This is a genomic window from Exiguobacterium sp. SH0S2, assembly GCF_004337185.1.
GTDB classification, from domain to species: domain Bacteria; phylum Bacillota; class Bacilli; order Exiguobacteriales; family Exiguobacteriaceae; genus Exiguobacterium; species Exiguobacterium aurantiacum_A.
In genome coordinates this window covers 287622-344641 of sequence record NZ_SJVB01000001.1, presented here as the reverse complement: position 1 = coordinate 344641, position 57020 = coordinate 287622, and the positions used below count along the sequence as shown (strand labels likewise).

The window sequence follows — 57020 nt, the reverse complement described above, 5'->3', positions numbered from 1 at the left end:
TTTGCGACAAGAGAACGAATCGTTGCGCCGTGGTTCAAGCGAACCGACCGAGCCGGTGAAACCGGCCCAACCTGTCGCCTCGAACTACGATATGTTGCGTCGGATTTCAAACTTAGAAAAGGCCGTCTTCGGAAAACAAGTCGGACCTAGCGAATAACGAGAGGAGGTGGAATAGATGTTACAAGTGTTGACGGCCGTCAAGAAAGAGCCGGTGAAACGACAGACGAAAGGATTGTTCCGAACGAAAGAAGAGGTCATCTTGCCGCCGAAATCGTATACGGATGAGATCGTAGAAATCATTCGGCACACGTGTCGCTTCGATTGGATGATGATTGAACGGGTCGAAATCGGTGACAACGTGCTCGACTACGTGCTCGTCGGACCGAAAGGCGTCTTTTTAGTCCAAATCAATCGGACGACGACGGCCGTCCATGTGACGAACCGAGAGTGTCGGTTAGAAACCTCACTCGGGTGGAAAAACATCTATCCGCATCCGGTCGAAGGGCTCGAGCAGATGACGAAACAAGTTCGGAGCCTATTAAAAAAAGAATGCGGCAAGGCCGTACCGGTCACGTCATTTTTAATTTTTCCAGAAGCGTCACGTCTTAAAGTCGAACGTGTTAAAGCGAACTGTGAAGACTCGTTTGAAGCGATCGACAAAGTCATCGCCAAGACGAAACTCGAGCTCCTATCCGAGGCGACAATCAAACAAATCGCTTATTATTGTTCAGAGCGCCAGTTACATAAGTAAAAAAGGTGCCGCGGCACCTTTTTTACTTTAGTAGCTCTTTTGCTTTTTTTTCATCATTTCGGTGCACGAACAAGGCGACCCGGTCATCCAGGTTTTTGGCGAGCGGTTTAAACAAGCGTCCGGTCGGCAAGCCTTGTTCGATTCGGCACGTGACGCCTTTTTCCGTCAAATAGGTATAATCTTCGAGTAACTCCTCACCTTGTTTCCCGAACGCCTCACCAAAGCGGACCCATTGTAAGTTACGAATCGTTCGGATTGTCACGAGGATGACGAACAGCGCGCCAAGCGCAATAATCAATATAGTTTCCAACACATTCAACCCCTTCTTTACACAATTTTAAAGGGGGAAACGGTTGAAAGCAACAGCGGCGGACCGTATACTCGAAAAGAAGAGAGGGATGACTGTGAAAACGACGATACAATCACGGCGTGAAGCCGTAAAATTACTGCAAAGTGAGCACGTGCTCTACATTCGAATTCATAACGGACAGACGGGCATGATCAAATCGACGGTCGATGGCATCATCGTCGCGATACCGAACGAACAGACGGACAAAGTCGATTTTCGGAAATTAGAGGACGTGGAAGCGTTCGAGGCGTTTTATGACTTGACCCTCTCGAAACCGGGGACACTTTATTACAATGCACCATCCTGACAAAAGCTCCACTCTCACGAGTGGAGCTTTTGACTTAAGACGGTAACCAGACCGACAGTTTGTCACGTAGCGGTTCAGGTCGCATATGACGCTGTTTATGCAGCAAGTATCCGTCCGGTCGAATGACGAGGACACCCCGGCGCATGAACAAGGATTTCGCAAGTTCGTTGCCTTGGTCAAAGAAAGGACGGCTTGTTTTAGACAACGTGATGATTTGGAAGAATGATTGATGAGCGTTCAAGTATTCATATAACTCACTTGGGTCACGTTTGCCGTCATCGAGGACGAGCACTTGGAAGCGGCCATCGGCGACTTCTGAGATCTTTTGACGAAGGCCATCATCGGATCGGATCATCTCGATCTCGGGAAAAATCTTTCCTTCGGCGACCCGGATGAACGGTACACGTGAGTGCCCAGGGTAAGACAAGTGAAGCTGAGCGATTCGTTCGGTGATCTTTTCATTAATCAAATTGACGCGGGTGAACACGTCCGCTCCGACTGCTTGAAACGGCAATAAAATCGGTAGCGTCGTTTGGAGCACTTCGGTCGCGACGTTCGTCGTCTGCAAGACGTTTCTGGCGACGTGTTCACGCTCGTCCCGGTACGTGTCGACGACACTGAACGGCGCTCCTGCTTTCAGATGAAGCCAAAGCTTCCAGCCGAGGTTGAACGAGTCGGCGATGCCCGTATTCATCCCTTGGCCGCCGACGGGCGAATTGATATGCGCCGCGTCGCCCATTAAGATGACACGGTTATGGATGAACGAGTCGACCATGCGATTGTGCACCCTAAACAGCGAAAACCATTCGACCTCGTCGATTTCTACCGGCATGTGGCTCCGTTGCTCGACCAATTCGTGCAACTCGGCCTCGCTGAATGATTCGTCACTCGCGAGATTACCGGTAATCCGGATCGTGTCATCCGTCAGCGGGAATACTTCTAACACGCCACGGTCCGAGAAAAAGATGTGTACTTCTTCACGGGAGATGTTCCATTTCGCCTTCATATCGGCCAACACCCAAGACTCTTTGAACGACTTCCCGCTGAACGGGAGCGCGAGCATACGGCGAATCGAACTGTTGGCGCCATCGGCCGCAACGATATACTTGGCTTCGATCGTACGGTTCGAGTCGGATTCGAGATGGGCGAGCACACGTGTCGGATAGTGGGTCAACGAGACGAGTGACTCGCCGCGCTTGACGTAGTGCCCGTGGTCGTTCAACGCCTGTTCTAAGATAGCCTCGGTCTCGTTTTGTCGCAATAGCGTGACGAACGGGTAAGGTGTGACGAGACGTGAGAACTCGAGTTTGGCCGTCCACTGCCCAGAAAAGTATAAGTTTCCTTTTTCGATTGTTCTGGCGCGACTGAGTACTTCTTTGGCGACATCAAGGCGTGAAAATACTTCGATTGTTCGCGGCTGAATCCCGATGGCCCGTGAGTTGTTCGAAGGCGTCGTTTTTCGATCGATGATTTCAAAAGAGATTCCATATCTGGCTAATGTCAAAGCGAGTGTGAGTCCTGTCGGCCCCGCCCCGACGATCAATATATCAACTTGTTGAACCAATTCCACCATCTCCTATCATTAATAATGATATTTCCGACATTTGCCACGTTTAAACGAGGAGACGCTGGTGGAACTGTAAAACAGAGAGAGCGAGGTTGAAAATCATGAAACAATCATGGGTTACTGAAGCGAAATTACGAGAAAGTTTCTCGATGGAAGAGAATTATGAACAGACCGCCGCCGTCTTGATCCCGTTGACGCGAATCGATGACGTCTGGCACGTCGTCTTTGAAGTCCGGGCCCATACGATGCGGCGCCAACCCGGAGAGATCTCGTTCCCGGGAGGTCGGCTCGAGCGAGGGGAGACACCTGTCGAGGCCGCGGTCCGAGAGACGAGTGAAGAACTCGAGGTACCGCTCGAGACGATCGAGGTCATCGGTCGCTTACAGCCGCTCGCCACGCCGCACCGTCAACTCATCTATCCGTTCGTCGGGATGATTCCGACAGTTCCGGACGTACGTCAAACGGATGAAGTCGATCATTTGTTCACCGTTCCCGTCGAAACGTTACTGTTAATTGATCCGTTTCACGGCGAGATGGAATGGACGATGAATCCGGATCAAAATATTCCGTTTGACCGAATGGCGAACGCTAAAGCGTATGAAAAACGGGTAATTAAAATGAGAGAACCTTTTTACGAACATGAAGACTACATTATTTGGGGATTGACTGGAAAAATTTTGTCACAATTCATCAAATGTACAAAAGAAAACGTATTCAAACCTATATAATTTAGTTATAATGATAAAAACAAATTTAAGATTGGAAGTGAATGGGTGTGTCTTTAGAATTCGCTGTGGGTGATATCGTTAAGTCAACTCGTGAAGGATGGGTCGCAGAAGTGACTGCCGTATTAACGAATACGGTCATCGGGGACGTTTCCATCATGGAGGAATATCAACAGCTCGGCCTCGAGTTTGAGAAACAAGTTTTGTTGAAAAAAGAATTGGAATTGATTGAACGCGCCAGCTGACCTTTTAACCGAAAGGGATGATTCAGGTGTCCATTGACAAAAAAGTTCGTGAATGGAAAGAGGCGGGTTTGCTAGATGAAACGACCGGTCAACGGTTGATTGATTTTGAATATAAGAAATTGGCGGTTAGTGACAAACGTGAGCACAAACCGCCAATTCTTGTCATTATCGGATCAATCCTGCTCGCCCTTAGTCTATTCAGTTTTGTCGCCGCCAACTGGCAAGCGATCCCAGACCTCGTCAAAGTATCCATATTCCTTGTCTTCATGCTCGGGATGTACGTAGCAGCGGAGCGGCTTCAAGTGAAAGCCCCTCGGTATGTGACGTTGTTCCGCGTCCTCGGCGTCGTTTTCTTCGTCGCCACGATGATTGTCATCTTCACAACGTATAATCTTTCCTCGCAACTACCGCTTCTGTTCTGGCTATTCTTTGCTGTCGCCGTCCTGCACAAACTGATCTATAAGCACCCGATCTTCACGTTCATCGCAGCGCTAGCCGCTTTTTTAGCGGTCACGAACAGTTTTCAAGGAATCGGGATCACACTCATCCTGTTCGGCCTGCTCGTGACGTGGGTTTGGTTCCATTACGGTGATAACGAGCTCGACCGGATTTTCGCCTGGTTCAGCTTTTACGGACTGTTGCTCACGATCGGTCAGTATATCGATTACGAGGGACGGTTTTGGCCGCTTTGGGCACTCGCAGCACTGCATATCCTGTTCCTCGTCTACCGGGAGCGGGCTCAGTGGCAGTATCTCTACTTGTTCGTCGCTGCCATCTTGTCCATCGGTTACTTGGTCAATGCGACCGAGGGTTGGTTGTCTCAACGTCAGCCGTCCGTCATCGAGGCCACGCTGCTTTCCGTCGTCCTCGTGGCTGTGTACTTGACACATCGTCGCCCCGATTTGCTGTGGGTGAGCCTACTCGCGGTCATCCCGTTCTCGCTATTCGAAGATTCAGGTATCTTACTCGCGATCTTGCTTGAAGTGGTGGCGCTCGCTTACTTGATCATGCAAGACCATGAGCGGAAACCGATCGTTTTGGCGTTCATCTATTTCTTACTTGTCCAAATGACGATCTACTTCATTTATGTTTGGGACCGGCTCGACATCTCGCTCTTCTTCTTGATCGGGGCGTTGATCGTATTCGCGTTGTCGCTCGCGTTGTGGTGGCGTAGCCGTACGAGAGGGGATGCTCGGACATGAAACGAATCACTCCTTGGCTTGTACCGATCGTACAAGTATTGATTGCCATCGGTTTTATCTTGCTCGTTTATGCGGTGTCTTGGTTCGGCCAGTCGTATACGTTCAAAGCGACGTCGTACGAGCCGTATGACCCATTTTTTGGGGATTACGTCTATCTCGAGTTCGATTCGTTGCAAGGGCGACAAGATGTCGATTCCGGGACGGTCTACGTCTCATTCAAAACGGATGACGCTGGTTTTGCCACAATCGACCGGGTCAGCTCCCGACCGTTCTTTGGTGGGACGCGGGCTGAATATTACGATCGCCAAGTCTTCATCACCGACATGAGTTCATACCGTGTCGCCGAGGACGAGAAAGCTGTGATCGAAGGTGCGAAAACGTTCGAAGTTGAAGTCGATGTGGCGCCTTGGGGGATGGTCCGGGCTCATGATTTACGTCCAATCGAAGCTGAAACAGAATGACAAACAGATTACAGATTTGTTACGAGAACGTTTGTAACCGATCTGTAATTTTTTTGTTAGGTCGCTTGTATAGCAACGTTTTCGGCAATTGTTACAATCTGTAACTAAGCGTTCGCCCATATGTCAGCAATATTTCACTTCGTCAAAACCACTTCTCGGGTTCGAGACGGCATGGTAAATTTACTCCTGTTCGTTAGAAGACGAGAAAGGGATGACCTAATTTCAATGACATTCTTAAAATATATGATGACGCTTCTGTTTGTCCTAGCCGGTACGTTCGTGGTATCTACGACTGCCCACGCCGCTCAAATTGGAATCGGAACAGAACAGAAAATCGTACAAAACCCGCTTGAATTGGAACGGATTGCGATCGAGCTTGAACGCCAACAAAAAATCGAGCGTGAAAAGCGACTCGCGGAAGAGAAGCGCCTCGCTGAAGAGAAACGAGTGGCAGAAGAACAAGCCAAGCAGCAGGCAGAGCGGGAAGCGAAACGGTTGGCGGAAGCCAAGCGAATCGCGGCTGAGGAAGCGCGGCTTGCAGAAGCAGCGAAACGCCAGGCAGAAGCGACGGCAAAGCAAGCGAAAGCAGAGCAAGCCACGACAAACGCTGTGGCGACACCTGTCTCGACAAGCAGCGGGCGCGTCATTCAAGCCGAGTCGACAGCTTACACGAATGATGCGGCAGACAATGGCTCATACGGAGGCCGGGTGTTGACGGCGACGGGACACGACGTGACGGATTCGATTTTTTATAACGGCATGCGCATCATCGCCGTCGATCCGGGCGTCATCCCGCTCGGTACGGTCGTACAGATCGAAGGGATCGGTCAAGCGATCGCTCTCGATACAGGGGGACGCATTAAAGGCAACATCGTCGATCTACTCGTCGATACGAAGAGCGAGGCGATCAATTGGGGTCGTCGCCACGTTACCATCACACTTCCATAACGAAAAGGTTCTCCCGCGGGAGAACCTTTTGTTGTTTAACAATCGTTGGAAACGGGCAAACTAATATTTGACTTTCATATAACGTGAAAAGCCGAGGAGGGATTGTGTTGATTGAATTTCAAAATGTTTCCAAGCGTTATGATGATGGGACATTGGCCGTCGAAAACTTGAGTTTGACGGTACGAAAAGGAGAGATTTTCGTATTGATTGGGCCATCAGGTTGTGGCAAGACGACGACGATGAAGATGGTGAATCGTCTGATTGACCACACTGACGGGAAAATCCTGATTGATGAGCGCGAAATCTATCAGTTCGATATTTATGAACTGCGACGCAACATCGGCTATGTGCTCCAACAAATCGCATTGTTCCCGCATTTGACGGTCGAAGAGAACATCGCCGTCGTTCCGGACCTATTGAAATGGCCGAAGACGAAGACGAAAGACCGTGTGACCGAACTGATGAAAATCGCCGGTCTCGACCCTGTCCTCCGTTCTAAAAAACCGCCTGAACTGTCGGGTGGTCAACAACAACGAGTCGGCGTCCTGCGAGCGCTCGCGGCCGACCCGGAAGTCATTTTAATGGATGAACCGTTCTCGGCGCTCGATCCGATCAGTCGGGCCCAGCTCCAAGATGACATCAAACGGTTGAACGATGAGTTAGGGAAGACGATTCTGTTCGTCACTCATGACATTGAGGAGGCGATGAAACTCGGGGACCGGATCGCTCTCATGCGTGACGGGAAACTGGTCATCGTCGGCACGCCTGACGAGATTCGAGCGAGTGATGATCCGTTCGTGCTCGACTTTACACAACACGGAAGAGGTGAGGTAGATGCTTGAAACGTTCCAAAACCGACGCGGGGAATTGGTCGAAGCGCTAATCGAGCATTTACAACTTTCTGTCGTCTCCCTTTTGATTGCGGTGTTGATTGCGGTCCCGCTAGGTATCTGGCTGACGCGGCGTAAAAAAGTGGCTGAAACGGCAATCGGCTTCACCGCCATCATCCAAACGATTCCTTCTTTGGCTCTACTCGGTCTTATGATTCCGCTCGTTGGGATCGGTGCACTTCCTGCCACGATTGCGCTCGTTCTGTACGCGTTGTTGCCAATCCTTCGCAATACGTTCACAGGGTTGAACGAAGTCGATAAGTCACTGATCGAAGCCGCGCAAGGTTGCGGCATGAAACCGAACCAAAGTTTGATGAGAGTCGAACTACCGCTCGCACTACCGGTCATCATGGCCGGGATTCGAACGGCGATGGTGTTAATTGTCGGTACAGCCACGCTGGCGGCACTCGTCGGAGCAGGCGGACTCGGGACGTTGATCCTGCTTGGAATTAACCGAAACGACAACTATTTGATTTTGCTCGGAGCGATTCCAGCAGCCATTCTCGCATTACTGTTCGACTTCTTGCTCCGTCAAATGGAAGGTGCGACGGCGACCCGCAACAAGACGAAGCTGATCGCCGTATCGACCGTCTTGGCGTTAATTATCGCAGCACCGCTCGCATTGGGACGCACCCAACAGACCGACCTCGTCGTCGCCGGGAAGCTCGGTCCCGAGCCGGAGATCTTGATGAACATGTACAAACTGTTGATCGAAGAAGAGACGGATCTGACCGTATCGGTCCGTCCGAACTTCGGAGAGACGACGTTCGTATGGGGAGCTTTAAAATCCGGTGATGTCGATATTTATCCTGAATTCACCGGGACGGTACTCGCGAGTTTAGTGAAAGAAACACCGAATTCAAACGATGCCCGTGAAGTGTACGAACAAGCACGGGATGCGCTAGCAGACGACGGCTTCGCTTTACTTGAACCGATGCAGTTCAATAACACGTACGCCATCGCGATCCCGCGTGACTATGCGGAAACTGAAGGCGTCACGACGATTTCTGATTTACGTAGCGTGCAAAATGACATCCAGGCCGGGTTCACGCTCGAGTTCACGGACCGTGAAGACGGATATCCAGGACTTCAGCAAGCGTACGGACTTGATTTCCCTTCTGTCGTTTCGATGGAGCAGAAACTTCGTTACCGCGCCATCGCACGGGGCGACGTCAATCTTGTTGATGCGTATGCGACCGACCCGGATATCGCCGAAAACGACCTGCTCGTGTTAGAAGACGATCAACAGTTCTTCCCGCCTTATCAAGGTGCTCCACTCTTGAAAGCAGAAACGCTTGAAGAACATCCGGAAATCGAGGACGCGCTCAACCAGTTGGGCGGACTCATCACTGACGAAGAGATGTCTGAATTGAACCGTCGGGTCGCTTACGGGAAAGAACGGGCCTACGACGTGGCCGAAGACTTCTTGGAACAAGCGGGTCTATTATGAAGGCGATGATCATTTCGAACCCGAAGTCGGGTGCGAGCGAGACGATGCTCGGCGAAGTGGTCGGGACAATCGAGTCGATGTATCAAGAGATTCTCATCCGAAAGACGCTAGCTGAAGGGGATGCAGCGCACCTTGCTCGAACGAGCAGTGGGTTCGATCATTTGATCGTCATCGGTGGGGATGGGACGCTTCATGAAGTCGTCAACGGATTGATGGCGTTGCCTCGTGACGAACGTCCGAGCGTCGGTCTCGTACCGGCGGGGACGTGCAACGACTTCGCGAGGGCGATTGATCTGCCTGTCGAACCGATTGAGGCGGCTCGCCTGTTTAAAATGAGCGAGCAGCAATCGGTCGATGTGATGCGTGTCAACGACCGGTTCGGTCTCAACTTTGTCGGGGTCGGATTGATCGCGGACGCTTCCCGACAGATCGATCCGCTCCAAAAAGAAACGCTCGGCTCGATCGGATACTTTTTAGCGACGATCCGTCAGTTCCGCGAACTCGATCCGTTCAAGGTCCGTATCGAGCGGGCGGGCGAGGTCATCCACGATGGGGCCGTCAGTTTTCTATACGTCGGCAACGGTGCCTATCTCGGAACGGTCCCGACGAAGCTCGCGACGCAATCGTTCACGGACGGTCTCGTCGAAGTCGTCCATAGCTCGGCCATCGGCTTCCCGATGATTCGTCAGCTATTGACGCAACAGCTCGGACTCGAACAGTCGTCGCCAGAATGGGTCCATCTCCAAATGGAGCAACTTGATGTGTTTTTACGTGAGCCACAAGTCATCGATGTGGACGGTGAACACTTTGAGACGGATCATTTACAGATTGAAGTGTTGCCGAATGAGCTGACATTTCTCGTCCCATAATCGTTTACGAAGGCAGAGGAAAGAATTCAGACTTTTCTCTGTTTTTTGTTGTTCTCGTTTCTGAACCGTGTTAGTATTTCACTATTATTATGAAAATGAAATGAAATTAGGAAGTAGGGATAGTAATGGCGCAAAATTCGTTCGCCTCAAAAATTGGATTCATTTTAGCGGCCGCAGGGTCCGCAATCGGTCTCGGTGCCATCTGGAAATTTCCATATGTCACGGGAACAAGTGGGGGCGGCGCCTTTTTACTCATGTTTTTAGCATTCACATTCTTACTCGGTCTGCCGCTTCTCATTGGTGAGTTCATCGTCGGGCGTTCGACGCAAAAGACGGCGCTCCTTGCCTTTAAAAAACTTGGCCATCGCCGTTGGACATTGGTCGGTTACCTCGGCGTAATCGCTTGCTTCTTACTGCTATCATTCTACAGTGTCATCGGTGGATGGGTGTTGATCTACGTCGGGCTCGGCTTGAGCGGGACGCTCAGCGGCCGGTCACCTGACGAGTTCGGGACCGTGTTCGCGGACGTCGTCGCATCTCCTGGGATTGCCGTCTTCGGACAATTTTTGTTCTTATTGATCACGCTACTCATCGTCTTGAAAGGGGTAGAAGGCGGAATCGAGCGGATGAGCAAAATTTTAATGCCGCTCCTGTTCGTCAGTTTCATCGTGCTCGTCATCCGCTCGTTGACACTTGACGGTGCCATGGAAGGGGTCCGCTTCTTCTTGCAGCCTGACTTCTCGGCACTGACCGGCGAGTCGGTCTTGTTCGCGCTCGGGCAAGCGTTCTTCTCGCTGTCGCTCGGGGTGGCGGCGATGCTCACATACGCCTCGTACATTCAAACGAAAGGGACGCTTAACCGCTCGGCAAATATGATCGTCTTGTTGAACGTCACCGTTTCAATTTTAGCGGGGCTCGCCATCTTCCCGGCCGTCTTCGCCTCGGGGCTCGATCCGGCAGAAGGCCCGGCGCTCCTGTTCGTCGTGTTGCCGGCCGTATTTAACCAAGTCCCACTCGGCGGCTTCTTCATGGTATTGTTCTTCTTATTGTTCACGTTCGCCTCGATCACGTCTTCGATCGCGATGCTCGAAGTCGTCGTCGCCGGTGTGACGGATAAATTGAACGAGAAGAAACAAACGATGTCGAAGCGTAACGTCACGCTCCTCTCGGCGGCCATCGTGTTCGCTGTCGGGATCCCCTCGGCCTTATCGTTCGGACTGATGAGTGAGTTGCAGTTCTTGAACGGCCGTACGTTCTTTGACTCGATGGACTATGTCGTCAGTTACATCCTCATGCCGACAGGTGCGTTACTCACGTCGATCTTTGTCGGACATGTCGTCGATGAGCGTATTTTGCAAGACGAGATTAAAACGTCCGGGACAGGCGCTAAACTGTATCCGGTATGGCGTTTCCTCATTCGTTACGTCATCCCGGTGACGGTCGCAATCGTTATGGTCTCGACATGGGTAATCAGCTAAGCAAGGGGAACTTCCCCTTGCTTTTTTTCGTACTTGCGACCGAGAGAGTGAACGTCGTCATTATGCTAAGCTTATAAAGATGACGAAACTTTTGTTGACGGTTCACGTAAGGTACAATAGAAGTATCATGAGACGAGGTGACAAGGATGAAGACATGGATGAAATGGGCCCTGACTGGGGCGATCCTGTATTTTGCCATAAGTGTGTTTGATTTCTCCTGGCTGTTTATCATCGTCGGGGCGCTCGTATTGAACGAGGTGTGGTCGAGTAACAAACGGCGTAAGCGGGCACCCGCACCGGTAGCGAAACGGGCGAAGAAAAAACTGCTGCTCGATGAAGAAGAACCGTTCGTCGGTTCTCGCATCCTTAAGCCGATGGAAGATGTGGCACCGGTCCGTCAGTTCGAAGCGACAGACGACTTGGAACTACAATTTTTACAACGGACGATCGAGCAAGGGTACGAGAAACTCCAGCAGATCGATCGTATCTTGCCTGAAATAAAAGATGTCGAAGTTCGTCGTGAAATGAAGGCGGTCTCGAGAGAGGCCCACGAACTGTTTGCCGAATTGTTCGAGAACCCTCAAGACGCGAAGCACGTCAGAGATCTGTTCACGTTTTATTTGGACTCGCTCGTGTCCGTCGTCTTGAAATTTAAAGAACTAGAAGGAAAACGTGTCGTCATTCAAGAAGAGACACGAGAGCAACTGATCACCAATATGCGGCTCATCGTCGATAAGTTCAAAGAGCAACGGAGCCGTCTGCTCGAAGACGACGCTGTCGACTTCGAACGCGAATTGATCATGATGGAACGGGTATTGGCAGATCAACCGGAAGGGAGAAAAAAACATGACTTCATCGAATGAAACGAACTGGCAGTCATGGCCAGAAGAAGAGCTCACTTCACAGACGAAAACAAAGACCGAGACAGAGGAAATCTCTGACCCGTCTGTGGATTGGTCCTCGATGACAGAAAAACATGAGGTGCCGGCCATCCAACCGAAAGCCGACGTGCCGCAACAACATCGGGAACGAATCACCCGGATCGCCGAGTCGATTGATATTAAAAAAACAGACTCCGTCATGTTATTCGGATCGAACGTCCAACGTGAACTATCTCAATTCTCTGACCAGATTTTGACCGAGGTCCGCATGAAAGACGGTGGTGACGCAGGCAAGTTACTATCCGATTTGATGCAAAACGTTCGGAAGATGGACCCGGATATGCTTCAACCGGAGAAGAAGAGTTTTATGGACAACTTGCCGCTCATCGGACGAGCGAAAAAGAAAGCTGAAAACTATAAGCTTCAATTTGAAAAAATGAACGTCTATTTGGAAGAAGTCATTCACAATCTCGACCGAGCCAAGTTCGGTCTGATGAAGGACATTACGATGCTCGATCAAATGTATGACAAGAACAAGCGCTACTTCGAAGAATTGAACGTCTATATCGCAGCCGGTGAGACGAAGCTCGACCACGTTCGCGATCACGAGATCGCGCCGCTCCGTCAAGAAGTCGAAACGACGAGAGATCAAGTGAAGCTGCAACAGCTAAACGATATGATTCAACTGACAGACCGGTTCGAGAAGAAGTTGCATGATTTGAAGTTGAGTCGGACGATCAGTCTGCAGATGGCACCACAAATCCGTGTCATCCAACAAAATAACCAAATCTTAGCGGAGAAAATCGAGTCGGCTGTCGTCAATACGATTCCTCTTTGGAAAAACCAAGTCGTCCTCGCTCTCAGTTTGACGCGCCAGAAAACGGCACTCCGGATGCAGCAAGACGTCACGAAGACGACGAACCAACTGCTCGAACAAAACTCGAAAATGTTGAAAGACTCGTCGATCGAGATCGCAACCGAGAACGAAAAAGGGATCGTTTCGGTCGAATCGCTCAAAGTCGCGCACGAGAATCTATTGTCAACGCTCGACGAAACGCTGCGTATCCAACAGGAAGGCAAGCAGAAGCGTCGTGAGGCCGAACGTGAGCTCGATCGGATGGAGCACGAACTGAAAGAAAAAGTCATCGAAATTGCCTCAAAGAATAAAGAGTTGCCAAAAGAGACTGGATACTAAAAAGAAAGTCTGAGCATTCAGACTTTCTTTTTCCATGAGGAGGATCAGGATGGAGAAACAACGATTGTGGGACGAGACGTGGTTGCAGTTCGCCGATATGATGGCGGAACGGCACTCGAAATGTGCCTCGAAGAGTGTCGCCTGTGTCATCGTCAAAGATGAGAAACCGATCTCGATCGGATTGAACGGGACACCGCCGGGACATACGAACTGTAATGAAATCTTTTTAAAACGTGATGACGGATTTTACCAACGAGCCGAATATGTGACGGATGATACGGTCGACTTGACCGAGCCGTCTGTGCGCATCATCGAGCAAGGTGTGACATTTGTTAAATGTAGCGACCCGTTCGAACATCACAATTGGTCAAAACAACATGAGATCCATGCCGAGATCAATGCGATCGGAAAATTGGCCGCTGATTCGACGAACGCGTTCGGTGCTACGGCTTATGTGACCCATTCACCATGCCATTCTTGTTCTCTCGCGCTCATCGCGGCGCGCGTGGCCCGAGTCGTGTACGCTGTCGGTTATGAGCACGGGGATGGCCTTGATTTGATGCGGGAAAGCGGGATTGACGTCTTACATATGCCGCTTGAAAAAAGTTTCAAAAACACATTGTAAACGTTTACATTCGATGTTATATTATTAATGTACTGCCAATGGTGTTTTACTCTTCCATTATTTGCCCCTCCTCGGAGGGGCCTTTTTTTATGTCTAATCATGAGGTGAGACAAAGTTTACACATAATGTTCAATATTTCACAAACTATTCCGCTGAATCTTTTTTATAATAAGAGTAGATAAACGAGAGGGGATATGTCACATGGAAAAACTAGTTCGTTTCACAGATGGTGCCTATGATGTGGAAGCGTTGATCACACTTGAAGAGGTATGGGAAGATAAATTTGCCATCGGCACGCACAAAGAGCTGGCTGTTAAATCACTCAAAATTAATGGGAATGACGTCTCCGAGATGAAGCATGTCCGGGCGTTGCTCCGTTACTACCCGACGCTAGGTGTCTCAGGAATTCTACTCGCCCTTGACGGCGCGGCTGCTGAAATCGTCGCCCTGTCAGGTGATACCGATCCAGCCCTACGCTTCGTCGAGCTCGTCGCCCTTCAGATGGATGAAGCCGCGACGAAACAGTTAAAAGACATGTATGCCGAAATGGCAGTTTAAAAGTTAGGATGACTTTCGGGTCATCCTTTTTAATTTTGTCTTGTAACTCGTGACGAGTGTGGTAATATAGATAGTAGATGAAGAAATGGAACGCCATATCGTTGTCGACAAACCAAACATGGGGATCTAGATAGCTAGATCGCTGTTAAGGAGCCACGTTCATAGGAACGTGGCTTTTTTTTGCATATTTGTGAACTACTCACCACTTATTTGCTTCGCAACTTGAAGTGGGAGCTTCTTGGGAAGACCGTGCTTTGACCAGCCACGGTTGTGGACCAAGCTCGTCGGGCAGTCCCTGCCCTGGGGTGTTTCAGTCCGCGAGGCGCAACAGGTTGAGGCTCGCGTTGACGTCGCGGTCATGGTGCGTGCCGCATACGGCGCATGTCCACTCGCGGACGTGCAGGTCCTTCTTGCCGCCGTTCTCGCCACAGGCCGAACAGACCTGGGTCGAGGCGAACCACGGGTCGGCCTGGATCAGTGTGCGGCCGTGGAACCTGCATTTGTAGGCGAGCTGGCGGACGAACTCGCCCCATCCGGCGTCCCCGATCGACTTTGCCAGGCGGCGGTCCTGCATCATCTCCCTCGGTTTCAGCGTCTCGACGACGACGACTTGGTTCTCGTCGACGATGCGTCGTGACAGCCTGTGGAGGAAGTCATGTCGGCGGTTCCGTACCTTTTCATGCTTTTTGGCCAATAGGAGCCGCGCCTTCTCGCGGTTCCGGCTGCCGGGCTTCTTGCGGGAGAGCGAGCGCTGCGCCCGTCTCAGCCGTTCCTCGGCCTCGCGCAGGTTGCGCGGGTTCGGGACCTTCTCCGTGACGAGCGCGTCGTTCGTCATGACGGCGAAGTCCCCGAGGCCGAGGTCGATCCCGATCTTGTGCTCGGCCGGGACCCACGGCTCGTCGGGCTGCTCGACGAGGAGCGACACGAAGAACTTGCCCGTCTTCGTCATCGACACGGTCGCCGACCGAATGACGCCGTCGAAGATTCGGTGCTGTGTGAAGCGGATGAACCCGACCTTCGGGAGCCGGACCCGGTCCCCCTCGATGCGGATCGTGCCGTGCTGGTTGTTCGTCGTGTAGGACGCGCGTGATTTCCGTCTCGACTTGAACACCGGGAAGCCGGCCGTCCCGGCGAAGAACTTCGCGAACGCCGCGTCGAGGTGAAGCTTCGCGTTCGCGAGCGCGAGGCTGTCCGCCTCGGCGAGGAACGGGAACAGGGGCTTGTACGAGGCCGGTGTCGGCAGTTTTCGCTTCGGGCCGGTCCCAGCCTTCGCCTCCTCGTGGATGGCGATGCGGTCCTCGAGCAGCTTGTTGTAGATAAAGCGGGCACAGCCGATCGTTCGTACCAGAAACTCGGCCTGTGCCGCCGTCGGGTGGAGCCGGTATTTGTAACCCTTCAGCATGTCTCCGCCTCCTCTCGGCCGATGGTCGTGATGCGTGTCTTCTACATCCGATACCCGCGGCGGGGGAAGGGAAATCCGACGGAATCACGAACTTCCGTTCGTCATATCTGTCACAGGGGTGGCCAAGAGGTTTATGTACGGGCGATCCATCTCCCACCTACGCTGGGCTTCGCCCCAGACGCTTAGAGGTGGGAGAATTCTCGCTTAATTATGTTAAAGTCGGCACCGACATCTGCCGCGATATGGGCGTCCGAACCGAGCACGAGTGGGATGCCGAGCCGGGTCGCTTCAGCGGCGACGGCCATGGCGTATGGCTGTCCGCAGGCGGCTTTACGGAGACCGGCGGTGTTGAAGTCTAGTCCGAACCCGCGTGAGGCGATTGTACGCAACAGTCGCGACTCGGCGTCTTTGACGTTCGCACGGTCCCATGAGTAGTTCGTCTGATATTTAATCGGTAAATCGATATGCCCGATGCGCGCGACGTTCAGTCGCTCCCACGGGAACTGTAACCCGGTCTCGAGCGCTTCGTAATACCGGTGTAGCACTTCTTCGAACGACCCGATCCGGCTGACGAGCGCATCAAACGTCTCCGGTGAGAAGTCGACGGGCAGGAGCTCGCCTTCGACTTGTAGAAAGTGTTGAGACAAGATCGTCTCGTCGAGGTATGAGCGATAGGGCTCGAGCAAGGCGAGCGTCTCATCGACATATCCCGGCAAATAATCGATCTCGAGACCAATCCGGATCTCGAGTCTTTCGGCGTAATCTCGTTTTAACTGCCCGACCTCTTCTATATAACGGGGCAATAAGTCGAGCGCCATCGCCGAGTCTTGATCTGGCGTCGGATCAATGAAACGTACCGGCAGCGGGGCGTGCTCGGTGAACGTCAGCGTCCGAACGCCTTGAGCAAGTGCTTGTTCGACGTACGCGTTGAGTGAATCGGTCGATCCGTGCGGACAAAATGGGGTATGGACGTGGCCATCATGGGTATAATCAATCATCAAACATCGTTCCTTTCGAGTTCGCCGGTTGACAGCATTGGCTTGATTTGATAAATTTAACACACTACTTTAGTTTGGTAAAGTGATAATAAGGTAAAGGGTGATACTGATGATTTGGTTCAATAAAAAAGGATCCATCCCGGAAGGATGGCACGAGTTGCAAGGTGAGGACGTGCTGCGTCCGAAGCAATGGATAAAATCATTTTTAGAGCGGGCCGAGGGGGACGGCTATAGTGTGATCGAGCCGCCGCTCGTTGAATACTATTCCCATTATCAAGATCTCGCACTCTTCGATGAGTCGGCGTATTACCGCTTGTTCGGCAACGATGGGGAGTTGCTCGTCATGCGACCGGACTACACGCTCCAGATTGCAAGGAAGCTCGCCGACGGACATGAACCGATGCGCGTCGCTTATGCCGGTGCCGTCTATCGACGCACGCCGAAGCATTCGGGACAACCGCATGAACGTCAGCAACTCGGTCTTGAATGGATCGATGGGGATTCAAAAGATATGGAGTTGATCGAATCGTTCCTTAGTATGACGGAACGGGTCCTGCCGAAAGGAAGCTTACGCATCCAAGTCGGATCTGCTGCATTGATCGCGTTAGTGGCGAACGAGGCCGGTATCCCGGAACGGACGTTGCGTCAATACTTAGCACTCCGTAATTTGGAGTCACTTCGCGACCTCGCAGAATCGTATCAATACCCGTTGATCGCCAAGCTGCCGTTCTTGATCGGTGACTCGGCGTTAGCAGAGTTACGCGACCTCGCGGAACCGGGCTTAAAACCGGCCATCGACGAAGTGGAGCATGCGGTCGAACATCTACGTGCGATCGGATTGAACGTCTCGTACGACTTCGGACAGACCGGCGACTTTGATTATTATTCAGGTTTGACCGTGACCGGCAGTATCGACGGCAGACGCGTCCTCTCAGGTGGCCGTTACGACTCGTTATACGGGCATTTCGGACAGTCGCGACGTGCCTTCGGACTATCGCTCGACTTAGAACAGTTAGGTGAGGTGATCAAATGAAAGTCGCAATCGCGAAAGGGCGCATCGAAACAGCGGCCCGTGAGTATTTTGAACAAGTCGGTCTCACCGTTTGGCCGGAAAAGCGGGGCCGTGAGTTGACCGTCGAAGTAGACGGTCATGAATTCATCTTCGTCAAAGGCGATGACGTCTATAAATACGTCATGCATGGCGCAGCGGACGTCGGAGTCGTCGGCGGCGACATTTTACGCGAGAAGACACCAGGCGTCCTCGAAGTCGTCGATTTGCCATTCGGCCGTTGCCGTATGGCGGTATGTGGTCCGAGAGAACGGAGAAACGGTACGAAGAAGCTGAAAGTTGCCAGCAAGTATCCGAATATCGCCATCTCGCACTTTGCCTCGAAACGTCAAAACGTCGAAGTGATCGCTTTGAACGGTTCGGTCGAACTCGCGCCGTTGACCGGTCTCGCCGACTGCATCGTCGATATCGTCGAGACGGGGGCGACGCTTCGCGCGAACGATTTAGAAGAATATGAGACGATTTTCACGGTTAACGCGAAATTCATCACGAGCGAGACAGCGCTCGCGAACGACCCGGACGAATTGAAAGCGTGGATTCGCCGGTTAAGCAAGGAGGCAGACAGATGAACGGACAAACGAATCGCACGCGCCGAGAACAGTGGGCAGAAGCCGTCAAACCGATTTTAGAATCGGTTGAGGCGAGAGGTGACGCGGCGCTCCTCGAATGGACGACGCAATTTGACGGGGTCGATGTGATTGAAACGGTCGACCTTGAGACGTTTGAACCGCCGGAGGCGTATCGGGAATTGACCGAGGCGCTAACGCTCGCGGCCGAACGGATCCGTACGTTTCATGCGCGGCAACAGCGTCAAGACGACGTCTTCGAAGATGAGATGTTCCGGCTCGGTCGTCGGTTCATGCCGCTCGATTCGGTCGGCGTCTATGTGCCTGGCGGGACGGCGGTCTACCCGTCGAGTGTGTTGATGAACATCATCCCAGCGAAAGTGGCCGGAGTGAAGCGGGTCGTCATGGTGACGCCACCGAAACAAGGCGGGATCGACTTATCGCTGTTGATTGCCGCGAAGATTGCCGGTGCCGACGAATGTTATCTCGTCGGTGGCGCCCAAGCCGTCGCCGCACTCGCGTTCGGCACCGAGACGATTTCGGCCGTCGATAAGATCGTCGGGCCGGGCAACGCTTATGTGGCGACCGCGAAGTCACTCGTCTCGCATTTCGTCGGGATCGATTCCGTCGCCGGTCCGTCCGAAGTGTTGATCATCGCCGACGAAACGGCCAATCCTAGATGGGTCGCAGCCGACCTGCTCGCGCAAGCCGAGCATGACGTCGAAGCGACAGCACTCGCCCTCGTGACGACAAGTGAACAGGCCGAAGCGATTCGGTCTGAGCTGGACAAGCAACTGCTCGATCTGCCACGTCGCGACATCGCGGTCGAAGCGCTCAAGCGCGGAGGCGTTCTCGTCAAAACGAAAGCAGAAGCAATTCGCTACGCGAACGATATGGCGGCCGAACACGTGCAACTTGCGGTGACAGATCCAGCCGATTATATGGCACAGATTCGCCACGGCGGCTCGTTCTTCCTCGGCCATGAGGCGGCCGAGGCGTTCGGTGACTATATTGCCGGACCGAACCACGTCTTGCCGACGAGCGGGACGGCCCGCTTCTCGAGCGGACTGTCGGTCGATGATTTTTACCGCAGACAGACGTTTCTCGAGATGACAGCGATCGACGAAGCGGTCACACGCGCCGCGATCCGAATCGCGAGACAAGAACAGCTTGAAGGACACGCCCGAGCGATGGCGGTCCGATTGGAGGACGTATGAGACGTAACTATACAGCGATCCCGCGCTATGTCCCACATGCGGTGAGCGGATACGCGCTAAATCAAAACGAGAGTCAATTCGAGCTGCCGGAGCGCCTGCAACGAGCGATTCAGCTCGTGACGCTCCGCTCACTCAGCCGTTATCCGGTCGATGAGCTGACGGCCCTTAAAACTAGCTATGCGACTTATGCGGGTGTACAAACTGACCAATTGATGGTCGGGAGCGGCAGCGATGAGCTGCTCGCCATACTTTGTCAAGCCATTCTCGACACAGAAGACGTCGTCTTGGCACCGGCACCCGACTTTTCGATGTACGGCATTTACGCGCACATCGCCCGGGGCCAGTTCTTCCAACCTGAGGCAGACGGCCTCACGATCGATTCATTGCTTCGATTGATTGAAGCGAACGAACCGAAACTTGTGCTCGTGTCGAACCCGAACAATCCGACCGGGAAGATGTGGACGCTCGACCAATTAGAAATGATTGCGAAACAAGTCCCGTACCTCGTCGTCGACGAGGCGTATATCGACTTCACGATGAGTGATTCCTTCAAGTCGCGACTCGCGGATTACCCGAACGTCATCATTTTGCGGACGTTATCGAAAGCGTTCGGACTCGCGAACTTACGGATCGGCTTCATGATCGCCCATCCCGATTTGATCGAGAAGATCGACCGGTTCCGCTCGCCGTTCAACGTCAGTGGATTGAGCGCGGCTGTTGCGACCGTCGTCCTTGACGACCCGGATTATATCGCTCAGTCCATCGCCTTCCATAACGGGCAACGTCAAAAGCTCGAACGACTGCTCGCGCCAATCGGCAACGTCTTGCCGAGCCGGGCTAACTTCCTATACGTCGAGACGCCCAATAGTGAGATGTGGGCCGAGCGGTTCCTCGCTTACGGTGTCCACGTCCGTGCGTTTCCGACCGGACTGCGCGTCAGTGCGGGGACGGACGAGGCGTATCGATTCATCAAACAAATGTTAGAAGAGGTGACTTCTTTTGAGAACAGCTGAAATTAAACGTGAGACGAAAGAAACGAACATCGAGCTTCGCCTCGATTTAGACGGTACAGGTCAAAGTGACATTAAGACAGGCGTCGGCTTTTTCGACCATATGTTGACACTGTTCGCCTTCCATAGCCGCATCGACTTAACGGTGCAAGTCGAAGGGGACACGTGGGTCGATGCGCACCACACGGTCGAAGACGTCGGCATCGCCCTCGGGCAGATGATCTTAGAAGCGCTCGGGGACAAAGTCGGGATCCGTCGCTACGGGACGAGCTACTTGCCGATGGACGAGACACTCGCCCGGGCCGTCATCGACGTCTCGGGACGCCCGTTCCTCGTCTACCGAGCTGAAATCAACAATCCGAAGCTTGGTGACTTCGACACGGAACTCGCGGAAGAGTTCTTCCGCGCCGTCGCGATGAACGCGCGGTTGACGCTCCATCTTGACGTGTTATACGGCTCGAACTCGCACCATATGATCGAAGGGCTGTTCAAAGCGTTCGGCCGCGCCCTCGCCGAAGCGATCGGGAAAGACGGGCTCGACCGCCTCCCTTCGACGAAAGGACGGATCGAAGGATGAACGTCGCGGTGATTGACTACGGCATGGGAAACGTCTTCAACGTCGAACGGGCGCTACAAGCGATCGGTTGTTACGTCACGATCACGAACGATCCGGCTGAAATCGAAGCGGCCGACGCCATCCTCTTGCCTGGCGTCGGTGCGTTCCCGCAAGCGATGCAGTCGCTTGAGGACACGGGACTCATTCCGTTGCTCAAGCGAGTGGCGACAGAGAAGCCGTTGCTTGGGATTTGTCTCGGGATGCAACTGTTATTCGAGTCGAGCACGGAAGGCATGCCGACGCCAGGACTTGGTTTGATTGAAGGACGGGTCGAACGGATGCGGGCCAAACGGTTGCCTCACGTCGGTTGGAACTCGATTTTACGCGACGAGGACGTCTATTTCGTCCACTCGTATCACGTCGTGACCGCTGACGACAATATCGTCGCCTCAGCTGACTATATGGGAGAGCGCGTACCGGCCATCGTCCGATCAGGTCTCGTGACCGGGATGCAATTTCACCCGGAGAAGAGCGGCGCGTTCGGACTCAGCTTATTAAAAGAATGGAAGGAGGCGGTCGAACGTGAAACTGCTACCGGCAATTGACTTAATCGGCGGCAAGATTGTCCGCCTGACTGAAGGAGATTTCAACACGGAAGAGCAATACGGCGACCCGTATGAGAAGTTAAAAGAATGGACCGGGCGCGTCCCGATGCTCCACTTGATCGATTTAGAAGGAGCGAAAGCTGGTGAGCCGAAACATCTCGATGTCGTCCGTTTCGCCAAATCGTGCGGCTTTTTCGTCCAGACGGGCGGAGGGATTCGCTCCGAAGCAGCGCTTGATGCTGTCATGGCTACTGGTGTGGACCGTGTCCTGCTCGGTACGAAGGCGTTCACCGATCCTGATTTCCTGGACCGGGCACTCGCCAAGTACGGGAGTCGTGTCGCCGTCGCCCTTGACGCCTATGACGGCATCGTCGCCATCAACGGCTGGCAAGACGCGACCGAACTAAAAGACATCGATGTGGCCATCGATCTCGCCAGCCGCGGGGTCGAGACGATTCTTTACACGGACATCGGTTCGGACGGGAAACTGAACGGACCGAACTTAGAGCGCATGAAGGCGCTCCGGGCAGCTGTCTCGGTCACGCTCATCGCCTCGGGCGGTGTCACGACCGAAGCCGACGTCAAGGCACTGAGTGAGGCCGGAATTGATGAGGCGGTCGTCGGGAAAGCGCTTTTGTCTGGCAAAGTCAGTCTTGACGACTTGATCGAATGGGAGGCGCGACATGCTAAAGCGTAGAATCATCCCATGTTTAGACGTGAAAGACGGACGTGTCGTCAAAGGCATCGAGTTTGTCGAACTGCGTGACATCGGTGACCCTGTCGAGATTGCCAAGTACTATGACGCCTCAGGTGCGGATGAACTTGTCTTTCTAGACATTACGGCAAGCACGGAACGAAGACAGACGATGCTTGACGTCGTCAGTGCCGTCGCCCGAAAAGTGTTCATCCCGCTCACGGTCGGGGGCGGCATCCGTTCACTTGAAGACATCTCGTCCCTGCTCAAAGCAGGAGCCGACAAAGTGTCGCTCAACACGCTCGCCGTCGAGTCACCTGACTTGATCAAGCGGGCAGCCGAACGTTTCGGTTCCCAGTGTATCGTCGTCGCCATCGACGTCCGTTTCGAAGAAGGTGACTATTACGTATACACGTACGGCGGGAAACACCGGACCGAGCTGACGGCAGTCGATTGGGCCAAGCGCGTCGCTGAACTCGGGGCCGGGGAGCTGCTCGTCACGTCGATGAACCAAGACGGGAAACAGAGTGGCTATGATTTAAAAATTCTCGAATTGCTACGGGCAGCGGTCGATATCCCGATCATCGCCTCAGGCGGGGCCGGGAACGCTGAACACGTCGTCGAGGCACTTGAAACAGTCGACGCCGCCTTACTCGCTTCGATCTTGCACGACCGAAAAACGACAGTAGAAGAGGTGAAGCACGTATGCAGCGCGAACAACTTGCCGATGCGGTTCGTTACGACGCAAACGGACTAATCCCGGCGATTATCGTTTCGACGGAAGATAACGCCGTGCTCATGCTAGGTTATATGAACGATGAGGCGATTCAGAAGACGCTTGAGACGAATATCGTCACGTTCTGGTCACGTTCGAAAGGGCGGCTTTGGATGAAAGGTGAATCGAGCGGCAACACGCTCGACCTTGAGAGCATCCATGTCGATTGCGATCAAGACGCGCTGTTAGTCCGCGTCCATGCGAACGGACCGACGTGCCATACCGGAAATCGCAGTTGCTTTTTTACGGAGGTGAACACATGATCCACGAACTCGAAAAACTGATTCAAGAACGAAAGACAGAGCCGAAAGAAGGTTCTTATACGTCGTACTTGTTTGATGAAGGGTTAGACAAAATCGCGAAAAAGTTTGGGGAAGAGTCGTTCGAGGTCGTCATTGCGGCATTGAACGATGAAGACTTGGTCGAAGAGACGGCTGATTTGTTGTACCACTTGCTCGTCTTGCTCGCAGCCAAAGGCGTCTCCTTACATGACGTCGAGACGTTGCTCGCCGAACGGCATGGGACGACGACACCGGCGAAACCGCGCCGCGACGTCACGGAATGGTGACAGACAAAGGGAAGGAAGCCGCGGCTTCCTTCCCTTTCTGGTTAACGATTGACGGAAGCAGCCATACGAATGTACGTATGACGGCGTCCACGGATGGCGATTGACAACGCCTGAATATTCTCAGGTGTGGCGATTCCGGACAGACCGGCGTCGCCGATATGGAAGATGTCGGTACCGCCGCGTTTTGATGATAAGGCGATGTCGCGGATCGTCCCTTCGTCGGCGCCTTCTTGTGACGTTCCGATGGCGGCCAAGACGAGCTTGTTCAGTGCTTGGATTTCTTGCGTCACGTGATAGAACTCGTCTTCACGGACACCTGGGACGGTTCCTGGCGCGGGAATCAAGATGATGTCGGCACCAGCTTCGGCAAAGCGGACGTACGCATCACGGTCGATCACGTTACCGACACCCGCTTGATGCATCTTCCCGGCAATGATGACGCCGGCAAATTCAGATCGGGCCGTGATGATCGCCTTTTCGATGGCCTCATTCGTGACACCGGTGTTCGGATTACCGGTCAAACAGACGAAGTCGATTCCGAGTTCGGAAGCGCGGGCGAACGCTTCCTGCGTCGCCAGTCGGCCTTGTTTCACGTCGAACATGTCCGAGGACTTCTCGCTGAAGTCGACAGGCTCGAGATTGACACCGACCGGCAGTCCGATCAGCCGTTTTAATTCCGTGATCGGATTGTCGGACATCGTCTCACCCGGGATGTCGCCGAATAGGGCGTGGCTTTCAAGCCCCTTTATGTACGGATGGAACACGTCAAGCATGTTGAGCAAGATCATGTCGGCACCGAAAGCCCGGGCGAGCTCGGCGTTCGTCACTTCAGGATAGAGCGGCTGCACGGTCGGAATGACTTCGGCGAGCACGGTCCGGCCTTCGGCTTTTCGGATCGACTCAATCAAATCGTTACGGTTGAACGTCAAGAAATCACTCGCTTTGCAATCAAGAATGCGTTTCATAGTCAATTACCTCCTCTGATTCGTCCATTTTCCTATTCCCTATTCTCGCCAATATTCCTCTATAATAAAATAGAATGGAGGCAAAAACATGACAGAAAAAGAAAAGATGATTCAAGGTGAACTTTATCTGGCCGGTGATTTGGAACTCGTCGCTGACCGGCGGCAGGCGCGACGTCTGACGGAGCGGTTCAATCAGTCTGGGATCGATGAGCTCGACGTCCGCAAGCAAGTACTCGGCGAACTGTTCGGTTCGACCGGGGCATCGTTCTACCTCGAACCGACGTTCAAGTGTGACTACGGATACAACATTCATCTCGGGGACCGTTTTTTTGCGAACTTTGACTGCGTGTTTTTAGATATCTGTCCGATCCGGTTCGGAGATGATTGTATGCTTGCTCCAGGTGTCCATATCTATACAGCAACACATCCGCTCGACCCGACGGAACGGATCTCGGGCCTCGAGTATGGCAAACCGGTCACGGTCGGACATCGCGTCTGGATCGGTGGCGGGGCCATCATCAATCCGGGCGTGACGATTGGGGACGATGCGGTCATCGCCTCAGGTGCGGTCGTGACGAAAGATGTGCCGGCCCGTGCCGTCGTCGGGGGAAATCCGGCCCGAGTGATCAAGCTAATTCCATGAATCTTAAAATGACCTTTCCGAACTCGTTCGGAAAGGTCATTGTTCATTTCCAGACTCGTTTTACGTTGAGCGTTTCTTGAGCATAACCCCAAACGGAAATCGGGGACATGAACAATTGATAGCTCACAACAAAAAAGATGAATCCGAAGAAGTTTTTGCGGACCCGTAAGTTCAAGTTTTTGAAAACGTAATCGCGTTGGTAGAAGTAGAGCAGTCCATAGCTAAGGACGGTCAATGGCAGGACGAGGAGCGTCATCGGTCCAACGATCCAATAATGACCGAACAGAGCGAGAACGAGACCCGGGATCCAGAAGAACGTGAAGGCGATATCGAGATACGGCATGATCAAATTGACCCCGGTCAAGTACTTCGTATAAAGCTGGGGCTGACGCCACGGTTTCACTTCTTGCAACCCCTCAATCATCCCACGAGCCCAACGCGACCGTTGACGCGCGAAATGGCGGAACGATTCAGGCGCGTCCGTGAATGCGACGGCGAGCGGTTCGAAATAGACGCGACGTTTCATTTCAAGGAGACGCCACGTGAGAACGATGTCTTCTCCGATCGCGTCGGGCCACCCGCCGGCTAGCTTGACGGCGTCGGTCTCATACAAACTGAACGCACCTTGAGCGACGAGCGTCCCTTGATAAAGTCCTTGAAGCCGCTTGATCGACGCGATGCCGAGAAAATAATCCCACTCTTGAAGCCGTGTCCAAAACGAACTGCGGCTATTGCGAACGAGCATGCTGCCGGCGACGGCACAGACGTCTTTTGGACTCGACACGAGCCGTGCGACCAAATAGCGAATCGCGGACGGATGAATCAACGTATCGGCATCGAGCGTGATGATGTATGAAGTAGTCACTTTCGTTAAACCGTAATTGAGCGCTTGGAACTTGCCGGCTCTCGGTTCATGCAATAGCTCGATTTGTAAGTCGAAATCTTCTTGCGCCCGCATCACTTCAGATGATGTGGCATCGCTTGAGTTGTTATCAATGACGAAAACTTGGAGTGGGCCCGTGTAGTCTTGCAGTGCCACGTAACGAATCGTCTCGTAGATAGATGATTGTTCGTTGTAGGCGGCAATCATGACCGTCACGGCTTCGTCCGGATGTTCGTTTGTGAACGGCGGCTGCCGATCGAGGACGAGACTCGCGAGCAAGAACGCCATCAAATAGCCCGGAACGTAAGCGATACCGCCGATGATGAACAAGGCGAGAACCCAATTCGTCAGTGCAGCCAAATCGGTCAACCAAGGTAAAGAGATGTAGATAGAAAACAATAACCAGAGCCATGAAAAACCGTGTGCCAACCAAAAGCGAGTCAAAATCGTCCAATACCAACGATTTCCGATGCGATTGCGTCCCCATCTCGATTCGACCGGTTCATTTCGTGAAATCATATGATGTCCTCAATTCTGTTTCAATGGAAACGAGCTTGTCTAATATTGAAAATATATCGTTCAAGTTAGATATACAGACAGCAAATTGAATTTTGATGGGGAATGATTATAAAGTCAACAAATGATGCGTCGTGCATAAAAAATATTGACCCAAATTAAAAACAGGACCCGGGTCCTGTTTTTAGTTTTAGTTATGAAATTGTTTCGGATGCGTGCGCCCAAGCCATCAATGTTTGTCGAGCAAGGGCAAGTGCTTGCTCGTTCCCGAGCGTGACGCGAATCCCGTCCGGTTGCCGCGACGTATGGATGCCGTGCTCGGCTAAGTGGGACCAAACCGCTTCGGGTTGGTCGAGTGTGACGTATAAAAAATTCGCCTCAGCTGGCTGAACTTGACCGATCGTCCCGAGTAACTCTGACCACTTGACGCGCATGTCGCGATGCCAAGCGATCGACTCGTCCAAGTAGGTCGCATCAGCCAAAAAGACGTTGGCAATTTTCGCGCTCACACCGCTTATATTGAACGGGGGGACGAACTGCCGGAAATACTGAGCGAGTTCGGTCGTTGTGATCATAAACCCGAGACGGACGTTGGCTAAGCCGAACGCCTTTGATAGCGTCCGTAAGACGATCACGTTCGTCAGTTCATTCAAGTGCGTGACGATACTCGATGCAGGCGTGAAATCGATATACGCCTCATCGACGATCAAATAAGGGACGAGGCCTGCCAGTTCGGTCAACTCACCGACCGTCCACAACTTACCGGTCGGGTTGTTCGGGTTCGACAACAGCAACAGCTTCGGTGCATGTTGCTGAATCGCCAGGGCGAGCGCCTCATACGATAAATCGTCCGCCTGAACATGCCGACCGTGTGCGATCGTCGTGAAGATCGGGTAGAGCGCGAAGTCAGGACTCGGTGACAAGACGACGTCTTCTGGTGACAAGAGCGCCTGCGTGACGACGTGAATCATCTCATCACTGCCACAGCCGACGAGCAACTGGTTCGGTTCGACGCCAGCATAGGCCGCGTAGCGGGTGAACAGTTCATCGATCGGTTGGACCGGATACTCATGCAGGTCATGGAACGAGATTGTTGCCAGCTGTTCATGCAATCGCTTCGGCACCGGGAACTGGCTTTCGTTTTGATTCAACCGATGTCCTTCCGGATAAGTGACGGGATAGATTGGGAGGTCGACTTGCCTCATTCCGTCGGCTCCATCGAGAACCATTTTTTAGCGAGTTTATCGATCTCGCCTGAGTCGATCATCTTGTTCAGCTCATCGTTGAACTGATCACGCAAGTCGTCTTCCAATTTGAAAGCGGCCGCCGATCCTTTTTCGCCGTCTTCTTTAAGCGCGAACGTATAAAGACCTGCGTCTTGGTCTAAGTATTTTTGAGCGACCGTGTCTTCGATGACCATCGCGTCGATGCGGCCCGTGTTCAACTCTTGAACGATTTCTGGAATCTTATTCAATGAGACGAGTTCAGCGTCAGGTGCTTGGTCTTGAGCGATAGTCTCTTGAATTGAAGCGGTCTGGACGCCGATCTTCTTGCCGGCTAGCGCTTCGATCTCTTTTAGCGATTCATCTTTTGTCATGATCAAGTTCGTTGCCGATAAATAGATGTCCGAGAACGACGCATTTTCTTTCCGCTCTTCGGTCGGCGTCATGCCAGCCATGACAAAGTCGATCCGTCCGGCGTTCAAGGCTCCGAGCAAACTACCGAAGTCCATGTCCTCAATCTTTAACTCATAGCCGAGACGCTCTGTGACCGTTTCAGCGATCTCGATGTCGAAACCGACGATCTCATCCCCGTTCGCCGTATCAACGAACTCATATGGGAAGTAATCGGCACTCGTTCCCATGACGAGTGTCTTTTTTTCTTCTCCCGTTGTCTCTTGGCTGCACCCCGCTAATAATGCGCTTGCGACTAGTCCCCCTGTAACGATCCACTTTTTCATGTATGAATTCCTCCTTCAAGATATGAGACTAAGTGTAATTGTATAATTATTAATTGTAAAGTATAAAAATACATAAAAGCTAAAAAAAATCATCCAGTCCGCTTTAAACTGGATGACAAGGATCATCCGTCAATCTGCTGCACGTAGCTGATGACGTCGGTCAAATAGGTCTCGATCGGGCGATTTGCATCGATTGTAAGCGTATGCATAAAGTCTGGTTTTTTACGATTTGCGACAGTTCGATGAAAATCGTCCGGGGAAACGGATTCGATTTGACTAATCTTGCGTTCGCGCTCGGAAAGGCGGCGATTGATTTCATCGACGTCGTCGACGACACACTCGACGTAGCGATAAGTGGCGCCATGGTTTTCGGCGAGTGCCAATCCGCGTTCAAGCATCACATCATACAGGCAAGGGCTGTCCAGAATGACGTTCCGGCCTAGTGACAAATTGAACGCAACAAGCGCCCAATCGATGTCATAGGCGACTTTTCCGGCCAGTGCCGGGTCAAGCTTATGATCCACCATTGATTCGAGCAAGGCTGTCTTCGTCACGTCATGGTCGACGATGACCGCATTGAGCTGAGGCGCGATGGCACGGGCCAGCGTCGATTTGCCTGAGCCCGGAAATCCGGACATTTGTAAAAAGAACATGGTCTCACCTTACTTTTCGTTTGATTTACCACGGCTGAAACCGGCGAATAACCTGCCACCGAACGGCAACATCGCCTCGTCAACGAAGCAGACGAGGTCGTCAATCTCATTCATTTGTTCATGTCTTCTTTTGCGGTGATGTTCCATTTTTTCAACGCTCCGTCTTCTTCGTAAATGACCCGGACTTCCATCTGACTCAGTACGAGCCGTTGCTCCGAGGCAAAAAGGACGAGCGGATAGCCGGTCGACAGCGGCTCGTCCGCCTCATAAATGGGACTGTGGGCCTGCATCGCGTAATAGCCGTCAGACCTGGTGTTAGCCGCACCGGCGTCAACTTGGATGACTGTCTCGAAACCTTGTAGCCGTAGTACGTAACTGTACGTCGTTCGGGCCCCACGTTCGAGCCGCCATTCCTCAATCACGGCCTCATGATCGTTTTGATTCGCTTCGAATAAAACTTCTTGCGCCGTGTATTCTCGTTCATATGGAATCATCTCTTGAATGTTGACGGCCGTCATCGTCGCGAGTTTTTGCGATTCTTCCGATGGCGGTGTGATGAGAATCCCGATAAAGATCAAGATAGGGATGAGCAAATAAATGATGACCCGACTTTGCATATGGCTTCACCTGTCCTTTATCGAGTTTTTTCGCCATAATTTGTCAGAACCCTGCCTGACACTTGAAAAATGTCACGAGCAGCACGTTCAATCGTCAAAAATAGGACGACCGGATGTATGATGAATTCAGGAGGGGATTGGGATGAAGATTGGGGTTATCGGCGGGGGAATTGCCGGGTTGACCACGGCGGCTCTCGCTAGTCGATCGGGACATGACGTGATCGTGTTTGAATCATCGCGTGAATGGGGCGGATGTGCCGGTAAGTTTGACCGCGGGGACTACCGTTTCCCGGCGGGGGCGACGCTCGGGATGGGGTTCGAACGAGGCGGACTCCATCAACGCGTGCTCGACTACTTAGACGAGGCGGTCGCAGTCGAGAAGCTCGACGAAGTAATGCATGTCCATCTGAGTGATCGAACGGTCGTCTACTATCAAGCGCGCCAAGCGTTTCTCGATGAACTGAGTATGAAGTTTCCGGAACTGCAGTCGGATATCCGGTCATTTTTTCAAGAAGTATGGACGGATTTTGATAGAATCCGACCGCTGTTCGAGCGATTGCCGGCTTTACCGCTCCGGACGCTTGACGATGCGCTGACCGCATTTCGCGGATTTCGGCCGAATCAAGTAGCGGCACTCGTAAAACTATATCGTCCGCTACATGAAACGTTGCGACGTCATCGGTTGGGCGGGACACCGTTCGAGCAATTCATCGATGGCATTTTACTCGATAGTTTACAGACGGGGGCACGCGAGGCGAGTCACTTGCTCGCGACCGTCGCGCTATCGATTTATCATGAAGGGGCATTTTACGTCGAAGGTGGATTGTACACACTCGCCCACGCCTTGGAACGATCGATTCGACATAGCGGAGGCACGACGCTGCTCGGTCGTCAAATCATGAAAATCGAGCGCGTCGCCGACGGCTGGTTATTGACCGATCGCCGGGGCCGGCTTGAGATCGTCGACGTCGTCGTTGCCGCGATCCCGCTCGAGGCGACACAGCGCTTGCTGAGCGGTGCTGACGAGCGTCGATTTGCCGGGCAATATCGACGTCAGTTGAAGCAATCGCAATGGGGCACGTTCAGTCTATACGTGACGTTGCCCGAGCGCGTCTGTCTGGACCGGCCCTTATTCCAACAAGTGTATACGGACGACTTGCCGTCCGGCCATGCCTTCATCTCGATGTCGGCCGAGGACGACGTGTTACGGACGTCTCTCCCCGAACGGACCGTGACGGTCTCGACGCATATCGATTTATCAGAGTGGGACGATTGGAAAGACAGGGCCACCTATGAGAAACTAGAAGCAATATGGACCGAGCGTCTCATCTCGGCCGTGAAGCGGGCGTTTCCGGACTGGACGGGCGAATCAGCGGTCCTCCTTCCCGGGGGTCCAGGAGCGTGGGTGAAATATACGAGACGACCGCACGGTGCTGTCGGCGGCTATGCACAAACACCGCGTCAGGCTCTGTTCCATGCCGCGAGCTATCGGACGACGCTACCGAACTTTTTCGTGTGCGGGGATACGGTGTTCCCGGGAGCGGGGACGATCGGGGCAATGACGAGCGGGTTGCACGTCGGACGTGCGCTCGGTGCAAAGCTATAATGAAGGAGACGGTGTCATGCATAAGAAAACATTTAATGAGCTGACGACGAAAGAACTGTATGATCTGTTGGCGCTGCGGACCGAGGTGTTCGTCGTCGAGCAAGATTGTCCGTATCAGGAAGTCGACGGGAAAGATGTCACGGCGCATCATTACTGGATCGAAGAAGACGGTGTGATGGTCGCCGCACTCCGAGTTCTCGTCGAAGAAACGCCGATCGCCATCGGTCGTGTCGTCACGAAAGCGTCACATCGAGGCAAAGGGTACTCGCGCAGGCTAATGGAAGAAGCTGTCATTGACTTCGGGTCCGTCGAGCTCTACTTACAAGCTCAGACATACGTCGAACCGTTCTATGCGAGTTTCGGCTTTTCGCGAACGAGTGAAGAATACTTAGAAGACGGTATCCCGCATGTTGATATGACGCGGGAAAGAACAAAATCTTCCTAAAGCAGTGCGGTACCGTTCGCCAGAAGTTCATGGTAGAATGTTGAGGAATACATGCGCACATGAAAACGTGCGATAACATTATAGCGTGCAAAGGGGTTTACGATGGTGACTGACCAACAAGTAATTGAAAAAGCGAAAGAATTAGCCGACCTTTTGGCAAAGACTCCAGAAGTGGCCCGCTTCAAAGAAGCGGAAACGAAAGTGAACGAAAGTGAACGCGTCCAAACGTTGATCAAACGGATCAAATATTTACAAAAAGAAGCGGTCAACTGCAAACATTACGGCAAGACCGAAGCGCTTGCCAAAGTCGAACTAAAAATCGACAAGGCGATGGACGAACTCGATTCGATTCCGGTCGTCCAGGCGTTCCAAGAGACACAAGTCGAAGTGAACGACCTCCTTCAATACGTGACGGTGACGCTCGCCAACTCGGTGACGGACCGAATCATCGAAGCGACGGAAGGCGACGTACTCGCAGGTAAAACAGGAAGCGGCATGGCAGCGGAGAAATCACGCGGCGGTTGCGGATACTAAAAAACAACAGCTGGCCTTTGGTCAGCTGTTCTACTTTATAGAGGTGAGACGAAATGGAAGCGATACATCAGACACCGATGATGAAGCAATATTTTTCAATCAAGGCGGATTATCCTGACGCCTTTGTATTTTACCGGCTCGGTGACTTTTACGAGCTCTTTTTTGAAGACGCCCAAATCGTGGCGAAAGAACTCGAATTGACGCTCACCGCGAAAAACGGCAAAAACGCCGAGCATCCGATCCCGATGTGTGGAGTCCCGCATCACTCGGCAGCCGTCTACATCGAGCAGTTGATCGAAAAAGGATTCAACGTCGCGATCTGCGAGCAGATGGAAGATCCGAAAGCGACAAAAGGCCTTGTGAAGCGGGAAGTCATCCAAGTCATCACGCCAGGTACTTACATGGCCGCGCTCGGAGACAAAGACAACCGTTATTTGGTCGCAGTCGCCAAAGTTGGTGAAACCTACGGGGTCGCCCGTGGTGACGTGACAACAGGTGAATCTTGGCTGACGACGTTGCCGACGAAAGAAGCGGTCCTCCGTGAAGTCGAAGGATTGATCCCGAGTGAGATATTAGTCGATGACGATCAGCTCGCGGACATGTTGCAGCCGCTCGGGATCCCGCTGTCGATTCAAGTCGAACGCCGGTCGAGCGAACTGTCCGCATCGGCGAAAGACGACGCCCAAGTGAGCGCGTTTGATTTGCTGTACGCCTATTTGACACGGACGCAAAAGCGGGCGCTCGACCACTTGCAGCCGGCGATCGCCTATGAGGTCGAGGCCCACATGCAGCTCGACCCGAATACGGCACGCAATTTAGAACTGTTCCGCTCGGCCCGGTCCGGAGAACGGAAAGGCTCACTCTTATCACTGCTCGACGAGACGACGACCGCCATGGGTGGACGTCTTTTAAAGCGTTGGCTCGAACAACCGCTCTATACAGAGCAAGCGATCCATGAGCGTCAAGACGCGGTCGAGAACTTACTTGACGATTTCATGCTGCGCGACCAACTCCGGGACGAATTGAAACACGTCTATGATATCGAGCGGCTCGTCGCGAAAGTCGGCTACGGGACGGCGAACGCGCGCGATCTCGTACAATTGCGCGACACACTAGCACGCATCCCGGCTTTGAGCGTGATGCTCGAAGCGGTCGCATCAAGCCGGTTGCATCATATCCATGAAGACTTGGACACGTTCGAAGACTTGGCGGCGCTTCTTGAAGCGGCGCTCGTCGAATCTCCACCGATCTCGACGAAAGAAGGCGGAATGATTCGTAAAGGCTATTCTGAAGAGCTCGATCAGTTGCTTGAAGCGAAAGCGAACGGGAAGTCGTGGATCGCGAACCTGGAGCAACAAGAGCGGATCGCGACCGGGATCAAGTCATTAAAGATCGGCTACAACCGTGTCTTCGGGTATTATCTCGAAGTGACGAAAGCGAACGCCCGTTTACTCGAAGAAGGTCGGTACGAGCGGAAACAGACGCTGACGAACGCCGAACGCTACGTCACGCCCGAGCTGAAAGAAAAAGAAGCGCTCATCCTCGGTGCGGAAGAGAAGAGCTGCACGCTCGAGTATGACTTGTTCGTCACACTGCGCGACCGAGTCAAACTCGAGACGAAACGGTTGCAACAGCTCGCACGGTCGCTCAGTGAACTTGACGTCCTGCTCGCTTTGGCGATCGTCGCCGAAAAGCGGGACTACGTGCGTCCGACAGCGTCCGCAAACGTTCAAATCGATCGCGGCCGGCACCCGGTCATCGAGACGGTTCTGCCACGCGGTGACTATGTCGCCAACGACTTGACGCTTGACGACTCGCGTCAGATGCTGTTGATCACCGGACCGAACATGTCCGGTAAATCGACGTACATGCGCCAGTTCGCGTTGATCGCGATCATGCACCAAATCGGATCGTTCGTCCCGGCCGAGGCGGCCGAACTGCCGCTGTTTGACCGCATCTTCACTCGCATCGGGGCAGCGGACGACCTCGTGAGCGGTCAGTCCACGTTTATGGTCGAAATGACCGAGACGCGCCAGGCCGTGACCGAGGCGACGGCGAACAGCCTGATTTTGCTTGATGAGATCGGGCGCGGGACGTCGACGTATGATGGGATGGCGCTCGCGCAAGCGATCGTCGAATATATCGCCTCCTCAATCGGCGCGAAGACGCTGTTCTCGACGCATTATCATGAGCTGACCGTCCTCGAAACGACGATCCCGACGCTCGAGAACGTCCACGTCCGCGCCATCGAACGCGACGGACGCGTCGTCTTCTTGCATGAAGTTCATCCAGGCAAGGCCGACAAGTCTTACGGCATCCACGTCGCGGAACTGGCCGACTTGCCGCAATCGCTCATCGAACGAGCCCGGACGATCTTAACAGAGCTCGAACAAGAGAAAGAGCGGGGCGCTGCCCCGACTGACCCGATAACGAAGAAGTCGAGCGATGAAACCGCTCAGCTCTCTTTGTTCGAGACAAAAGATGAGTTAAAACAACAATTGCTCGAGCTCGATCTTTTAGCGATGAACCCGATCGAGGCGATGCAGGCGCTCTATGCGCTCCAACAGTCTGCGAAGAAAGGGTGAGTCGATGGGAATCATTCAAGAGTTGTCAGAACAGTTAGCCAACCGGATTGCGGCTGGGGAAGTTGTCGAACGACCGGCATCGGTCGTGAAAGAACTCGTCGAAAACGCGATTGATGCCGGCGCGACGAAAGTGGAAGTCGAGCTAGAAGAGGCCGGGATCCGGCTCATCAAAGTGCGGGATAACGGCCACGGCTTTTATGAGGATGACGCGGCCCGTGCTTTTTTAAGACATGCGACGAGCAAGATACGAGACGAACATGATTTGTTCCGGATCCGGACGCTCGGATTCCGGGGCGAGGCTCTCGCCTCGATCGCATCGGTCAGTCACGTCACGTTAAAGTCGCGCCGGGCTGATGAGGCCGGCTTTGAGATGACGCTACATGGCGGCGTCGTGATCGAGCAAACACCGACTGCTGCGAACGTCGGGACAGAGATCACGGTCAGTCAATTGTTCTATAATACGCCAGCCCGTTTGAAATACTTGAAAACGTCTGCGACCGAGCTCGCGAGCATCACCGACACGTTGAACCGGATCGCCTTGTCACACCCAGAAGTTCGATTGACGGCTTTCCATGAAGACAAGGAGCTGCTCCGAACGAACGGGAACGGGGACATCAAGCAAGTTATGCTCGCGATCTACGGTCGGCAAGTCGCCGCCCAAATCGTGACGGCGTCGAGCAAGACGAATGACTACAGCTTGAGTGCTCACCTCGTGCGGCCCGAAGTGACGCGTTCAAATAAACAGTATGTGACTTTGATCTTGAACGGGCGGAGCATCAAAAATTTCGCGCTCACACAAAGCGTGCTCGAAGGCTATCATACGCTTCTGCCGATCGGTCGTTACCCGATCGCTGTGCTCGAAGTGAACATGGACCCGATGCTGATTGATGTCAACGTCCATCCGACGAAGCGGGAAGTGCGGCTGTCAAAAGAGAAGGAACTCTGTCAACTGATCCGGGAGACGGTTCAGCTGACACTTCGGGAGCAACGGTTGATCCCGTCGGTCAAACCAAGACAGCCGTCCGTTCCGACAGAGCAATCGAAGCTTGATTTCACCGTCGAACGCTCAGACACAACAGTTGAGCCGAGCGCATGGAACTATCCGATTCCACGCGATCCGGTGACATCTCCGAGTCGCTGGTCGCCGACACCACTCGTTCAAGAGACACCGGTCGAAACAGTGCTGTCAGAAGAACCGGGGGTTGAAAAGGCGGAACGCCGGCTGCCGGCGCTCGACGTCATCGGCCAACTCCATGCGAGTTACATCGTCTGCGGCGCGGACGATGGCATGTACATCATCGACCAACACGCCGCCCAAGAACGCATCAAGTACGAGCTGTTTTATGACCAACTCGGCCAGCCTGAAAAAGAGTATCAGTTGTTGCTGTTGCCGCTCACGCTCGAGTTCACCCAACAAGAGACGCTTGCGATCGAAGAAGTCGTCCCGCTTCTTAAAGAAGCGGGCCTCGATTTAGAGGCGTTCGGAGGCAATACGTTTCTCGTCCGGGAAATCCCGACATGGTACCCGCAGCACGATCTCGAAGGGACAGTCCGTGATTTGATCGAGATGGCGATTCGGGACCGATCAATCGATATCGCTAAATATCGCGAAGAGGCGTCGATCCTGATGGCGTGCAAACGATCGATCAAAGCGAACCATCCGTTAAACCTCGAGATGATGCGACAGTTGATCCGCGACCTTGGCGAGACGACGTCTCCGTATACGTGTCCACACGGACGTCCGATTTTAGTGAAGTGGAGTACGTATGAACTCGAGAAGTTGTTCAAACGTGTCATGTGACAAACGTTGTAATCTTAATTTAACCGACTGTAACGTTTATGGATGCTTAGCTATGGGAACAATATACACATGTCGTCAAACACATCGAGGTTGAGAGGTGGAGTTCACACTGCCTCACCCTCAAGATGTAGACATGATTCATAAACCAGTAGGGGGAAATGATTATGACAGACACGCTTAAAGTAACGACACGAGAATTACGACCACGTTCGGTTCGAACAAACTTACGTAAAGAAGGAAAAGTACTTGGTGTCGTTTACGGCTACAAAGTCGAAAGCACACCAGTCGCGTTTGAAGAAATGGCATTGCGCAAGATTCTCCGTGAACACGGAGACAACGCCTTGATCGAACTCAACATCGACGGCAAGAAAGTAAACACACTCGTTCACGGGACGGAAGTTGACCCGTTCACGAACACATACAAGCACGTCGAGTTCATGGCAGTCAAAATGGATGAGGCAACTGAAGTTGAAGCAGACGTCACACTCGTCGGCGACGCGAAAGGTGTCAAAGAAGGCGGCTTCTTGTCGCAAGCACTCTATAAAGTCACTGTTTCGGCAACACCTGCTAACATCCCAGAGCGGATCGAGCTCGACGTTAGCAAGCTAGAGATCGGTGACTCACTCACAGTTGCTGATATTCCAGAGAATAAAGATTACGAAATCTTATCTGAAGGCGATCTTCAAATCGCATCAGTGAACGAGCCGGTAGCAGTCGAAGAAGAGGAAACTGAAGGTGAAGAAGCTTCAGCTCCAGAAAAATCGACTAAAGCATCGACTGATGAGACGACAGAGTCTTCTGAGAAAGAATAATTGGTTTCATGCGGCCCTTTACGAAGGGTCGCTTTTTTTAGTCACAAATCCGACAAATGTAACCGATTACGATGTGAAAAGTATGTCAACAGTTCGAATGGGCAGTTGCAAAAATGTCGCTCCGGGCTTATATTGTTAATGATTTCACATGTTTGTTCTTATTATATGGTTCATTTAAACAGAAAGAAGGGTTTGTGACATGGCATCAATGGAAATCCATGCACTCGAATCATTACGGAAGAAAGCACAGGCTTCCTCAGCGATGATTCACTATCGGCCGATGGAATATTTTTTACGGGCAATGCTCGCGGGGATTTTTATCGGGTTCGCATCAATCTTCACATTAAAAGTCGTCAACGGCATGTATCTTGTAGATTCACCATTTACGACGCTCATCGGGGGATTCTCGTTCGGGATCGCGCTCGTCATGATCATCTACGGAGGCGCTGAACTATTTACCGGGAATACGATGTATTTTACGACTTCAACGATGCGTGGCTATACGACGCTGAGTGATACGATGCTCGTCTGGTTGCTTTGCTTCGTCGGGAACGCGCTCGGCGGCATTCTTTTCGCCTTGTTGCTCGCGCCGACTGGAGTCATTCAAGAGCTCGGCATGAACAACTGGTTATTTGCCGTCGTCGAGAGCAAGATGCATCATACGACAGTCGAAATCTTTTTTAGAGCCATCTTCTGTAACTGGATGGTCTGTCTCGCCATCTTCTTGCCGAAACAGATGAAAAATGAATTTGCCCAAATCTTCTCGATGATCTTCCTAGTAGCCGTCTTCTTTGCTTCAGGGTTTGATCACGTCATCGCCAACTTCGTCTTGTTCGCACTCACACTCGTTGTTCCGCATCCAGAAGCAATCAGCTTTGCTGGAGCCATCCACAACTTGATTCCGGCTACGTTCGGAAACATTATCGGAGGCGCGTTATTCATGGGAGCGATCTATACATGGTTGAACGCTAAAGGATTGCGTGAAGCACAAGAGTCAGAGCAAGAAGAAGTCGAACTGAAAATCGTCAAGCCAGCCAAAGAAGTATGACATACATCACGAAACGCACAGTCGAGCCCACATCAGGGATTCGGCTGTTTTTTTACGTTCGGGATCGGTTGCAACTGTCACAATATCGACGTGCCTCAAATCGATAAAACGTGACATAATCTATATATAGAATTTTTATCGGTTATCAGCCGTTAAATAATCAATATATAGCGAGGTGATGCGGAGTGAACATGCTCCAGCTTTATAACGATGTCTGTGTGCTACCAGATCAAGATTTGATCCAAGAGAACGCCAACGTCGACGGGAAGTCGCCACTCGGCAAACTAGCGCGCATATCTTCAGAAGTGTCAAAACAATTATCGACCACGTACCTATTGTCGGAACGGTCACGTCTAGCGATCCGTGATAACTACTTGTATGTGCATGACGCCGATTACTATGTGACCGGATCGACGACGTGTTGTCAAATCCCGCTCGGAGAGTTACTCGCGAACGGGTTCCACACCGGACACGGGACGATTCGTCCCCCGCAGGACATTCGTTCGGCGCTGGCGCTCGCCTCGATCATTCTTCAAGCGAATCAGAACATGCAGCACGGGGGACAGGCGTTCCCGATGTTTGACGTCGATCTCGCTCCTTACGTCGAGAAGACGTATGAACGTCAACTCGAGCGGTTGAACGGACTACCGATTGAGCTGACGGTGGAGCAACAACAGCAGATTGCTGAAGCAGAAACCGTATCGGCGACGTACCAGGCGTGCGAGGCGTTTATCCATAACGCCAACTCGATGCATTCGCGCGGCGGCGGTCAAGTTCCGTTCGTGTCGATCAACTACGGCACCGACACGAGTCGGTGGGGACGGGTGTTTATCCGCGAGTTATTAAAAGCGACAGAGCGAGGATTAGGCAACGGGGAGACGCCGATTTTCCCGATTCAAATCTTCAAAGTAAAGGAAGGCGTCAATTTCAATGACGGGGACCCGAACGTCGATTTGTTCCGCCACGCATGCCGCGTGACGGGCAAGCGGTTGTTCCCGAACTTCTCGTTCGTCGATGCGCCGTTCAACCTTCAGTACTATGACGGGACACATGCTTCGGAAGTTGCCTATATGGGCTGCCGGACGCGGGTGATGGGAAACCGTCATGGGGCAGAGACGTCGATCGGAAGAGGTAATTTATCGTTCTCGACGTTGAATTTAGTGAAGATGGCACTCGTGTCATCCGATATCGAGTCGTTTTATAAGACGTTGGATGGATTCGTTGACATCGCCATCGAGCAATTGCTCGAGCGCTTCGACTATCAATGCAAGCGACATGCGGACGAATTCCGCTTTCTTTATGCGCAGCACGTCTGGCGGGGGAGTGAGACGCTTTTGCCTGAATCGGAATTACGAGACGTGTTAAAACAAGGGACGTTGTCGCTCGGCTTCATCGGTCTCGCCGAAGCGCTACGCGTCCTCGTTGGCGGGACGCACGTTGAATCAAGAGAAGCAGAACGTCTCGGGCTTGATATCGTGACCCATCTCGCGGAACGGATGAGGCAGGCGGGAGACGATCATGATTTAAACTTTTCGCTACTGGCGACGCCGGCCGAAGGATTGTCCGGGAAGTTCGTGTTAAACGATCAACACGAATTCGGGATGATCGCCGGTGTGACCGATCGCGCGTTTTATACGAATTCGTTCCACGTCCCAGTTTATCAACACGTCTCAATCCGGGACAAGGTTCGAATCGAGGCACCATACCACGCCTTATGTGACGCCGGACATATTACGTACGTCGAGGTCGACGGTTCGCTCGCCCATAACCCGGAAGCGGTTGAATCGATCGTGCGGCTCATGCGGGCGCATGACGTCGGCTATGGCTCGATCAATCATCCGGTCGATCGTTGCGGGAGTTGCGGTCTAGAAGGAATCATCGACGAGTCGTGCCCGACGTGCGGGGAACGAGATCAGATCGAGCGGATCCGTCGTATCACCGGTTATTTGGTCGGGACGATGGATCGATGGAACTCGGCGAAACGAGAAGAAGAACGAGCGAGGGTGAAACATCATGCGCGTCCTATCCGTACTTGAAGAATCGGTCGTCGATGGTCCGGGCATTCGAACCGTGATTTTTACAGCAGGCTGTCCGCATCGTTGCCCGGGCTGTCACAACCCTGAATCGTGGAATCCGCGAGGCGGTCGTGACATCTCGGTCGAAGAGTTGTTGGACCGTGTCGAGACGGCCGCATGGGAAGGCGTGACCATATCGGGCGGTGAGCCGTTCCTGCAACCGGCTGAGCTGTCGGAGGTCGTGCGCGGTTGCAAGACACTCGGGAAGAACGTCTGGATCTATACTGGCTACACGTTCGAAGCGCTACAACAGCTAGAAAATGAGGACATCGACATCGTCCTTGACCACGCCGACGTGCTCGTCGACGGGCGTTTCGAGCAGCCGCTCATGGACCGCTCGCTCCGTTTCCGGGGGTCGAGCAACCAGCGGATCATTTTTCTGAACAAAGCGTGATCGGGGCGACAACGCCCCGATTTTTTGTATACTAACAAAAAAGGGGGAAATCATTATGAAATGGTGTAGCTATGAAATCGAAGGGGAGACAAGAGTCGGGGTGGTCGAAGCGGACCAAGTATATGATGTCAGTGATCAACTACATACGAACTCATTGTTAGAAGTAATTGCTCGCGAATTTAAACCGGATATCGATCTAGACGTCGCAAGCGTACGAGCGCTCGAAGACGTCAAACTTCAAGCGCCATACCGGCCGCTGAAAAATGTCATCTGCATCGGGAAAAACTACGAGGAGCACGTGAAAGAGATGGATACGGCGGGAGCCGGTAAGCTCGTCATCTTCACGAAAGCACCGACCTCGGTCGTCGGTCCTGATGCCATCGTCGAGCGTCATGCAGCGCTTACCGACCAACTTGACTATGAGGGCGAGCTCGCCGTCATCATCGGAAAGTCAGGACGCGACATTCAAGACGTCGAGGACCACATTTTTGGGTATACCATCATTAACGATATTACGGCACGAGACGTGCAAAAGCAGCACGTCCAGTTTTTCCGCGGCAAGTCGTTCGACACGTTCTGTCCGTTCGGACCATTTATCGTCACGCCGGAAGAACTCGAATTTCCACTGTCAATCCGCACAGACGTGAACGGGGAAAACCGTCAGCTCGGATCGACAGATGACATGATCCGACCGATCGATGAACTGATTCGGACGCTCTCAGCAGGGATGACGCTCGAAGCGGGTGACATCATCGCGACCGGGACGCCAGCCGGGGTCGGACATGGGATGAAGCCACCGGTCTACCTCCAGTCCGGAGACCGGGTCGAAGTGACGATTTCCGGGCTCGGCACGTTACGGAACGACATCGTCTGACGAAATTGACGCAAATTGTGAAGAATCTTGTAATCGTTCCGTCAATTCCATGAAACGGTGCCGGCTTCTATTATACTCAGGGTAGAAGTTAGAGGAAACATCATTGAGGAGATGACATGTTATGGAACGAAATGATCGGCCAAATGAACAAAATCGACATGAAGATTGGTTAGATACAGAGCTAGGTTCGTCAAAGCGGGCGCCTGAGCCTCCGCAAGCAGAACAAGTCGCTCGGCCCTCTTTCATGAGCCGGATGTTCCCAGGGTTCATCGGCGGCGTCGCCGGGGCGTTGTTGACCGGTGCGATTGCGTTACCGTTTATCGATCAAGCACCTGACGTCACGTCGAATACGAATGTGACGTCAGACGGGACACCTGTCCAAACCTCATCGAACATCAAAGACACATCGGTCACCAATGCGGTCGCGGTGGCACAACCGGCAGTCGTGACCGTGAACAACTTCGCGGCGAGCGGATTCTCGAACGAAGCGGTCGAAGCGGGTGTCGGATCAGGGGTCATCTATAAAAAAGAAAATGGCTCGGCTTACATCGTCACGAACCATCACGTCGTCAATGGCGCCGACCGTCTGACCGTCACGTTCAACGACGGTTCAACTGCTGATGCGAAGCTCATGGGAAGCGATGCGACGTACGATTTGGCCGTGCTCGAAGTCGACGCGGACAACGTATCGTCTGTGATTAAGATCGGGAAATCGAGCGAATTGAAACCGGGGCAGACGGTCATCGCCATCGGTAACCCGCTCGGACAGTTTGAGAACTCGGTCACACGCGGGATCGTCTCTTCGACGTCGCGTCTCGTACCGGTCGATACGGACGAGAACGGACAAGCGGACTTTAATGCCGAAGTCATCCAAACGGATGCGGCCATCAACCCCGGTAACTCTGGTGGGGCGTTGATCAATGAATCCGGTCAGTTGATCGGGATCAACTCGATGAAAATCGCGACCGATTCTGTCGAAGGGGTCGGCTTCTCGATTCCGGTCGACATCGCGTTGCCGCTCATCAATCAAATTGAGCAGACCGGCGAAGTGAACCATCCGTCGCTCGGTGTCTCATTGCGTGACGTTAATGAGTTCCCGCCTGGTTATTTGACTGAACAGATCAAGCTACCGGAGTCGGTGACGGCCGGGACGATTATCGTCGACGTGCAGGCGAACAGTTCGGCGGCGGCAGCGGGCCTTGAGGCTCGTGACGTCATCGTCAAAATCAACGATCAACCCGTGTCCTCGTTCATCGATTTGCGGAGCGAATTGATTCGTGACACGGACGGCGTCGTCACGATCGAGTACGTCCGGGACGGCAAGACCGAAACGGTCGATGTCGAGATTCAAAATGCGAACGGAGACGCGTTGTAAAGATGGGCACGATGCCCATCTTTTTTGTTATGCTTAGAAAAAGGAGGGGATAACGTGATTCGTAAGTTATACGGTGTGTTATTTTTAGGGGCCGGCATCATGCATTTCGTTCAAGAGCGCGCCTTCATGTCGATTATTCCGAAATCATGGCCGTTCAAGCGCTTCATGGTACAGGCTAGCGGTGTGATTGAAGTCGTCTATGGCGTGTTGTTGCTCTTGAACAAAGGGACCGGTTTCGTCAAGAAGACGTTGCCAGCTTTTTTGATTGCCGTGTTCCCGGCAAACATCAATATGGCACTCAAACCATCCCGGATCGGGGGCAAGACGTTACCAAAATGGGTGACATGGGGTCGACTGCCGCTGCAATGGGTGTTGATCAAAGGCGTCAAGAAACTGTGACTACATAACGGGGGAATCAATCATGACTACGAACGTACTGAACTGGTTCGAGCATTTTCATGCTCATCCGGAAGTGAGTTGGAAAGAAGAAAAGACGACGAAGACGATTGCGGACATCTTGGCGTCATGGAACGTGCGTCACGAGACGTTTGACGACGTGACGGGTGTTATCGCTGAAATCGGCACCGGTGCCGACGTTATCGCCGTCCGAGCCGATATCGATGCCTTATGGCAACAAGTCGACGGAGAGTTCCGGGCCAACCATTCGTGCGGCCACGACGCCAACATAAGCATGGTGCTCGGCGCGCTCGAGCTGTTAAAGGACGAGGCGCTCTCGAAACGGATCCGCTTTATCTTCCAACCGGCGGAAGAACAAGGTAACGGCTCGCTCGCGATGATCAATAAAGGGGCACTTGACGATGTCAGCCACTTGTACGGCATTCATTTGCGCCCGCTCGAAGAGCTGAAGCGCGGCCAATACGCCGCTGCGATTCAACACGGCGCCGCTTTGTTCTTGAAAGGACGGATCATCGGGGACGATGCCCACGGTGCGAGGCCACACCAAGGTCAGAATGCGCTCGACGTCGTCTTCACGATTCAACAGATGTTGAAAAGCATCTATCTGTCGCCGTTTGAGCCGCATTCGATCAAGCTGACCGGTGTCCAGGCAGGAAGTGACAACATGAATATCATTCCGGGCAACGCCACGTTCTCGATTGACGTGCGGGCCCAGCAAAATAAAGAACTGCTCGAGCTTCGTGACCGTCTCGAGACGATGTTGCATCAAATTAGCGTGCTGCATGGCGTCGAGATCGAGTTGGAATGGCAAGACTTCACGCCGGGTGCCGAGATCGGGAAACACTCGAGCCGGATTACAGCAGAAGCGATCATCGCACTCCATGGCGAGGACGCGCTCGTCAATCGCATCGTGACGTCGGGAAGTGACGATTTTCATTTTTACACGGTCGAGAAACCGGGACTCGATGCCACGATGATCGGGATCGGGGCAAATTTGACGCCGGGACTGCATCACCCGCAGATGACGTTCGACCGCGACGTCTTGCCTGAAGGGGCGGCTTTGCTCGCCGAGACGCTACGCCGAGCGGTTGCAATACTATAAAGTGAAACGAAATGGACGGGGCGTCAGCTTGCCGTCCATTTTTTTGTTGCCAACTCCTCATGTAAGCGTTATCATAATTTCATTAGCGACAATATAACGACAATTCTGAATTTTCGCTAACGGGGAGGAATTTACATGGAACTGCAGGGGAACAGGCAAGACATGAAGCTTGGTTGGGCGTTGTTGCCGCTACTTGTCATGATTGGGGTCATGCTCGTCGCCATCGTCAAACTCGAGCAAGGGCCACACATCCCGCTCATCGTCGGGACGGCGACCGCTTCGCTTGTCGCGTGGCGTCACGGCTACAAATGGAAAGACATCGAGGAGATGATGTACAAGGGGATACGGCTCGCCTTGCCGGCGGTCGTCATCATCATCTTGGTCGGTTTGACGATTGGCGCCTGGATCGGGGGAGGCGTTGTCGCCACAATGATATATTTTGGGTTGAAGATCATCTCGCCGGCCTACTTCCTCGTGACGATCTGTCTCATCTGTGCGGTCGTTGCTTTATCGATCGGCAGTTCGTGGTCGACGATGGGGACGATCGGTGTCGCCGGGATGGGCATTGGGCTCAGCATGGGGATTCCGGCGCCGATGGTCGCAGGTGCCGTCATCTCGGGCGCCTACTTCGGCGATAAGATGTCGCCGCTGTCGGATACGACGAACCTTGCGGCCGGTTTGACGCATACGAACTTGTTCGTCCACATCCGTCATATGCTTTATACGACGATTCCAGGACTCATCATCGCGCTCGGCGTCTATTGGTGGCTCGGGACGCGTTTCAATGATACGGCGACGAATCCTTCAGATATCGTGCAGACGCTCGGCATTTTGGAGGACAGTTTCGTCATTTCGCCTTGGTTGCTACTGATTCCGCTCGCGGTCATCGTGCTCGTCACGAAAAAAGTACCGGCCATCCCGGCACTCGTCGTCGGGATCGCGCTCGGCTTCCTGGCCCAAGTCGTCATTCAAGGCGGATCGCTCTCGGATAGCGTCGGTGCGCTTCAAAGCGGCTATGTGATCGACACCGGCAATGAGCTCGTCGATAATTTATTCAGTCGAGGTGGGCTCGACGCGATGATGTATACCGTCTCGATGACGATCGTCGCGATGACGTTCGGGGGGATTTTGGAGTATTCGGGGATGCTGCAATCAATCATGAACCAGATCGTCAAACTAGCGAAGACGGCCGGCTCGATGATCGCGTCGACGATTCTTGCCGGGATTGCGACGAACGCGACGTGTTCCGAGCAATACATATCGATCGTCGTGCCGGCACGCATGTTTGCCGGGGCCTATGAGAAGATGGGGCTCCACTCGAAGAACTTGTCCCGGGCGCTCGAGGACGGCGGCACGCTGACGTCAGTGTTCATCCCGTGGAACACGTGCGGGGTGTTCATTCTCGGGACGCTCGGTGTCGGGGCGTTCGAGTACGCGCCTTACGCCGTGCTCAACTTCGTCGTCCCGGTCATCTCGATCATCTATGCGTTCACAGGGTTCACGATCGAACGGATCACGGTGTTGCAAGCAGAAACACAAGTCGAAGATCAAGCGGCATTATAAAAATTTCCCGGCCCTCTAGGCCGGGAAATTGAATTTATAGACGGCACGGGGGCGGCCTTGGGCGTAACTCATTTCTTCACCAATGACGCTGACAAGGTATGCGTCGTGTAGTTTTTTGATGAGTCGCTCGGTCGTCCGTCGCGAGACGTTCAAGTAGTCGGTCAGCTCTTTGGCGGTGAACTCGAGTTTGCGTTTCGAGAATCGGATGATCTTGCCGGCGTTGGCCGGGCTGATGCCGACTTGTTTGACGATATCGAACGCAACTTCTTCGGTCACACGGTAAGAAGTCACGTCGTCGCGTTTCGGGAAAGACAATCGCTTCGAGTCGTCAACGATGCGGACTCGTTCGTCGGTGGCTGCAGACAAGGCGATTTGTGCATGTTCGTAAGCTTGTTGGTATTGGGTGCCGTAGCCGATCCCGATTGAAGAGTCAAAAGACGCGGGGGCGAGCGTGTTTTCTTCGAGGGCGCTGATCGTCTCGCCTTTCGTCGTCAACAGAGCGGTCGAGGGACCGTCCGTCGTTTCGAGATGTCCGCCGATATAGTGAACCGTTGCCAAATGGTCGCGGAGCGCCTCAGAATCGGTATCATATAAAATGATTGAAAATTGAGCGTTGTCCGCCAATAGTTGCCGAACACGTTGAATCAGTTGCTCGAGATGGTACCGGATCGTACTCGGCGGCTCGATCATGAGCTGACTCTCATAGCCTTGCTCCTGCAATTGGCTGTGGACACGCTCGATGCTCGTCAAGGCCAAGTTCGTTTGAGCGGGTTGTAAGTCCGCATGAAACGCGAATACGTCTTGAAAGTCGACGTCAGGATGAATCTTCATTAAACGAGGTGGTGTCGTCACTGCGGGGAGGGACGATAAAATCGCCGCCAACCGTTTCGGCTCGATCACATCGATCGACACGTGTTCGAGGGAGACGGCACGAGTGAGCGCCGCCGACAGGAGCGTCGTCAACAGCACGGTCTCGTCTTGGACGACGTGGTGCGCCATATTCGTACTGAGATAAGGCAGCGCGTACGAATAAGGGAACGATCCCGAGAAGAAGACGCCGTCGAACGAACCGAGCTGTTTGGCGATCGTGGCCGCCTCGTGCGGATGTTGATACGTATAGTAGGCGAAGCGAACATCTTCATAATCAGGGGCCAGCGCTGTGATGGTAGCGACGAAGTCGGCTGAACCGACGATTGCTAAATGAAGCGACATGCGAAAACTCCTCCTTGCAATTTAGCGACTATTTAACGACAATATATACAATGAACTTTTAAATGTAAAGGAGCACTTATCATGAAACTAGAAAAAATAGAACTGTTTGCGATTGAACTACCGCTCAAAGTCCCGTTCATCGTCAGCTACCATCGCTATGACGTCATGCCGTCGGTAATCGTCAAGATGACGACCGAATGCGGTCTCGTCGGGTACGGTGAGGCGGTTGCCGACGAACACGTGACGGGCGAGTCGCTTGAGAGTACGATCAGTGTCATTCGCCACTTGCTCGGTCCACTGTTGATCGGACGGAACCCGATGCATCTAGAACGGATTCACGACGAGATGGACCGGGCCATCCGTGACGTTCCAGCGGCCAAGGCAGCGCTCGACATTGCTTGCCATGACTTGATCGGGAAGAAGCTCGGACAACCCATCTACGAGTTGCTCGGCGGACGCTATCACGACGCCTTCCCGGTCACACACGTCTTAAGTATCGGTGAGCCTGAAGCGATGGCGGCGGAAGCGTCGGAACAGGTCGCAGAAGGTTACACGGCCGTCAAAATGAAAGTCGGCGTCGATGTCGCCTCGGACGTCCGTCGTGTCGCGGCAGTAAGGCAAGCGGTCGGTCCTGACGTCCCAATCCGTGTTGATGTCAACCAAGGCTGGGTAAACGCGGCGAAGACGCTGCAGGCGATGCGTAAGCTCGAACCGTTTGATATCGATTGGGTCGAGCAACCGGTCAAAGCCGACGATTTTGAAGGAATGCTCGAAGTTAAAGGCAAAATATCGGTCCCGCTTATGATTGACGAAGGGGTACGGGGTGTCGCCGACATGCGCCGCTTGACGATGATGCAAGCGGCGCATAAAGTGAACGTGAAATTGATGAAGTGCGGCGGCATCTATCCGGCGAAAAAACTCGTCCATATGGCCGAGATGTCCGGTATCGAGTGTCAAATCGGCTCGATGGTCGAATCGTCGATCGCTTCGAGCGCGGGCTTTCACGTCGCGTTCTCGAGTAAAATCGTTCAATCGGTCGAACTGACCGGCCCGCTCCGGTTCGCTACGGACGTCGGCAATTTGACGTACGATTTACCGTTCATCCGCTTGAACGACCGTCCGGGTCTCGGTGTCGACGTCGATGAGGACGTGCTCCGTCGCCTGACGACCGATTACTATGAAGTCGGAGGCGCCGATCATGTGGCACGGTGAATGCAATGGACTTGAACTCGACGTTCGGCATTTGACCGATATGGACTTGACGGCCATCGAAGCGGTGCAACAAACCGTGATTGCTGATCTTGCCGAAGGTAGCCATTACCAAGCGCTCACGACAGACGAATTCATGAAGCTGTTGTCGGATCAGACGATCATCGGCGCGTTCCACAAAGATGCGTTGATTGCGTTTCGGGCGTTGCTCATCCCGCCGCTCGATGACGAACATTTAGGTCGTGACATCGGGCGGCGTGAGGATGAACTCGATCGCATCATCTACCAAGAGGTGACGAACGTCGATCCGTCTTATCGGGGCTACCGTTTGCAGCAACATTTAGGGAAGCTGTTGATGGAAGAATTGAGCCAAGACGAGCGGTTTGACCTCGTCTGTGCGACCGTCGCCCCGTTCAACATCCCGAGCTTGAAGGACAAGTTTGTCCTGGGCCTAAGAATCGGCGCACTCAAACAAAAGTATGGCGGTAAACTTCGTTATATCTTTATGAAAGAACTGCATACGGGTTGGCGACCGTTAGGTGAGACGGCGTGGCTTGAGATGAGTGATACGGACGGCCAAGTCGAATTATTGAAGACGGGTTGGTACGGCACGGCGATGAAACGAGTCGACGAGACGTGGCTTATCCAATATGAACGGTAAAAATGGCCTGATCCATGTGATCAGGCCAAACGTGTTTAGTCGAGGATAAATAAAATGTCATCGGCAAGTTTTTCATACGTCCGATCGCTCGGGTGGAACTGATCGCTTGCGAGGTCTCGGGTGACGTCGCTCACGTACGCGAACGGATCGATCACGTCGATGCGGTAAGTATTCCCAAGGTTAGCCGCCGCAGCGTTCCAGTCGAGAATCAGCTGGTTGAACGCCTGTCCGTTCGTGTTCTCGGGGAACGGGTTGTAAAGCGCGATATAGACGATTTGAGCCGTGTCGTTCAGACCACGGATTTCTGCAAAGATATCATTTAAGTTTGCTTTAGCGTCCGTGACGACTTGTTCGATATCGACAGATTCGAAGTTATCGACGTTTTCGCCCCGGTTGAACAGGTCGTTGCCGCCGATCGTGAGCGTGATGTAGCGGGCGTTTTTGATTGTCCGCTGAACTTCCGGCTGAGCGAGCTGAGCGAGCAGGTCCTCGGTGCGTGCCCCCGATATGGCCAAGTTTTGTGTGCGGATATCTTGGTCTTCGAGAGCTGCGCTGACCGGTTGAACGTAACCGGCGCCTGACGTCGAACCGACGCCGCGTGTGATTGAATCACCGAGAGCGACGAAAATTTCGCCGTCTGGTTCAGGTCTCGTATCTTCGCTGACCGAGAGCGTACGCTCCGGCGGGTTGACGATGTCTTGATACCCAATCCAAAGACCAAACAAGGCCGTTGCCGTCAACAAGACAGAGCCGATTAAAAAGGCATACCATTTCCCATTTTTCATCTGATGACCTCACTTTCTATGTAACCATCATATCAAATATATTTGAACCTGCCCTATGTGAATGTTCGAATAGGACAGAAGCGGACGAGTCCGCTAGAATAGAGTTGAGGTGAGACGATGCAACCAACATTGAAAATAGACCATTTGACAAAAGTAATCGGGAAAAAAACCATCATCGACGATATCTCGTTCGATGTGTTTCCTGGGGAAGTGTTCGGCTTTTTAGGACCGAACGGTGCTGGTAAGACGACGACGATCCGGATGATCGTCGGCTTGATCAAACCGACGAAAGGGTCCGTCTCGATTTGCGGTTTTGGCGTCGAGCGCCAGTTCGTCCAAGCGATGAACCAGATCGGGGCGATTGTCGAGAATCCCGAGCTGTATAAGTTTTTGAGTGGCCGCGAGAACTTGAACGTGTTCGCGCGCATGTTACCGGGTATCACGGAGGCCCGGATTCAAGAAGTGATCGACCTCGTCGATTTGACGGCCCGGATCGATGACAAAGTGAAGACGTACTCGCTCGGGATGCGCCAACGGCTTGGAATCGCGCAAGCGATGCTCAACAACCCGCGTGTCTTGATTTTAGATGAACCGACGAACGGGCTCGATCCGATGGGTATCCGTGATTTGCGACTGTTTATCCGTCGCCTCGTCGAAGAAACCGGACTCAGTGTGCTCGTTTCAAGCCACATCTTGGCGGAAATTGAGTTGCTCGCTGACCGTGTCGCCATCATGTCGCGCGGCAAGATTGTGAAAGTCGGTACCGTTCAAGAGCTGATCAATGAATTGGCGTCGACGGTCGACGTTCACGTGGCGGACAGTTTTGAGGTGTTGCCGATTGTTCGTGGTTTTGAATCGATCGAGCAGGCGGACGTCGTCGACGAACGGACGATCCGTGTCTCGATGAACTTAGAAGACACGGCCCGATTAAATCGTTATTTGCTTGATCGAGATGTGGAAGTCTTTGGTCTCGAACGACGTGTTCAGACGCTCGAAGAACTGTTTATCACATTGACCGGGGGTGACCATATTGTCTAATCCATCTTTACTCGGCCTGATTCGTAACGAAGTGTTGAAGATCCATAATAAGCGACGACTATTGGTCGTCTCGGTCATCCTCGTCGTACTCGTCTCGATGTTCACGTACGCCAACTATCGTCAAATCGAGAAGCAGCGTGAAGAGCAAGGGACGATCGACTGGCGTGTCGACTTGCAGCAAGAGATCGTCGATACGCAAAACCGGCTCGCCTCGGCGAACGTCCAAGACGAGTTCCGGCAAATCCTCGAGTTCCAAGTGCAACAAAACCAATACTACTTAGATAACGACATCAACCCGAGTTATCCTGGGGCGCCGACGTTCATGCGTGTCTTCTTCTCCCAAGGGACGACGCTCGTCCTGCCGCTGTTCATCATCGTTCTGATGGCAGACATCGTCAGCGGCGAGCATAACGACGGGACGATCAAGACGCTGTTGTCACGTCCGGTCCGGCGCTTTAAGATTTTGTTGGCGAAATGGATGACGACGCTGTTGTACACATCGATCCTCATCTTCATCACGGCGTTCGTCAGTTATGCCATTTCAGGGATCGTGCTCGGATGGGACGGTTGGACCGCACCGATCTTGACCGGATTCCAGGCCTCAGCGACCGGGACGTTCTCGACCGACTTCGTCCATACGCTGCCGATGTGGCAATACTTGCTCATGTCGGTCGGTCTATCGTGGTTCGTCGTGGCGGCCGTCGGTACGATCGCACTCATGATTTCGGTCCTCGTCAAAAATACGGCGACCGGGATCGGGATCATGATGGCCATCCTCATTTCGGGACCGCTCCTCACGTCGCTCGGTTCGAACTGGGACAGCTCGAAATACTTGGTGAACGTCAACTTCGGTCTTCATACCTATCTCGAGGGACAAGCCCCGCCGATTGATGGGATGACACTGCCGTTCTCGCTCATCGTCATTTTCGTTTGGACGCTCGCGGCGTTGGCGTACGCGTTCTATCACTTCACCCAAAAAGATGTCTATTAAATGAGAAAGTGTCACCATCCCGGTGACGCTTTTTTTATACGGTTGAAAGCACTAAACAGGAAGACTGAATAGGTTAAATGTCTCAATAGTTAGAATTGTCAAAATAATCAATAAGTTGGATTCCTTAACTGTGGGAAACTATGTAAAGTAAGAGACACCACATAAGGAGGGAAACACATATGAAAAAAGTTTTATCGACATCATTGATCGCAGGCGTCTTACTCGTTCCACAATTCGCCGGGGCGGCAGAACTGAAGACAGGCACGTTGACAAAACCATCGACTGAGGCGCCGGCGACGATCGTCAAAGAGTTCGCCAAAGCGAAAGGAGAATTCAAGACGATCGAATCGAAGCGCGACAAAGTCGGACAAGTCGTCAAACTCCAACAGACGGTGGACGGTGTTCCCGTATTCGGCGGTATCGTCGTCGGAGTGGTCGACGAGGCCGGACAATTGAAGACGGTCGTCGATGACACGAAACAACTGAAAGGACTACATAAATCGATCAAACTGAACGAACGAAAAGCAGTCGCCCGCTATAAAGAACTTGTCGGTCATACAGGCGCCTACGAGCTCGAGCCGGCAGCGGAACTCGTCATCTACCCGAACAAAGGTGAAGCGGCTTATGCCTATGAGGTGACCGGGACGATCCTCGATGCTGAGGAACCATCACGTTGGACGTACTTCATCGATGCGGCGAGCGGCGAGGTGTTGAACAAATACAACCAGTTGGCTCACGCCAAACCGGCGAACGGCGTCACAGGAACGGCGTTTACCGGAACGGGGATCGACGTGCTCGGACAGAGCCAAACGTTCAAGACGACGAAGAGCGGTTCATATTACTATTTACAAGACTCGACGCGCGGTAAAGGCATCTACACGTACGATGCCGGCAACCGGACACGTCTTCCCGGATCACTTTGGGCCGACGTCGATAACGTCTTGAACACGACGTATGACCGGGCCGCGGTCAGTGCGCACGTGAATGCGACTAAAACGTACGATTTCTTCAAAAACACTTACGGCCGCAATAGCTACGACAACAACGGGGCGGCTCTCAACTCGACGGTCCATTACAGCCGCAGTTACAACAACGCGTTCTGGGACGGCAGCAAGATGGTTTACGGGGACGGGGATGGACAGACGTTCACTTACCTCTCGGGTGCGCTCGATGTCGTCGCCCACGAGTTGTCACACGCCGTCACCGAGTACACGGCCGGTTTGATCTACCAGAACGAATCGGGTGCGATCAACGAAGCGGTGTCTGATATCTTTGGTACGGTCGCCGAATACAGTGTCGGATCGAACTTTGACTGGTTGGTCGGGGAGGATATCTACACGCCAGGCGTTGCAGGGGACGCTCTACGTTCGATGTCGAACCCGGCCGCTTACGGTGACCCGGATCACTATTCGGTGCGTTATACAGGAACGCAAGACAATGGCGGTGTCCATATCAACTCAGGAATCGTCAATAAAGCGGCCTACTTGTTAGGTAATGGCGGATCGCATTACGGTGTCTCGGTCCAAGGTGTCGGCGTCATGGAGATGGGGGACATCTACTACCGCGCCCTCACGGTCTACTTGACACCGACTTCGAACTTCTCGAGTCTTCGCCAAGCGGTCGTCCAATCGGCTAAAGACCTTTACGGTTCGACGAGCACACAAGCCGTTGCTGCCGCGAAATCGTTTGACGCGGTCGGCATCTATTAATCGGAATCAATTAAGTAGACAGACATCTCTTCCCGCGCGGAAGAGATGTTTTTAGTTTAGTAGGTGATAGACTCGCTAAAGAGGGTAAATAGGGTTGTAGTTTAAACTGAACTGATTCAGAGGAGGATTTATGAATATTCACCAATTTCGTATCGACCATAAAAATGGAATTCGCTTGAGCGACTTCCAAACGAGCATGCAAGACCGGCCGTCTGATGAGACGTTGACTGAGGAATTGATTCCAAAAAGTGTCGACAGGTTAAAAGAGTTACATTGGAAGCTATATGCCGAGGCTAAAAAGGGTGTCGTCGTCGTCTTGCAGGCGCTAGATGCCGGAGGGAAAGATGAAGCGATCAGCTATATCTTCTCAAACTTGAATGCCCAAGGGTTGAAGACGAACGCCTTCCAAAAGCCGTCGGACACCGAAAAGAAACATGACTACTTATGGCGGATGCACGATTTGATGCCGGAGCGGGGTCAAGTCGGTATTTTGAACCGATCGTATTACGAAGAAGTCATCGCACCCCGCGTCCACGATCTACTAGGCGACGAGGTGATCCCAGATGAAGCGAACGTATGGGCCGTGCGCTACCGTCAGATTAACGATTATGAGCAGTATCTTAAGGAGAACGGCTTTGAGGTCATCAAATTTTTCTTTAACGTCTCAAAAGAAGTGCAACGCGATCGTCTGCTCGAACGCTTGAAAGACCCGAAGAAGAATTGGGAGTTTTCATTCAGTGATGTCGAGGAGCGGAGACATTGGGACGATTACCAGGCCATCTTCGAAGACATGTTGTCGAATACGTCGACAAGTCAGGCACCATGGTATATTCTTCCGGCCGACGATGACTGGTACGCGCGTTACATCGTCTCGACCGTTATGATCGACGTGCTCGAGAACATCAATCCGCAGTTCCCGACGTTCACGGAAGAGGAGCAGGAAAAGATTGACGAGGCGATTAAAGAGTTAGAAAGTGAATGATTGAGCGTCGTGTACTGAAACGATTGATTTTCCTATTGCGTTGAAAGCGAATCCAATGTACAGTGGACGTATCGAATCAGACGTCAGACATCTATACAAAGGAGCAATCATTGTGGGGAATATTAGTTTGTTGTTCGGCGGCGTGGCACTGTTCATTAACAGCCTCGTCCTGTTTGGGAAAGTCGATATGAAAAGTGCCGGGGTGTTCAGCCTGTTCACCGGCATGTTCCAGGCGTTCATCGCGACATGGCTCGTCATCGGGGCGAGCCCGTCAGAACTGTTTGGATACGCAGGTATTTACTTGTTCGCATTCACGTATTTGTACGTCGGTGTGACGTTCATCTTTAACTTGGACGGACGCGGTGTCGGCTGGTTCTCACTGTTCGTCGCGATTTCGGCACTATTTTACGCCGTCGTCGGGTTCGCGAACGGTGACAGCATGGGCGCGGTGACGTGGTTGTTCTGGTCGTTCCTTTGGGGATTGTTCTTCTATGGGATGGCGCTGGAACGAGCGATCGACGGCGTGACAGCACGCGTCGCCTTCGTCCTCGCTTGGTTGACGTTGATCGTACCCGCATTGCTCGGCTTGGCCAATTTGATGACGCCGCTCTATGACGTCATTTGGTGGGCGGCGAGCGGTACGGCTGTTCTCTACTTTGCCTTCGCGATGTCGCGGTTCAAACGCCAAGTCGAGACGGCAAACTAAAAACGCTCATCCTGAGCGTTTTTAGTTTGCATGTTAAATTGTGTCTAAAGTGTGAAAAGTGGGAAAGGAGTAGGTAAAGGAGGCGGTCACAGATGAGTGATGGCTTGATTTTACTGCTCGGTTTATTAATCTGCGGTTGGATGCTGTTTGCGGTCGTGTTTGATGATACAATTAAAAGAAGAATTTGACGGGCCGTTTCCTTTTTAGGAACGGTCTTTCGTTTGAGGAGTGACAGAAATGAAAAAGACACCAGTCATCGTGATTGTCGGGCCGACGGCAGTCGGGAAGACGAAGACGGGCATCGAGCTCGCCAAGGCGTTCGACGGAGAAATCGTATCAGGCGACTCGGTCCAAGTGTACCGCGGAATGGATATCGGTTCCGCCAAAGTGACGGTCGAAGAGGCGGAAGGCGTACCGCATCATTTGATCGACATTTGTGACCCGGATGAAGCGATGAGCGTCGCCAAATTTCAACGTCTCGCCCGCGCGGCGATCGACGATATCTACTCGCGCGGGAAGGTGCCGATTGTAGTCGGTGGGACGGGCCTGTATATTCGGGCGATTTTATACGATTACGAGTTCACGGAGCGACCGGTCGATACGGAACTGCGTGCAGCGCTTGAAGCCGAAGCGGAAGCACACGGCGCCGAGGCGTTACATGACCGCTTGCGTGGCCTCGATCCGAGGCGCGCCGACATCATTCATCCAAATAATGTCCGCCGTGTCATCCGTGCCCTCGAAGTCGCGCTCTCAGGTGACGAGCAGGCAATGGATAGTGCCCCATCTGAGCATTACGATTATAAGTTGTTTGTCCTGCACGCCGATCGCGACGTCTTATATGAGCGGATCAATCATCGCGTCGATTTGATGATCGAAGCGGGTCTCATCGAAGAAGTCG

60 protein-coding genes and 1 pseudogene (2 of these 61 cut by a window edge) are annotated in these 57020 nt (G+C 52.9%); 49 read left to right on the top strand and 12 right to left on the bottom strand.

Features of this window, described 5'->3' with window-relative positions; genetic code table 11:
- Both gpsB and EVJ21_RS01790 read left to right on the top strand, forming a co-directional pair.
- Window positions 1-157, top strand: partial view of a cell division regulator GpsB gene (gene gpsB, locus EVJ21_RS01795; protein WP_051121542.1) — the 3' portion only. 140 nt of this gene lie to the left of the window's left edge; 157 of the gene's 297 nt are visible here — the last part of the coding sequence; its start codon lies off the left edge, out of view; the stop codon is at window positions 155-157.
- A gap of 18 nt (window positions 158-175) precedes the next feature.
- Window positions 176-751, top strand: a complete 576-nt coding sequence (locus EVJ21_RS01790; protein ID WP_070327404.1) for a nuclease-related domain-containing protein — start codon at window positions 176-178, stop codon at window positions 749-751.
- Window positions 752-773: 22 nt separating this feature from the next.
- Here EVJ21_RS01790 and EVJ21_RS01785 read toward each other — a convergent pair whose 3' ends face one another.
- Window positions 774-1064, bottom strand: coding sequence for a hypothetical protein (locus tag EVJ21_RS01785; protein ID WP_236633730.1), 291 nt, complete (start codon window positions 1062-1064; stop codon window positions 774-776).
- A gap of 91 nt (window positions 1065-1155) precedes the next feature.
- Between EVJ21_RS01785 and EVJ21_RS01780 the strand changes: the two genes are divergently transcribed.
- Entirely contained in the window at window positions 1156-1407 is a 252-nt protein-coding gene (locus tag EVJ21_RS01780; RefSeq protein WP_236633386.1) for a hypothetical protein, read from the top strand.
- A 34-nt stretch (window positions 1408-1441) separates the two neighbouring features.
- Here the strand turns inward: EVJ21_RS01780 and EVJ21_RS01775 are convergent, their stop codons facing one another.
- Window positions 1442-2980: an FAD-dependent monooxygenase gene (locus EVJ21_RS01775; protein WP_083273960.1), complete on the bottom strand. Its 1539-nt coding sequence runs from the start codon at window positions 2978-2980 to the stop codon at window positions 1442-1444.
- 95 nt (window positions 2981-3075) lie between these two features.
- Between EVJ21_RS01775 and EVJ21_RS01770 the strand changes: the two genes are divergently transcribed.
- The 13 genes and pseudogenes from EVJ21_RS01770 to EVJ21_RS01710 all read left to right on the top strand — a co-directional run bounded on the left by EVJ21_RS01770 (window position 3076) and on the right by EVJ21_RS01710 (window position 14501).
- On the top strand, window positions 3076-3702 hold the full coding sequence (locus EVJ21_RS01770; protein WP_083274014.1) for an NUDIX hydrolase: 627 nt from the start codon (window positions 3076-3078) through the stop codon (window positions 3700-3702).
- A gap of 41 nt (window positions 3703-3743) precedes the next feature.
- Window positions 3744-3944 carry a DUF2187 family protein gene (locus EVJ21_RS01765; RefSeq protein WP_035386447.1) on the top strand — a complete coding sequence of 67 codons (201 nt, stop codon included), beginning with the start codon at window positions 3744-3746 and terminating at the stop codon, window positions 3942-3944.
- A gap of 17 nt (window positions 3945-3961) precedes the next feature.
- A complete protein-coding gene (locus EVJ21_RS01760) occupies window positions 3962-5146 on the top strand; it encodes a DUF2157 domain-containing protein (RefSeq protein WP_070327402.1) in 1185 nt (394 codons plus the stop codon).
- Window positions 5143-5607: a GDYXXLXY domain-containing protein gene (locus EVJ21_RS01755; protein ID WP_016509950.1), complete on the top strand. Its 465-nt coding sequence runs from the start codon at window positions 5143-5145 to the stop codon at window positions 5605-5607. The genes EVJ21_RS01760 and EVJ21_RS01755 overlap by 4 nt, the downstream gene beginning before the upstream one ends.
- A 225-nt stretch (window positions 5608-5832) precedes the next feature.
- The gene (locus EVJ21_RS01750) at window positions 5833-6555 is read left to right on the top strand and encodes a 3D domain-containing protein (RefSeq protein WP_131465212.1); all 723 of its coding nucleotides are present in this window, start codon (window positions 5833-5835) and stop codon (window positions 6553-6555) included.
- A gap of 107 nt (window positions 6556-6662) precedes the next feature.
- A pseudogene (locus EVJ21_RS01745) lies at window positions 6663-7331 on the top strand (ABC transporter ATP-binding protein); the annotation flags it as partial.
- Between the two features lie 58 nt (window positions 7332-7389).
- Window positions 7390-8895, top strand: a complete 1506-nt coding sequence (locus EVJ21_RS01740; protein WP_070327398.1) for an ABC transporter permease/substrate-binding protein — start codon at window positions 7390-7392, stop codon at window positions 8893-8895.
- Window positions 8892-9764, top strand: coding sequence for a diacylglycerol/lipid kinase family protein (locus EVJ21_RS01735; RefSeq protein WP_131440138.1), 873 nt, complete (start codon window positions 8892-8894; stop codon window positions 9762-9764). The genes EVJ21_RS01740 and EVJ21_RS01735 overlap by 4 nt, the downstream gene beginning before the upstream one ends.
- Before the next feature lie 125 nt (window positions 9765-9889).
- Complete coding sequence (locus tag EVJ21_RS01730) at window positions 9890-11242, top strand: sodium-dependent transporter (protein ID WP_070327396.1); 1353 nt, start codon at window positions 9890-9892, stop codon at window positions 11240-11242.
- A gap of 146 nt (window positions 11243-11388) precedes the next feature.
- A complete protein-coding gene (locus tag EVJ21_RS01725; RefSeq protein WP_016509957.1) occupies window positions 11389-12105 on the top strand; it encodes a 5-bromo-4-chloroindolyl phosphate hydrolysis family protein in 717 nt (238 codons plus the stop codon).
- Window positions 12089-13318 (top strand): toxic anion resistance protein, encoded by a 1230-nt coding sequence (locus EVJ21_RS01720; protein ID WP_131489815.1) that lies wholly within the window; start codon window positions 12089-12091, stop codon window positions 13316-13318. Before EVJ21_RS01725 ends, EVJ21_RS01720 begins: the two co-directional genes overlap by 17 nt.
- A gap of 49 nt (window positions 13319-13367) precedes the next feature.
- Window positions 13368-13943: a deoxycytidylate deaminase gene (locus EVJ21_RS01715; RefSeq protein ID WP_131465208.1), complete on the top strand. Its 576-nt coding sequence runs from the start codon at window positions 13368-13370 to the stop codon at window positions 13941-13943.
- Window positions 13944-14144: 201 nt separating this feature from the next.
- Entirely contained in the window at window positions 14145-14501 is a 357-nt protein-coding gene (locus EVJ21_RS01710) for a hypothetical protein (protein ID WP_016509485.1), read from the top strand.
- Window positions 14502-14811: 310 nt separating this feature from the next.
- Here EVJ21_RS01710 and EVJ21_RS01705 read toward each other — a convergent pair whose 3' ends face one another.
- Together EVJ21_RS01705 and hisJ are read right to left on the bottom strand one after the other, a co-directional pair.
- Entirely contained in the window at window positions 14812-15903 is a 1092-nt protein-coding gene (locus EVJ21_RS01705) for an RNA-guided endonuclease TnpB family protein (RefSeq protein WP_131489814.1), read from the bottom strand.
- 182 nt (window positions 15904-16085) lie between these two features.
- The gene (hisJ, locus tag EVJ21_RS01700) at window positions 16086-16901 is read right to left on the bottom strand and encodes a histidinol-phosphatase HisJ (protein ID WP_131489813.1); all 816 of its coding nucleotides are present in this window, start codon (window positions 16899-16901) and stop codon (window positions 16086-16088) included.
- Between the two features lie 109 nt (window positions 16902-17010).
- Here hisJ and EVJ21_RS01695 point away from each other — a divergent pair, with 109 nt between their 5' ends.
- The 10 genes from EVJ21_RS01695 to hisE are packed head-to-tail and all read left to right on the top strand — an operon-like array spanning window position 17011 to window position 23961.
- Window positions 17011-17934 (top strand): ATP phosphoribosyltransferase regulatory subunit, encoded by a 924-nt coding sequence (locus EVJ21_RS01695; RefSeq protein WP_070327390.1) that lies wholly within the window; start codon window positions 17011-17013, stop codon window positions 17932-17934.
- Entirely contained in the window at window positions 17931-18539 is a 609-nt protein-coding gene (hisG, locus tag EVJ21_RS01690; RefSeq protein ID WP_070327389.1) for an ATP phosphoribosyltransferase, read from the top strand. The genes EVJ21_RS01695 and hisG overlap by 4 nt, the downstream gene beginning before the upstream one ends.
- Window positions 18536-19753 (top strand): histidinol dehydrogenase, encoded by a 1218-nt coding sequence (gene hisD, locus EVJ21_RS01685; protein WP_070327388.1) that lies wholly within the window; start codon window positions 18536-18538, stop codon window positions 19751-19753. Before hisG ends, hisD begins: the two co-directional genes overlap by 4 nt.
- Window positions 19750-20766 (top strand): pyridoxal phosphate-dependent aminotransferase, encoded by a 1017-nt coding sequence (locus EVJ21_RS01680; RefSeq protein WP_131489812.1) that lies wholly within the window; start codon window positions 19750-19752, stop codon window positions 20764-20766. Before hisD ends, EVJ21_RS01680 begins: the two co-directional genes overlap by 4 nt.
- A complete protein-coding gene (gene hisB, locus EVJ21_RS01675) occupies window positions 20753-21340 on the top strand; it encodes an imidazoleglycerol-phosphate dehydratase HisB (RefSeq protein ID WP_070327386.1) in 588 nt (195 codons plus the stop codon). The genes EVJ21_RS01680 and hisB overlap by 14 nt, the downstream gene beginning before the upstream one ends.
- A complete protein-coding gene (gene hisH, locus EVJ21_RS01670) occupies window positions 21337-21924 on the top strand; it encodes an imidazole glycerol phosphate synthase subunit HisH (RefSeq protein ID WP_071397365.1) in 588 nt (195 codons plus the stop codon). Before hisB ends, hisH begins: the two co-directional genes overlap by 4 nt.
- On the top strand, window positions 21902-22621 hold the full coding sequence (locus tag EVJ21_RS01665; RefSeq protein WP_131489811.1) for a 1-(5-phosphoribosyl)-5-[(5-phosphoribosylamino)methylideneamino]imidazole-4-carboxamide isomerase: 720 nt from the start codon (window positions 21902-21904) through the stop codon (window positions 22619-22621). The genes hisH and EVJ21_RS01665 overlap by 23 nt, the downstream gene beginning before the upstream one ends.
- Window positions 22608-23375: an imidazole glycerol phosphate synthase subunit HisF gene (gene hisF, locus EVJ21_RS01660; protein ID WP_070327383.1), complete on the top strand. Its 768-nt coding sequence runs from the start codon at window positions 22608-22610 to the stop codon at window positions 23373-23375. Before EVJ21_RS01665 ends, hisF begins: the two co-directional genes overlap by 14 nt.
- Window positions 23324-23656, top strand: coding sequence for a phosphoribosyl-AMP cyclohydrolase (hisI, locus tag EVJ21_RS01655; RefSeq protein WP_035386293.1), 333 nt, complete (start codon window positions 23324-23326; stop codon window positions 23654-23656). Before hisF ends, hisI begins: the two co-directional genes overlap by 52 nt.
- Window positions 23653-23961, top strand: a complete 309-nt coding sequence (gene hisE, locus EVJ21_RS01650) for a phosphoribosyl-ATP diphosphatase (protein ID WP_070327382.1) — start codon at window positions 23653-23655, stop codon at window positions 23959-23961. The genes hisI and hisE overlap by 4 nt, the downstream gene beginning before the upstream one ends.
- A gap of 41 nt (window positions 23962-24002) precedes the next feature.
- Here the strand turns inward: hisE and EVJ21_RS01645 are convergent, their stop codons facing one another.
- A complete protein-coding gene (locus EVJ21_RS01645; RefSeq protein WP_070327381.1) occupies window positions 24003-24926 on the bottom strand; it encodes a DUF7916 family protein in 924 nt (307 codons plus the stop codon).
- 88 nt (window positions 24927-25014) lie between these two features.
- Between EVJ21_RS01645 and EVJ21_RS01640 the strand changes: the two genes are divergently transcribed.
- On the top strand, window positions 25015-25569 hold the full coding sequence (locus tag EVJ21_RS01640) for a maltose acetyltransferase domain-containing protein (RefSeq protein ID WP_016509483.1): 555 nt from the start codon (window positions 25015-25017) through the stop codon (window positions 25567-25569).
- A 43-nt stretch (window positions 25570-25612) separates the two neighbouring features.
- Here the strand turns inward: EVJ21_RS01640 and EVJ21_RS01635 are convergent, their stop codons facing one another.
- The 5 genes from EVJ21_RS01635 to EVJ21_RS01610 all read right to left on the bottom strand — a co-directional run bounded on the left by EVJ21_RS01635 (window position 25613) and on the right by EVJ21_RS01610 (window position 30198).
- Complete coding sequence (locus EVJ21_RS01635; protein WP_070327380.1) at window positions 25613-26971, bottom strand: glycosyltransferase family 2 protein; 1359 nt, start codon at window positions 26969-26971, stop codon at window positions 25613-25615.
- A 191-nt stretch (window positions 26972-27162) separates the two neighbouring features.
- Window positions 27163-28173: a pyridoxal phosphate-dependent aminotransferase gene (locus EVJ21_RS01630; RefSeq protein WP_131489810.1), complete on the bottom strand. Its 1011-nt coding sequence runs from the start codon at window positions 28171-28173 to the stop codon at window positions 27163-27165.
- Entirely contained in the window at window positions 28170-28928 is a 759-nt protein-coding gene (locus EVJ21_RS01625) for a transporter substrate-binding domain-containing protein (RefSeq protein WP_070327378.1), read from the bottom strand. The genes EVJ21_RS01630 and EVJ21_RS01625 overlap by 4 nt, the downstream gene beginning before the upstream one ends.
- A gap of 122 nt (window positions 28929-29050) precedes the next feature.
- Window positions 29051-29581 carry a P-loop nucleotide/nucleoside kinase family protein gene (locus EVJ21_RS01620; RefSeq protein ID WP_131465192.1) on the bottom strand — a complete coding sequence of 177 codons (531 nt, stop codon included), beginning with the start codon at window positions 29579-29581 and terminating at the stop codon, window positions 29051-29053.
- A 110-nt stretch (window positions 29582-29691) separates the two neighbouring features.
- Window positions 29692-30198, bottom strand: coding sequence for a hypothetical protein (locus EVJ21_RS01610; protein ID WP_070327376.1), 507 nt, complete (start codon window positions 30196-30198; stop codon window positions 29692-29694).
- Window positions 30199-30340: 142 nt separating this feature from the next.
- On the opposite strand from EVJ21_RS01610, the gene EVJ21_RS01605 reads away from it, so the two are divergent.
- The 14 genes from EVJ21_RS01605 to nhaC all read left to right on the top strand — a co-directional run bounded on the left by EVJ21_RS01605 (window position 30341) and on the right by nhaC (window position 46829).
- Window positions 30341-31804, top strand: coding sequence for a phytoene desaturase family protein (locus EVJ21_RS01605; protein ID WP_131489809.1), 1464 nt, complete (start codon window positions 30341-30343; stop codon window positions 31802-31804).
- A 16-nt stretch (window positions 31805-31820) separates the two neighbouring features.
- Window positions 31821-32249, top strand: a complete 429-nt coding sequence (locus EVJ21_RS01600) for a GNAT family N-acetyltransferase (protein WP_071397378.1) — start codon at window positions 31821-31823, stop codon at window positions 32247-32249.
- Window positions 32250-32351: 102 nt separating this feature from the next.
- Window positions 32352-32783, top strand: a complete 432-nt coding sequence (locus EVJ21_RS01595) for a YlbF/YmcA family competence regulator (protein WP_070327373.1) — start codon at window positions 32352-32354, stop codon at window positions 32781-32783.
- A 53-nt stretch (window positions 32784-32836) separates the two neighbouring features.
- Complete coding sequence (gene mutS, locus EVJ21_RS01590) at window positions 32837-35368, top strand: DNA mismatch repair protein MutS (protein ID WP_131489808.1); 2532 nt, start codon at window positions 32837-32839, stop codon at window positions 35366-35368.
- A 4-nt stretch (window positions 35369-35372) separates the two neighbouring features.
- Entirely contained in the window at window positions 35373-37169 is a 1797-nt protein-coding gene (gene mutL / locus EVJ21_RS01585; protein ID WP_131489983.1) for a DNA mismatch repair endonuclease MutL, read from the top strand.
- Window positions 37170-37333: 164 nt separating this feature from the next.
- Window positions 37334-37981: a 50S ribosomal protein L25/general stress protein Ctc gene (locus EVJ21_RS01580; RefSeq protein ID WP_070327370.1), complete on the top strand. Its 648-nt coding sequence runs from the start codon at window positions 37334-37336 to the stop codon at window positions 37979-37981.
- 208 nt (window positions 37982-38189) lie between these two features.
- Entirely contained in the window at window positions 38190-39029 is an 840-nt protein-coding gene (locus EVJ21_RS01575; protein WP_070327936.1) for a formate/nitrite transporter family protein, read from the top strand.
- 191 nt (window positions 39030-39220) lie between these two features.
- Window positions 39221-41065, top strand: a complete 1845-nt coding sequence (locus tag EVJ21_RS01570) for an anaerobic ribonucleoside triphosphate reductase (protein ID WP_131465184.1) — start codon at window positions 39221-39223, stop codon at window positions 41063-41065.
- On the top strand, window positions 41043-41498 hold the full coding sequence (gene nrdG, locus EVJ21_RS01565) for an anaerobic ribonucleoside-triphosphate reductase activating protein (protein WP_070327369.1): 456 nt from the start codon (window positions 41043-41045) through the stop codon (window positions 41496-41498). Before EVJ21_RS01570 ends, nrdG begins: the two co-directional genes overlap by 23 nt.
- Before the next feature lie 55 nt (window positions 41499-41553).
- The gene (locus EVJ21_RS01560; RefSeq protein WP_131443861.1) at window positions 41554-42372 is read left to right on the top strand and encodes a fumarylacetoacetate hydrolase family protein; all 819 of its coding nucleotides are present in this window, start codon (window positions 41554-41556) and stop codon (window positions 42370-42372) included.
- A gap of 121 nt (window positions 42373-42493) precedes the next feature.
- Window positions 42494-43747, top strand: a complete 1254-nt coding sequence (locus EVJ21_RS01555) for a S1C family serine protease (RefSeq protein WP_131465182.1) — start codon at window positions 42494-42496, stop codon at window positions 43745-43747.
- Between the two features lie 54 nt (window positions 43748-43801).
- Entirely contained in the window at window positions 43802-44146 is a 345-nt protein-coding gene (locus tag EVJ21_RS01550; RefSeq protein ID WP_173647363.1) for a DoxX family protein, read from the top strand.
- A 22-nt stretch (window positions 44147-44168) separates the two neighbouring features.
- A complete protein-coding gene (locus tag EVJ21_RS01545) occupies window positions 44169-45266 on the top strand; it encodes an amidohydrolase (RefSeq protein WP_131489807.1) in 1098 nt (365 codons plus the stop codon).
- A gap of 162 nt (window positions 45267-45428) precedes the next feature.
- A complete protein-coding gene (nhaC, locus tag EVJ21_RS01540) occupies window positions 45429-46829 on the top strand; it encodes a Na+/H+ antiporter NhaC (RefSeq protein ID WP_370246370.1) in 1401 nt (466 codons plus the stop codon).
- 15 nt (window positions 46830-46844) lie between these two features.
- On the opposite strand, the gene EVJ21_RS01535 is transcribed toward nhaC, so the two are convergent.
- Window positions 46845-48041 carry an HTH domain-containing protein gene (locus EVJ21_RS01535; RefSeq protein WP_131489806.1) on the bottom strand — a complete coding sequence of 399 codons (1197 nt, stop codon included), beginning with the start codon at window positions 48039-48041 and terminating at the stop codon, window positions 46845-46847.
- 81 nt (window positions 48042-48122) lie between these two features.
- Between EVJ21_RS01535 and EVJ21_RS01530 the strand changes: the two genes are divergently transcribed.
- Together EVJ21_RS01530 and EVJ21_RS01525 are read left to right on the top strand one after the other, a co-directional pair.
- Window positions 48123-49253, top strand: a complete 1131-nt coding sequence (locus EVJ21_RS01530; protein ID WP_131465174.1) for a mandelate racemase/muconate lactonizing enzyme family protein — start codon at window positions 48123-48125, stop codon at window positions 49251-49253.
- A complete protein-coding gene (locus EVJ21_RS01525; protein WP_131489805.1) occupies window positions 49240-49911 on the top strand; it encodes a hypothetical protein in 672 nt (223 codons plus the stop codon). Before EVJ21_RS01530 ends, EVJ21_RS01525 begins: the two co-directional genes overlap by 14 nt.
- Window positions 49912-49946: 35 nt before the next feature.
- On the opposite strand, the gene EVJ21_RS01520 is transcribed toward EVJ21_RS01525, so the two are convergent.
- Window positions 49947-50696 carry a GDSL-type esterase/lipase family protein gene (locus EVJ21_RS01520; protein ID WP_071397395.1) on the bottom strand — a complete coding sequence of 250 codons (750 nt, stop codon included), beginning with the start codon at window positions 50694-50696 and terminating at the stop codon, window positions 49947-49949.
- A gap of 117 nt (window positions 50697-50813) precedes the next feature.
- On the opposite strand from EVJ21_RS01520, the gene EVJ21_RS01515 reads away from it, so the two are divergent.
- The 6 genes from EVJ21_RS01515 to miaA form a co-directional block, all read left to right on the top strand.
- A complete protein-coding gene (locus tag EVJ21_RS01515; protein WP_070327361.1) occupies window positions 50814-51734 on the top strand; it encodes an ABC transporter ATP-binding protein in 921 nt (306 codons plus the stop codon).
- The gene (locus EVJ21_RS01510; protein WP_070327360.1) at window positions 51727-52725 is read left to right on the top strand and encodes an ABC transporter permease; all 999 of its coding nucleotides are present in this window, start codon (window positions 51727-51729) and stop codon (window positions 52723-52725) included. The genes EVJ21_RS01515 and EVJ21_RS01510 overlap by 8 nt, the downstream gene beginning before the upstream one ends.
- Before the next feature lie 179 nt (window positions 52726-52904).
- A complete protein-coding gene (locus tag EVJ21_RS01505) occupies window positions 52905-54434 on the top strand; it encodes a M4 family metallopeptidase (RefSeq protein WP_131465170.1) in 1530 nt (509 codons plus the stop codon).
- Between the two features lie 130 nt (window positions 54435-54564).
- On the top strand, window positions 54565-55416 hold the full coding sequence (locus EVJ21_RS01500; protein ID WP_131465168.1) for a PPK2 family polyphosphate kinase: 852 nt from the start codon (window positions 54565-54567) through the stop codon (window positions 55414-55416).
- 112 nt (window positions 55417-55528) lie between these two features.
- Window positions 55529-56122, top strand: coding sequence for an AmiS/UreI family transporter (locus EVJ21_RS01495; protein ID WP_131440514.1), 594 nt, complete (start codon window positions 55529-55531; stop codon window positions 56120-56122).
- Window positions 56123-56359: 237 nt separating this feature from the next.
- Window positions 56360-57020 carry the 5' portion of a tRNA (adenosine(37)-N6)-dimethylallyltransferase MiaA gene (gene miaA / locus EVJ21_RS01490; RefSeq protein WP_070327357.1) on the top strand. It continues 290 nt past the right edge of the window, so only the first 661 of its 951 coding nucleotides appear in the window; the start codon lies at window positions 56360-56362; its stop codon lies beyond the right edge, outside the window.

Excerpts from the sequence above, each read along its gene's own strand:
- EVJ21_RS01790 (WP_070327404.1), top strand. The coding sequence starts at position 176 with ATGTTACAAGTGTTGACGGCCGTCAAGAAAGAGCCGGTGAAACGACAG.
- EVJ21_RS01775 (WP_083273960.1), bottom strand. The coding sequence starts at position 2,980 with ATGGTGGAATTGGTTCAACAAGTTGATATATTGATCGTCGGGGCGGGG.
- EVJ21_RS01770 (WP_083274014.1), top strand. The coding sequence starts at position 3,076 with ATGAAACAATCATGGGTTACTGAAGCGAAATTACGAGAAAGTTTCTCG.
- EVJ21_RS01765 (WP_035386447.1), top strand. The coding sequence starts at position 3,744 with ATGGGTGTGTCTTTAGAATTCGCTGTGGGTGATATCGTTAAGTCAACT.
- EVJ21_RS01760 (WP_070327402.1), top strand. The coding sequence starts at position 3,962 with ATGATTCAGGTGTCCATTGACAAAAAAGTTCGTGAATGGAAAGAGGCG.
- EVJ21_RS01755 (WP_016509950.1), top strand. The coding sequence starts at position 5,143 with ATGAAACGAATCACTCCTTGGCTTGTACCGATCGTACAAGTATTGATT.
- EVJ21_RS01750 (WP_131465212.1), top strand. The coding sequence starts at position 5,833 with ATGACATTCTTAAAATATATGATGACGCTTCTGTTTGTCCTAGCCGGT.
- EVJ21_RS01740 (WP_070327398.1), top strand. The coding sequence starts at position 7,390 with ATGCTTGAAACGTTCCAAAACCGACGCGGGGAATTGGTCGAAGCGCTA.
- EVJ21_RS01735 (WP_131440138.1), top strand. The coding sequence starts at position 8,892 with ATGAAGGCGATGATCATTTCGAACCCGAAGTCGGGTGCGAGCGAGACG.
- EVJ21_RS01730 (WP_070327396.1), top strand. The coding sequence starts at position 9,890 with ATGGCGCAAAATTCGTTCGCCTCAAAAATTGGATTCATTTTAGCGGCC.
- EVJ21_RS01725 (WP_016509957.1), top strand. The coding sequence starts at position 11,389 with ATGAAGACATGGATGAAATGGGCCCTGACTGGGGCGATCCTGTATTTT.
- EVJ21_RS01720 (WP_131489815.1), top strand. The coding sequence starts at position 12,089 with ATGACTTCATCGAATGAAACGAACTGGCAGTCATGGCCAGAAGAAGAG.
- EVJ21_RS01715 (WP_131465208.1), top strand. The coding sequence starts at position 13,368 with ATGGAGAAACAACGATTGTGGGACGAGACGTGGTTGCAGTTCGCCGAT.
- EVJ21_RS01710 (WP_016509485.1), top strand. The coding sequence starts at position 14,145 with ATGGAAAAACTAGTTCGTTTCACAGATGGTGCCTATGATGTGGAAGCG.
- EVJ21_RS01705 (WP_131489814.1), bottom strand. The coding sequence starts at position 15,903 with ATGCTGAAGGGTTACAAATACCGGCTCCACCCGACGGCGGCACAGGCC.
- hisJ (WP_131489813.1), bottom strand. The coding sequence starts at position 16,901 with ATGATTGATTATACCCATGATGGCCACGTCCATACCCCATTTTGTCCG.
- EVJ21_RS01695 (WP_070327390.1), top strand. The coding sequence starts at position 17,011 with ATGATTTGGTTCAATAAAAAAGGATCCATCCCGGAAGGATGGCACGAG.
- hisG (WP_070327389.1), top strand. The coding sequence starts at position 17,931 with ATGAAAGTCGCAATCGCGAAAGGGCGCATCGAAACAGCGGCCCGTGAG.
- hisD (WP_070327388.1), top strand. The coding sequence starts at position 18,536 with ATGAACGGACAAACGAATCGCACGCGCCGAGAACAGTGGGCAGAAGCC.
- EVJ21_RS01680 (WP_131489812.1), top strand. The coding sequence starts at position 19,750 with ATGAGACGTAACTATACAGCGATCCCGCGCTATGTCCCACATGCGGTG.
- hisH (WP_071397365.1), top strand. The coding sequence starts at position 21,337 with ATGAACGTCGCGGTGATTGACTACGGCATGGGAAACGTCTTCAACGTC.
- hisF (WP_070327383.1), top strand. The coding sequence starts at position 22,608 with ATGCTAAAGCGTAGAATCATCCCATGTTTAGACGTGAAAGACGGACGT.
- hisI (WP_035386293.1), top strand. The coding sequence starts at position 23,324 with ATGCAGCGCGAACAACTTGCCGATGCGGTTCGTTACGACGCAAACGGA.
- hisE (WP_070327382.1), top strand. The coding sequence starts at position 23,653 with ATGATCCACGAACTCGAAAAACTGATTCAAGAACGAAAGACAGAGCCG.
- EVJ21_RS01645 (WP_070327381.1), bottom strand. The coding sequence starts at position 24,926 with ATGAAACGCATTCTTGATTGCAAAGCGAGTGATTTCTTGACGTTCAAC.
- EVJ21_RS01640 (WP_016509483.1), top strand. The coding sequence starts at position 25,015 with ATGACAGAAAAAGAAAAGATGATTCAAGGTGAACTTTATCTGGCCGGT.
- EVJ21_RS01635 (WP_070327380.1), bottom strand. The coding sequence starts at position 26,971 with ATGATTTCACGAAATGAACCGGTCGAATCGAGATGGGGACGCAATCGC.
- EVJ21_RS01630 (WP_131489810.1), bottom strand. The coding sequence starts at position 28,173 with ATGAGGCAAGTCGACCTCCCAATCTATCCCGTCACTTATCCGGAAGGA.
- EVJ21_RS01625 (WP_070327378.1), bottom strand. The coding sequence starts at position 28,928 with ATGAAAAAGTGGATCGTTACAGGGGGACTAGTCGCAAGCGCATTATTA.
- EVJ21_RS01620 (WP_131465192.1), bottom strand. The coding sequence starts at position 29,581 with ATGTTCTTTTTACAAATGTCCGGATTTCCGGGCTCAGGCAAATCGACG.
- EVJ21_RS01610 (WP_070327376.1), bottom strand. The coding sequence starts at position 30,198 with ATGCAAAGTCGGGTCATCATTTATTTGCTCATCCCTATCTTGATCTTT.
- EVJ21_RS01605 (WP_131489809.1), top strand. The coding sequence starts at position 30,341 with ATGAAGATTGGGGTTATCGGCGGGGGAATTGCCGGGTTGACCACGGCG.
- EVJ21_RS01600 (WP_071397378.1), top strand. The coding sequence starts at position 31,821 with ATGCATAAGAAAACATTTAATGAGCTGACGACGAAAGAACTGTATGAT.
- EVJ21_RS01595 (WP_070327373.1), top strand. The coding sequence starts at position 32,352 with ATGGTGACTGACCAACAAGTAATTGAAAAAGCGAAAGAATTAGCCGAC.
- mutS (WP_131489808.1), top strand. The coding sequence starts at position 32,837 with ATGGAAGCGATACATCAGACACCGATGATGAAGCAATATTTTTCAATC.
- mutL (WP_131489983.1), top strand. The coding sequence starts at position 35,373 with ATGGGAATCATTCAAGAGTTGTCAGAACAGTTAGCCAACCGGATTGCG.
- EVJ21_RS01580 (WP_070327370.1), top strand. The coding sequence starts at position 37,334 with ATGACAGACACGCTTAAAGTAACGACACGAGAATTACGACCACGTTCG.
- EVJ21_RS01575 (WP_070327936.1), top strand. The coding sequence starts at position 38,190 with ATGGAAATCCATGCACTCGAATCATTACGGAAGAAAGCACAGGCTTCC.
- EVJ21_RS01570 (WP_131465184.1), top strand. The coding sequence starts at position 39,221 with ATGCTCCAGCTTTATAACGATGTCTGTGTGCTACCAGATCAAGATTTG.
- nrdG (WP_070327369.1), top strand. The coding sequence starts at position 41,043 with ATGCGCGTCCTATCCGTACTTGAAGAATCGGTCGTCGATGGTCCGGGC.
- EVJ21_RS01560 (WP_131443861.1), top strand. The coding sequence starts at position 41,554 with ATGAAATGGTGTAGCTATGAAATCGAAGGGGAGACAAGAGTCGGGGTG.
- EVJ21_RS01555 (WP_131465182.1), top strand. The coding sequence starts at position 42,494 with ATGGAACGAAATGATCGGCCAAATGAACAAAATCGACATGAAGATTGG.
- EVJ21_RS01545 (WP_131489807.1), top strand. The coding sequence starts at position 44,169 with ATGACTACGAACGTACTGAACTGGTTCGAGCATTTTCATGCTCATCCG.
- nhaC (WP_370246370.1), top strand. The coding sequence starts at position 45,429 with ATGAAGCTTGGTTGGGCGTTGTTGCCGCTACTTGTCATGATTGGGGTC.
- EVJ21_RS01535 (WP_131489806.1), bottom strand. The coding sequence starts at position 48,041 with ATGTCGCTTCATTTAGCAATCGTCGGTTCAGCCGACTTCGTCGCTACC.
- EVJ21_RS01530 (WP_131465174.1), top strand. The coding sequence starts at position 48,123 with ATGAAACTAGAAAAAATAGAACTGTTTGCGATTGAACTACCGCTCAAA.
- EVJ21_RS01525 (WP_131489805.1), top strand. The coding sequence starts at position 49,240 with ATGTGGCACGGTGAATGCAATGGACTTGAACTCGACGTTCGGCATTTG.
- EVJ21_RS01520 (WP_071397395.1), bottom strand. The coding sequence starts at position 50,696 with ATGAAAAATGGGAAATGGTATGCCTTTTTAATCGGCTCTGTCTTGTTG.
- EVJ21_RS01515 (WP_070327361.1), top strand. The coding sequence starts at position 50,814 with ATGCAACCAACATTGAAAATAGACCATTTGACAAAAGTAATCGGGAAA.
- EVJ21_RS01505 (WP_131465170.1), top strand. The coding sequence starts at position 52,905 with ATGAAAAAAGTTTTATCGACATCATTGATCGCAGGCGTCTTACTCGTT.
- EVJ21_RS01500 (WP_131465168.1), top strand. The coding sequence starts at position 54,565 with ATGAATATTCACCAATTTCGTATCGACCATAAAAATGGAATTCGCTTG.